The 57671-nt window shown below is 47.6% G+C and carries 44 protein-coding genes and 1 other RNA gene (1 of these 45 only partly in view); 10 read left to right on the top strand and 35 right to left on the bottom strand.

From position 1 onward, the window contains the following. A protein-coding gene (locus ACWP87_RS01045) for a nitroreductase family protein (protein ID WP_005689392.1) crosses the window boundary here: on the bottom strand, nt 1–580 show its 5' portion. 23 nt of this gene lie to the left of the window's left edge; 580 of the gene's 603 nt are visible here — the first part of the coding sequence; the start codon lies at nt 578–580; its stop codon lies off the left edge, out of view. A 289-nt stretch (nt 581–869) separates the two neighbouring features. Between ACWP87_RS01045 and cls the strand changes: the two genes are divergently transcribed. Next, the gene (cls, locus tag ACWP87_RS01050) at nt 870–2339 is read left to right on the top strand and encodes a cardiolipin synthase (RefSeq protein WP_005716946.1); all 1470 of its coding nucleotides are present in this window, start codon (nt 870–872) and stop codon (nt 2337–2339) included. Nucleotides 2340–2668: 329 nt separating this feature from the next. Here the strand turns inward: cls and ACWP87_RS01055 are convergent, their stop codons facing one another. Both ACWP87_RS01055 and ACWP87_RS01060 read right to left on the bottom strand, forming a co-directional pair. Next, entirely contained in the window at nt 2669–2995 is a 327-nt protein-coding gene (locus tag ACWP87_RS01055; RefSeq protein WP_005685871.1) for a hypothetical protein, read from the bottom strand. Nucleotides 2996–3190: 195 nt separating this feature from the next. Next, entirely contained in the window at nt 3191–4642 is a 1452-nt protein-coding gene (locus tag ACWP87_RS01060; RefSeq protein ID WP_014569653.1) for a helix-turn-helix domain-containing protein, read from the bottom strand. Nucleotides 4643–5002: 360 nt separating this feature from the next. On the opposite strand from ACWP87_RS01060, the gene nrdH reads away from it, so the two are divergent. The 3 genes from nrdH to nrdF all read left to right on the top strand — a co-directional run bounded on the left by nrdH (nt 5003) and on the right by nrdF (nt 8504). Further along, nucleotides 5003–5233 (top strand): glutaredoxin-like protein NrdH, encoded by a 231-nt coding sequence (nrdH, locus tag ACWP87_RS01065; protein ID WP_005685874.1) that lies wholly within the window; start codon nt 5003–5005, stop codon nt 5231–5233. A 67-nt stretch (nt 5234–5300) separates the two neighbouring features. Beyond that, entirely contained in the window at nt 5301–7472 is a 2172-nt protein-coding gene (gene nrdE / locus ACWP87_RS01070; RefSeq protein ID WP_014569654.1) for a class 1b ribonucleoside-diphosphate reductase subunit alpha, read from the top strand. A gap of 51 nt (nt 7473–7523) precedes the next feature. Continuing rightward, on the top strand, nt 7524–8504 hold the full coding sequence (gene nrdF / locus ACWP87_RS01075; protein WP_005710444.1) for a class 1b ribonucleoside-diphosphate reductase subunit beta: 981 nt from the start codon (nt 7524–7526) through the stop codon (nt 8502–8504). Between the two features lie 158 nt (nt 8505–8662). Here nrdF and ACWP87_RS01080 read toward each other — a convergent pair whose 3' ends face one another. Beyond that, a complete protein-coding gene (locus ACWP87_RS01080) occupies nt 8663–9553 on the bottom strand; it encodes a LysR family transcriptional regulator (protein ID WP_014569655.1) in 891 nt (296 codons plus the stop codon). Between the two features lie 199 nt (nt 9554–9752). Then, entirely contained in the window at nt 9753–11657 is a 1905-nt protein-coding gene (locus ACWP87_RS01085; protein ID WP_014569656.1) for a M13 family metallopeptidase, read from the bottom strand. A gap of 366 nt (nt 11658–12023) precedes the next feature. On the opposite strand from ACWP87_RS01085, the gene ACWP87_RS01090 reads away from it, so the two are divergent. Then, nucleotides 12024–13037: a lipoate--protein ligase gene (locus ACWP87_RS01090; protein ID WP_014569657.1), complete on the top strand. Its 1014-nt coding sequence runs from the start codon at nt 12024–12026 to the stop codon at nt 13035–13037. A gap of 77 nt (nt 13038–13114) precedes the next feature. On the opposite strand, the gene ACWP87_RS01095 is transcribed toward ACWP87_RS01090, so the two are convergent. The 6 genes from ACWP87_RS01095 to ACWP87_RS01120 all read right to left on the bottom strand — a co-directional run bounded on the left by ACWP87_RS01095 (nt 13115) and on the right by ACWP87_RS01120 (nt 17535). Next, on the bottom strand, nt 13115–13342 hold the full coding sequence (locus tag ACWP87_RS01095) for a hypothetical protein (RefSeq protein ID WP_005685882.1): 228 nt from the start codon (nt 13340–13342) through the stop codon (nt 13115–13117). Nucleotides 13343–13557: 215 nt separating this feature from the next. Beyond that, nucleotides 13558–14493, bottom strand: a complete 936-nt coding sequence (locus ACWP87_RS01100) for a phosphoglycerate dehydrogenase (protein WP_014569658.1) — start codon at nt 14491–14493, stop codon at nt 13558–13560. 11 nt (nt 14494–14504) lie between these two features. Next, nucleotides 14505–15644 carry a THUMP domain-containing class I SAM-dependent RNA methyltransferase gene (locus ACWP87_RS01105; RefSeq protein WP_014569659.1) on the bottom strand — a complete coding sequence of 380 codons (1140 nt, stop codon included), beginning with the start codon at nt 15642–15644 and terminating at the stop codon, nt 14505–14507. Nucleotides 15645–16127: 483 nt separating this feature from the next. Further along, an RNA gene (gene rnpB, locus ACWP87_RS01110) (RNase P RNA component class B) lies at nt 16128–16493 on the bottom strand. Nucleotides 16494–16505: 12 nt separating this feature from the next. Further along, nucleotides 16506–16904: a cell division regulator GpsB gene (gene gpsB, locus ACWP87_RS01115; RefSeq protein WP_005685886.1), complete on the bottom strand. Its 399-nt coding sequence runs from the start codon at nt 16902–16904 to the stop codon at nt 16506–16508. A gap of 55 nt (nt 16905–16959) precedes the next feature. Next, entirely contained in the window at nt 16960–17535 is a 576-nt protein-coding gene (locus ACWP87_RS01120) for an SLOG family protein (protein WP_014569660.1), read from the bottom strand. Between the two features lie 66 nt (nt 17536–17601). On the opposite strand from ACWP87_RS01120, the gene recU reads away from it, so the two are divergent. Together recU and ACWP87_RS01130 are read left to right on the top strand one after the other, a co-directional pair. Next, the gene (recU, locus tag ACWP87_RS01125) at nt 17602–18228 is read left to right on the top strand and encodes a Holliday junction resolvase RecU (protein ID WP_014569661.1); all 627 of its coding nucleotides are present in this window, start codon (nt 17602–17604) and stop codon (nt 18226–18228) included. Further along, a complete protein-coding gene (locus ACWP87_RS01130) occupies nt 18221–20530 on the top strand; it encodes a PBP1A family penicillin-binding protein (protein WP_015764954.1) in 2310 nt (769 codons plus the stop codon). Before recU ends, ACWP87_RS01130 begins: the two co-directional genes overlap by 8 nt. A 118-nt stretch (nt 20531–20648) precedes the next feature. Here ACWP87_RS01130 and ACWP87_RS01135 read toward each other — a convergent pair whose 3' ends face one another. The 9 genes from ACWP87_RS01135 to ACWP87_RS01175 form a co-directional block, all read right to left on the bottom strand. After that, on the bottom strand, nt 20649–21113 hold the full coding sequence (locus ACWP87_RS01135) for a deoxycytidylate deaminase (protein WP_005685890.1): 465 nt from the start codon (nt 21111–21113) through the stop codon (nt 20649–20651). After that, entirely contained in the window at nt 21110–21760 is a 651-nt protein-coding gene (gene nth, locus ACWP87_RS01140) for an endonuclease III (RefSeq protein WP_005685891.1), read from the bottom strand. The genes ACWP87_RS01135 and nth overlap by 4 nt, the downstream gene beginning before the upstream one ends. A 54-nt stretch (nt 21761–21814) precedes the next feature. Further along, a complete protein-coding gene (locus tag ACWP87_RS01145) occupies nt 21815–22435 on the bottom strand; it encodes a DnaD domain-containing protein (RefSeq protein WP_005685892.1) in 621 nt (206 codons plus the stop codon). Between the two features lie 54 nt (nt 22436–22489). Next, a complete protein-coding gene (gene asnS, locus ACWP87_RS01150; RefSeq protein ID WP_005685893.1) occupies nt 22490–23788 on the bottom strand; it encodes an asparagine--tRNA ligase in 1299 nt (432 codons plus the stop codon). 23 nt (nt 23789–23811) lie between these two features. After that, a complete protein-coding gene (locus ACWP87_RS01155) occupies nt 23812–24987 on the bottom strand; it encodes a pyridoxal phosphate-dependent aminotransferase (protein WP_005685894.1) in 1176 nt (391 codons plus the stop codon). 52 nt (nt 24988–25039) lie between these two features. Next, nucleotides 25040–25531: a cell wall elongation regulator TseB-like domain-containing protein gene (locus ACWP87_RS01160; RefSeq protein WP_005685895.1), complete on the bottom strand. Its 492-nt coding sequence runs from the start codon at nt 25529–25531 to the stop codon at nt 25040–25042. 274 nt (nt 25532–25805) lie between these two features. After that, complete coding sequence (locus tag ACWP87_RS01165; protein WP_005685896.1) at nt 25806–28607, bottom strand: helicase C-terminal domain-containing protein; 2802 nt, start codon at nt 28605–28607, stop codon at nt 25806–25808. Between the two features lie 43 nt (nt 28608–28650). Next, the gene (gene addA / locus ACWP87_RS01170; protein WP_005685897.1) at nt 28651–32361 is read right to left on the bottom strand and encodes a helicase-exonuclease AddAB subunit AddA; all 3711 of its coding nucleotides are present in this window, start codon (nt 32359–32361) and stop codon (nt 28651–28653) included. Further along, nucleotides 32358–35897 carry a PD-(D/E)XK nuclease family protein gene (locus tag ACWP87_RS01175; protein WP_005685898.1) on the bottom strand — a complete coding sequence of 1180 codons (3540 nt, stop codon included), beginning with the start codon at nt 35895–35897 and terminating at the stop codon, nt 32358–32360. Before ACWP87_RS01175 ends, addA begins: the two co-directional genes overlap by 4 nt. A gap of 414 nt (nt 35898–36311) precedes the next feature. On the opposite strand from ACWP87_RS01175, the gene mvk reads away from it, so the two are divergent. Genes mvk through fni form a run of 3 tightly spaced genes read left to right on the top strand, consistent with a single transcriptional unit; the run spans nt 36312 to nt 39259 of the window. Next, nucleotides 36312–37247, top strand: coding sequence for a mevalonate kinase (gene mvk, locus ACWP87_RS01180; protein ID WP_005685900.1), 936 nt, complete (start codon nt 36312–36314; stop codon nt 37245–37247). A 7-nt stretch (nt 37248–37254) separates the two neighbouring features. Next, the gene (gene mvaD / locus ACWP87_RS01185) at nt 37255–38259 is read left to right on the top strand and encodes a diphosphomevalonate decarboxylase (protein WP_005685903.1); all 1005 of its coding nucleotides are present in this window, start codon (nt 37255–37257) and stop codon (nt 38257–38259) included. After that, nucleotides 38225–39259 carry a type 2 isopentenyl-diphosphate Delta-isomerase gene (gene fni / locus ACWP87_RS01190; RefSeq protein ID WP_005685905.1) on the top strand — a complete coding sequence of 345 codons (1035 nt, stop codon included), beginning with the start codon at nt 38225–38227 and terminating at the stop codon, nt 39257–39259. The genes mvaD and fni overlap by 35 nt, the downstream gene beginning before the upstream one ends. A gap of 106 nt (nt 39260–39365) precedes the next feature. On the opposite strand, the gene ACWP87_RS01195 is transcribed toward fni, so the two are convergent. The 15 genes from ACWP87_RS01195 to ACWP87_RS01265 form a co-directional block, all read right to left on the bottom strand. Beyond that, a complete protein-coding gene (locus ACWP87_RS01195) occupies nt 39366–40697 on the bottom strand; it encodes an RsmF rRNA methyltransferase first C-terminal domain-containing protein (protein WP_014569664.1) in 1332 nt (443 codons plus the stop codon). Next, nucleotides 40684–41640, bottom strand: coding sequence for an ABC transporter permease (locus ACWP87_RS01200; RefSeq protein WP_005685909.1), 957 nt, complete (start codon nt 41638–41640; stop codon nt 40684–40686). Before ACWP87_RS01200 ends, ACWP87_RS01195 begins: the two co-directional genes overlap by 14 nt. Before the next feature lie 201 nt (nt 41641–41841). Continuing rightward, nucleotides 41842–42585 carry a hypothetical protein gene (locus tag ACWP87_RS01205; protein ID WP_005685911.1) on the bottom strand — a complete coding sequence of 248 codons (744 nt, stop codon included), beginning with the start codon at nt 42583–42585 and terminating at the stop codon, nt 41842–41844. Between the two features lie 115 nt (nt 42586–42700). Continuing rightward, nucleotides 42701–43051 carry a metal-sulfur cluster assembly factor gene (locus ACWP87_RS01210; protein WP_005685914.1) on the bottom strand — a complete coding sequence of 117 codons (351 nt, stop codon included), beginning with the start codon at nt 43049–43051 and terminating at the stop codon, nt 42701–42703. Between the two features lie 33 nt (nt 43052–43084). Then, nucleotides 43085–43273 (bottom strand): 2-hydroxymuconate tautomerase, encoded by a 189-nt coding sequence (locus ACWP87_RS01215; RefSeq protein ID WP_005685917.1) that lies wholly within the window; start codon nt 43271–43273, stop codon nt 43085–43087. A 457-nt stretch (nt 43274–43730) separates the two neighbouring features. Continuing rightward, complete coding sequence (locus ACWP87_RS01220; RefSeq protein WP_005685919.1) at nt 43731–45236, bottom strand: ABC transporter ATP-binding protein; 1506 nt, start codon at nt 45234–45236, stop codon at nt 43731–43733. Further along, nucleotides 45202–46932 (bottom strand): ATP-binding cassette domain-containing protein, encoded by a 1731-nt coding sequence (locus tag ACWP87_RS01225; RefSeq protein ID WP_005685921.1) that lies wholly within the window; start codon nt 46930–46932, stop codon nt 45202–45204. The genes ACWP87_RS01220 and ACWP87_RS01225 overlap by 35 nt, the downstream gene beginning before the upstream one ends. 374 nt (nt 46933–47306) lie before the next feature. Further along, nucleotides 47307–48101 carry a Nif3-like dinuclear metal center hexameric protein gene (locus ACWP87_RS01230; protein WP_005685922.1) on the bottom strand — a complete coding sequence of 265 codons (795 nt, stop codon included), beginning with the start codon at nt 48099–48101 and terminating at the stop codon, nt 47307–47309. Then, nucleotides 48088–48798, bottom strand: coding sequence for a tRNA (adenine(22)-N(1))-methyltransferase (locus tag ACWP87_RS01235; RefSeq protein ID WP_005685924.1), 711 nt, complete (start codon nt 48796–48798; stop codon nt 48088–48090). The genes ACWP87_RS01230 and ACWP87_RS01235 overlap by 14 nt, the downstream gene beginning before the upstream one ends. 188 nt (nt 48799–48986) lie before the next feature. Then, a complete protein-coding gene (rpoD, locus tag ACWP87_RS01240; RefSeq protein ID WP_005685926.1) occupies nt 48987–50237 on the bottom strand; it encodes an RNA polymerase sigma factor RpoD in 1251 nt (416 codons plus the stop codon). A 13-nt stretch (nt 50238–50250) separates the two neighbouring features. Next, nucleotides 50251–52020 carry a DNA primase gene (gene dnaG / locus ACWP87_RS01245; protein ID WP_005685928.1) on the bottom strand — a complete coding sequence of 590 codons (1770 nt, stop codon included), beginning with the start codon at nt 52018–52020 and terminating at the stop codon, nt 50251–50253. 185 nt (nt 52021–52205) lie between these two features. Further along, the gene (gene glyS, locus ACWP87_RS01250; protein ID WP_014569666.1) at nt 52206–54275 is read right to left on the bottom strand and encodes a glycine--tRNA ligase subunit beta; all 2070 of its coding nucleotides are present in this window, start codon (nt 54273–54275) and stop codon (nt 52206–52208) included. Between the two features lies 1 nt (nt 54276). Further along, on the bottom strand, nt 54277–55173 hold the full coding sequence (gene glyQ / locus ACWP87_RS01255) for a glycine--tRNA ligase subunit alpha (RefSeq protein WP_005685932.1): 897 nt from the start codon (nt 55171–55173) through the stop codon (nt 54277–54279). Between the two features lie 405 nt (nt 55174–55578). After that, on the bottom strand, nt 55579–56748 hold the full coding sequence (locus tag ACWP87_RS01260; RefSeq protein WP_014569667.1) for a site-specific integrase: 1170 nt from the start codon (nt 56746–56748) through the stop codon (nt 55579–55581). 42 nt (nt 56749–56790) lie between these two features. Beyond that, nucleotides 56791–57111 carry a helix-turn-helix domain-containing protein gene (locus ACWP87_RS01265; protein ID WP_015764956.1) on the bottom strand — a complete coding sequence of 107 codons (321 nt, stop codon included), beginning with the start codon at nt 57109–57111 and terminating at the stop codon, nt 56791–56793. Nucleotides 57112–57671 lie beyond the last annotated feature (560 nt).

Genomic DNA, 57671 nt, shown 5'->3' on the forward strand with positions numbered 1-57671 from the left:
GCTCACGATCCATGTAATCCTTGGCATTTGCTTCGCCTTCGATGGAGCCGAATGGCATCTGAGCACGTAACTGCCAGTTTGCCGGGATATCAAAAGCTTCGCGGACAAGGTCGTCAATGATCGGGTTGTAATGCTGCAGGTTAGCACCGATACCGTTGTTAGCCAGCGTTACCCACGTGTTAAGCTGAGCTGATCCTTGAGACTGTTCTGCCCAAGTTGCAAAGTTATCGGCATACAGCGGGAAATTTTTCTCTAACTGTTTTACGACATCGGTGTCAGTGAAGTATAAAATGGTTGCAAAAGCGGCTTTAAAACCGGCAATTTTTTTCTTGGTTGCCTCGTAGGCTTCCTCGCTTGGCACTTCACTCTTTAAGCGCTTGACCACAATGTCCCATAATTTATCATGTTGCTCGCCAAACAGGAAAACGGCCCGAGTAGCCTGTGAGTTAAAGGCTGTTGGTGTTTCTTGAATAACGGATTCGATTAATGCAACCAACTCGTCAGGATTTTGTTTGATATCCTTGCCGAGTGCATAGATGGAGCGGCGTTGTTTGAGCAGATTTAGAAGATCTTGATTCACGAGATAACCACCTTTTTATTATTAATCAATACGTGTTCGGGCACACACCGTCAAAACCACCCTTACCTATCACTGGCTGTGAACGTTAAAGGCGGGGCAACGCATGTGAGAACAAGCATAAGTTTACCAACTGACTATTAGTAAGTAAACCCCCAAGCGAAAATTTCTTGAAAAAGCGACTGGCTAAACTTGCAATGGTATACCGAATTCTGCTTAGCGCTTCTATACTATAACGTGACAGTGACCGTTGGCTTGGGTACAATAAAATTATTCTTCATGGAGGTGCGGTATGTCGCTCATTACGTGGCTAATTATTATTATTTTGGTTTTGAATACCATTGGGGCGATTTTCACCGTCCTCCGCGAAGTCCGCGATATCTCAACGACCTGGGCTTGGTTACTTGTGCTGATCTTCCTGCCGATTATTGGTTTTGGTTTTTATCTATTTGCCGGTCGCGGCTTGTCAACCAAGAAGTTGCGGCGGATTCAACGCGAATATGAATCTGGCGTGAAAGCCTTCGTGTCACTTCAAAAACATGAAAATGCGCGCAATAAGCTATTGCCGCCTACGGATTACACGCCAGCAGCTAAGGCGTTAACGGCCTTTTTTCTTAATACGGCCCAAGCACCGGTACTTGCGCACAACCAGGTTCAACTTTACACGGATGGCGAAAAAAAGTTTGCGGCGTTATTTCGTGATATCGAAGCGGCTAAACATTATATCTATGTTGAGTATTACACCATTTATAACGACGAGCTGGGTAATCAGTTTCAACAACTACTTATAAAAAAAGCCAAGCAAGGTGTGACCGTGAAGGTTTTGTATGATGCCTGGGGTTCAATGGGTGCCTCGGCTAAATGGTGGCGGCGGCTCACTGATGTCGGCGGACAGGCAGAAAGCTATTTTAGCTCGAAACATCCCATCACCGACTTTCGGCTTAACTATCGCGATCACCGCAAGATCGTTGTGATTGATGATCACGTTGGCTATATTGGCGGTTTTAATGTCGGTGATCAATATGTTTCGCGCAAACCGAAATTCGGTTACTGGCGCGATACACATTTACGCATTGTCGGGAACACCATTTATGCGTTGAAAATTCGCTTTACAATGGATTGGAACGCAACTGTCGATAAGCAAAAAGAAATTGCCTATAACGTCGAACAAAGCGGTGCCGAGGATCTGACCAGCGAAAGTATGACCGCAGGCAGCACGCCGATTCAAATTGTTGCATCCGGACCTGACCGCCCCACCCAACAAATCAAGCTGGGGTACACCAAGTTAATCACTAGCGCTACCAAATCAGTTTGGATTCAGAGCCCCTATCTGGTGCCAGATGATACGGTAATCGATGCTTTAGTCTCGGCGGCGATGTCCGGCATTGATGTCCGAATTATGGTGCCGGATATGCCGGATCATCCCTTTATTTTCCGCGCTACGCAATATTATGCCAATTATCTGGCGCGATCAGGGGTTAAAATTTATCACTACCAGCACGGTTTCATGCACGCCAAAACCGTTGTCGTCGATGATGCGATTGCCAGTGTTGGCTCGGCAAATTTTGATATCCGCAGTTTCAAATTGAACTTCGAAATAAATGCGTTTATTTACGATCGCAAAATTGCCGGAACTTTGGCCGAAATCTTCCAAGCGGATATGGCCAAAAGCTATCTACTGACACCGGAAATCATTTCGAACCAAGGCTGGTGGTTACGGTTTAAGCAAGACTTTTCCAGGCTCCTGTCCCCTATTCTTTAAATTGCTTCAAAAGCCTTTCATTATAACGCGCTCACCGGCGCAGAAGTCTGCATGTAAGGACCACCCCTTAAGCGCAATGGCCAAAACCCGGCCATCACGCTTAAGGCCACTTACACTTCGTCTTCTAAACGCGCCGGTTCATGCTCACTTTCTATAAGGCGCAAATGATAACAACGCCGGTTCAACGATGTGATGCTTCGTTGAACCGGCGTTGCTTTTTGAAAAATGGCTGATGAAGATACCGCGATTAAATAAAATTGTTACCGAAAAGGACTAAAGCCATCTACTGAACGACACCCCGCGCTTGGAGACTTTCAGGGCCGCGCGCATTAACGCTGCCAATCATCCAATACCTTGGTGTGACCAAGAAGATAATGAATCGCAGCATGAACTAACTCGTCGCGTGCCGCCAATAACTCATCGCCCTCAAGATTATACTTATCGCGCAAATAACCCTCTGCAATCGCTTGATATTCTTTGCGCGCCTCGCCGCCATCGTTTAAATAAGTATCAATCGCTTCCAGATTATCTTTGGCCCGATTAGCCAGTTCTTCGGCCAGATCATCAACATGCGGCTGACGTTTGTGAGCGTAATCCATCAGCGTGTCATTCATATCAATGACGGCCGCTTCATCAGCTTTCTTGTCACGTTTCATGGTTACTTCATCTCCTAATACTATTAGTATGCACCTATGACCTATTTTCATCAACGCTGAGCGCGAACCGGCGCGGTTAGAAACCGGAACATAAGTGGCCTCAGTCGCAGACTTCTGCGCCGGTGAGCGCGTTATAGTGTGATCCCGTCTTATATTTTCCGATTGTTCTGCCAGCAACAAAGTAACGGCCACCGATTAACGATGCAAGAGCTGGCGGGAGCGGTGGAACAATTCTTGATAAAGTGCCGACCAGCTCTCGAACCTGTCACTCGCTAAATAAAAAACAGGCGTGTCTGGTACAATCGGTTCCTCACCGGGAGCCAGCGCCTGAGCAGAAATCACAAGGTCCGGGTGTTGGGCAACAGTTACCAGTCGAATATAGGCGGGATGCATCAGATTAAGGCGGACTGTTTCGTACAAAGGTTGTGGCATCATGGGATCAAGTGCCACTTTGAGTTTATCGGAAACGGCACTGTCTGTCATAAATGGCCAAAGTAACTGATAGAATCCGTCAACGATTTCAGGCCGGGATTTTTCAGTTGGAAGCTCCCGGGCAAAAAAGGCCTTAATAGCTGTCTCCAGACGCGGATAAAACGCGCGCATGGGACTGGCGGTTTTGGTTAAATCAATGTAAGCGCCGCCTGGAAAGATGCGTTCGCTAATTAAAATTTTTAACAAGTTACCCGCCAAGGCGAGATCATTGGTCACGGATGGTGAAATTCCGACGAGTCGTGTGCTGAGTTCGGCGCGAATCTTAGCGACCGTTTGCCATGCTGGCGTCTCGTTAGCGGCATGATAGCCGACCAAGGTGGCAGCATCAAATTGTTGTTCCGTATGAAAGCGTGGAATCCGCCATTGTCCGAGATAAAGATAGAGCATCTCGGCTTCAGCAGTGGCTCGTGGCAAGTTTGCTAAAGGAGCAGGTATTTTTTTAGGTAATGATGGCTGCGGTTTGAGCGCAGAAAAGTTCAAAGTACCGGCAATTGAGTGGTGGGCCTTAAGGCGATGCAAATTAATATTGGCTGAAAATAGCAACTGGGCGACCGAGAAATCGCGTTGTACCATGCCGGCCGCTTGCAACGCTTTGATGAGTTGGCGCGACTCAGGCAAAATATCGGCGAACAACGGATTCCCGATATCGACCAGTTGCCACAATAATTGGCGATAGATTTGGCGAATTCGCGGTTCAGAACCGATCAGCGATAACGGGGTTAAATTAATCGAAACTTCGGCTCGGCGCAAATAGAGTCGTAATGCGGAAATTCGGCGAAAAAAAGCAGCGCGGGAAAACCCGGTTTCAGTCAATAGATCTGAAAGCGTTGACGTGGGCGCCATCAAAGTTTTGACAAGTAGTTTCCCCGGCAGTGACCGCCGATATAAAAAGATGCGATAACGAACACGACTGATGGCAGGCGGTGCCGTCATATTGTTATCACCGCGGCGCAATAACGGCGGTGCAGCAGGATCAATTTCATGCAAATCAGCGGCTACCTTCTCCATGAGTCGGCGAAGTTGCCGATAACTTTCGCCGCGCGCCATTGAGGTAGTCACAATGTTAAGCTGGTGGTTGGGTGCGTCGCGTAAAGTGCCGTAAATCGCTAACCGGTCTCGTTCTTCGCGGTCTAGAAAAATTTCTTCAAACGCCATGGTGCCGCCTTCTTTTTCAAACTTTGCTATAGTATAGCAAATGGCGATTGTAAACTAGCTAAATAATGCCTGCTTGAGGCCACCCCTATTTTGAATCATTTTTGCCGCTCATTCAAAGTCCTCAAAGTAGCGACCACGTTGGCGTGATGGTTATTAGCAATATTTAACGCGTCCTTTTACCGGTTGCCACTGGCGTTTACTATGCAATCTTGGTATACTAAAAGTAAGCAAAAATCGGATCGACACCATATGCTCGGGGGCATCAAAAAAATTAACCCCAAGATATGGTGTTTTTCATTGACAGGCACCCCAATATTGAGTATTCTAAAAGACATAAGATAACAAGAAAGGATGATACCTATGCGTAACATCACACTGTTTACGCGCAATGGCTGTCCGCAATGCCGGATGACAAAGCGCTACCTCGATACCCATAACATTTCATTTACCGAACACAATATCAACGAAGAACCTGAATACATCGACTACTTGAAGAAAAAGGGATTCCAGCAGGTTCCCGTTCTCGAAGCAGATGGGCTTGATTCATTCTCCGGGTTCCGACCGGATGCCTTGAAGCAACTGGCTGTTTGATCAGCCAGTTTTTTTATCGCATCGAAACTAGCAAGGAAGATTAAATGCAGCGAAAGCAGGGATTAGCATGTCACTAAAAACCATTAGTCCGGATGAGGTTACTTATTACGCACTTAACAACGAGATTAACATTCCCGTTAACGACCAAATTCCGCTTAACAAAGATAAAGAAGCATTGCAGGCCTTTTTGACCGAAAATGTTGCACCCAATACCATGAAATTTGCTTCATTACAGGAGCGCTTAAAGTATCTGGTTGAACATCACTATTATGAAGCCGACTTTTTAAAGAAATATCAACCAGCCTTTTTGGAGAAGTTGAATCAGTTTCTCACTGCCCAGCATTTCCAATTTAAGTCGTTCATGGCTGCGTATAAATATTATGCTCAGTACGCGTTAAAAACCGATGACGGAACGCAATATCTTGAAGATTACAAAGATCGCGTTTTCGCTAATGCCCTTTTCTTTGCGGATGGTAACGAAGATTTGGCCGTTGACTTAGCCGATGAGATGATTCATCAGCGCTATCAGCCGGCTACCCCATCCTTCCTGAATGCAGGTCGGGCGCGGCGTGGTGAACTGGTCTCTTGTTTCCTGTTGCAAATCACCGATGACATGAATTCAATTGGCCGGGCAATCAACTCGGCTTTGGAACTTTCCCGTATCGGCGGCGGTGTCGGCTTGACACTGTCGAACCTGCGTGAAGCCGGTGCACCGATCAAGGGCATTGACGGTGCTGCCAGTGGTGTCTTGCCGGTCATGAAGTTGCTGGAAGATTCATTCTCCTACAGTAACCAGCTGGGTCAGCGCCAAGGTGCCGGGGTTGTTTATTTGAACGTCTTCCATCCGGATATCATCAGCTTCCTAGGCGCTAAGAAGGAAAATGCCGATGAAAAGTATCGGGTGAAAACGTTGAGCCTTGGTGTGATTGTGCCAGATAAATACTACGAACTCATCAAGGCTAACGCTGACATGTACCTCTTCTCCCCTTATTCAGTCGAACGCGCGTATGGCAAGCCATTTTCTTACGTGGATATCACGAAGGAATACGACAAGATGGTAGCCAATCCTGATATTAAGAAATACAAGATTAAAGCGCGCGACTTGGAAAACGAGATCTCCAAGTTGCAGCAAGAATCCGGCTATCCATACATCATTAATATCGATACAGCCAATCGTGCCAATCCGATCGAAGGTAAGATTATCATGAGCAACCTGTGTTCTGAGATTATGCAGGTTCAGGTTCCGTCTAAGCTCAATAATCGTCAGGAGTACGAGGTCTTAGGGACAGATGTTTCATGCAACCTGGGGAGTACGAATATTCCTAACCTGATGCACAGCCGTGATTTTGGTCATAGCGTCGAAGCCATGGTACGCGCGCTCACTTATGTCACGGATCACAGCAACATTGACGTTGTGCCGTCCGTGCAGCACGGCAATCACCTTGCTCACAGCATTGGTCTTGGTGCGATGGGCCTGCATACCTATTTTGCCAAGAACCACATGTATTATGGTTCACCGGAAAGCCTGGATTTCACTAACATCTACTTCCTACTGCTTAATTACTACACGCTCAAAGCTTCCAATAAGATCGCTAAGGAACGCGGCGAATCCTTCCACAACTTTGAAAATAGCAAGTACGCAGATGGCAGTTATTTTGACAAGTATCTCAATCAAACTTGGGCGCCGAAGTACGATAAAGTTCGCGACTTGTTCAAAAACATTCACATTCCAACGCAGGCTGATTGGCAGGCACTTAAAGAAGATGTGATGAAAAACGGTTTGTACCATCAAAACCGGATGGCAGTTGCACCTAATGGCTCAATTAGCTATATCAACGACACCAGCGCTTCATTGCAGCCAATTGTCAACCGGATTGAGGATCGTCAGGAAAAGAAAATCGGTACCATTTATTACCCGGCACCGGGACTGTCCAATGATACGATGCCTTACTATCAAAGCGCCTATGACATTGATATGCGTAAAGTGATCGATGTTTATGCCGCTGCGCAACAACATGTTGACCAAGGAATGGCGATGACGTTGTTTATGCGCAGTACCATCCCAGCCGGACTTTATCCGTGGAAAGATGGACGCACGAATAAAATGACTACCCGGGACTTGAACATCTTGCGGAATTACGCTCATTATAAGGGCATTAAGTCCATTTACTACATCCGGACTTATACCGATGACCAAGAAGAAATCGGCAGCAACGCTTGTGAAAGTTGCTCAATTTGATAATCTTTTAACAGGGGGATCTCCCCTGTTTTTACATAAGGAGCGAAGAAAATGGCAAAACAGTATATTGCGATTAACTGGAATGCAATTGAAGATGAAGTAGATAAAGCCACTTGGGAAAAATTAACCGAACAGTTTTGGCTCGACACCCGAATCCCCTTGTCCAACGATTTGGACGATTGGCGTTCATTGAGTCCGGATGAACAATGGGTCGTTGGCCACGTTTTCGGCGGGCTGACTTTACTGGATACCCTGCAAAGTCAAGACGGTATGGCAAGTTTACGCCAAAACATCCGGACCCAACAGGAAACCGCGGTGCTTAATAATATTCAGTTTATGGAAAGTGTCCATGCGAAGAGTTATTCATCAATTTTCTCGACGCTGAACACGCCTGCCGAGATCGATGAAATCTTTGACTGGACCAATCACAATGAGCATTTGCAGTACAAGGCCAACAAAATCAATGACATCTATCACAACGGCTCGGCACTACAAAAGAAAATTGCCAGTGTTTTCCTGGAAACGTTCCTGTTTTATTCAGGCTTCTTTACCCCGCTTTATTACCTGGGCAACAACAAGCTGACGAATGTGGCGGAAATTATCAAGCTGATTATTCGGGATGAAAGTGTTCACGGAACCTATATCGGCTATAAATTCCAGTTAGGCTTCAATGAATTGCCGGAAGCAGAGCAACAACAACTGCAGGATTGGATGTACGATCTGTTATACGACCTTTATGAAAACGAAGAAAAGTATACGAACGATCTCTACGCTAAAACCAAATGGACCGATGAAGTTTTGACTTTCCTGCGTTATAACGCCAATAAGGCCCTGATGAATCTGGGACAGGAAACCGCCTTTCCGGATACCGCCGATGACGTTAATCCGATTGTGATGAACGGTATTTCAACATCAACGGCTAACCATGATTTCTTCTCACAGGTCGGTAATGGTTACCGTCTCGGTCAGGTCGAAGCAATGGAAGACGATGATTATTCATTCTCGACTGAAGATAAAGGGCACAAGGATTAAAATGACCTTGCTCATGACAGCAAAACAGCCTTTGCAGACAATTAGTTATGTCTCAAAGGCTGTTTTTGTTTGCCTGAAATCGTGTAAATGCTGGCGCCAATTCTGATAAATGACGCGTAGAATGGTGACCGGCTTTTGCTTATAACCTGACCACGAGATTAGGGTTCGGTTTTATCAGACGCAATCTTTTCGTGGACAAGTTCCAAAAAGTGTTGCGCGATACGCGAAAGCTCCCGATCCCGTTTCCAGACCAACGCAACCGGATCGGCTAGTGCAGGCGCTAACGGACGAAAAGTTAAGGAGGTATTAGACGTTTGGGTAGCCAGATATTCCAGGCACAATGCCCGCCCCAAACCGACTGCTGTCATGCCTAATGCATCAGCAGTTAAGTCATAAGTTCCGACAATATAGGCTGGATCCAATCCCTGGCCAAGCCAATGTTCAAAACTATTGCGGATGTGCGTTGCTCGTGGCAGGATCAGTTCACTGTCACTGATATCATTTGGCGTAATTAACAGGTTATCAGTAAGGGGATCGTCGGTGTCCATCAAGATTCCCCACGCATCACGCATGGGTAACAACAACCGTTCATATTGCGTATGCTCTTTACCCGGACGCAGAATAAAGTCATACATGCCGGCTTCCAGGTTAGCTACCAGACTTTCATCTGATCCATACGTCACGTGGACATGTAAGCTGGGATACTGAAGCCGCAAAGATTGCGCTAACTGGAGCATGAGTTGTTTGCCGCTAGTTTCGCCTGCACCGATATAGAGATCACCGCCCAAGGCATGTTTGCCTTGTAAATTATTTTTGGTCCGTTCGGCAATGGCGGTCAATTCGCGTGCTCGATTTAGTAGATAGGTACCATCTTCGGTCAAGGTGACGCGGCGATTACCCCGAATGAGCAACTTGACGCCCAGCTCTTTTTCCAGATCCTTGAGCTGGCGCGATAGCCCTGGCTGAGATATACCTAATGTTCTGGCTGCAGCGGTAATACTGCCATGATCTGCAATTTCAATGAAGTTGCGCAACGTCTGCAGTTCCATGTTCTCCCCTACTTCCTATCAGTCCTAATTATCACAAGTGCTTTCCTATAACAATTATAGCCCATTAGCGGCACTTTGTATTCCCTTTCACACATCATCCTTTATCTTGGCCAGTGTTCGCTCACCTAATCCGCTTGACCGTGAAGATGATACTTTGATCCAAAAAAGCATCGGCTCAAGTGAGCCGATGCGGATGGTGCTACCAGATTTGAACGCGTTTTTCCGGCGGTAAGTACATGCCATCGCCTGGTTGAACATCAAAAGTTGTATACCAATCATCTAAATTGCGCGGTTGGATGTTGGCCCGTAATTCATGGGGTGCGTGGACATCGACTGCTAACAACATCTTGGCGCGCTCTAAACGAGACTTCGAACGCCAAATGCGCGCCCAATTGATGAAGAATGCGCGTAAATCAGCATCCTTTTCCCGTTTAGCCGTATCCAACGCCGCTGCTAATCCGCCGGCATCGGCAATATTTTCCGAAACCACTAATTTGCCGTTTACTTTGCCGGCTGCCGTTTCCAGACCGTCAAATTCGTCAATCATGGCTTGGGTCAATTCATGGAAGTGATCAAAATCGGCTTTTTGCCACCAGTTGGCCATGTTGCCGTACTCATCGAACTGGGCACCATTGTTGTCGAATCCATGAGAAATTTCGTGCGCAATGACCGCGCCAATCCCGCCAAGATTTTCCGAAGCGGTTTGCTTTAAGGAATAAAATGGTGCCTGTAGAATGGCGGCTGGGAAAGTAATGTCGTTTTTGGACGGATCATAGCTGGCATTCACCAAGTGTCCGGGCATGTTCCATACCGTGCGATCAACGGGTTTCGTCAGTTTATCAAAGTTATACTGTACTTGCACCTTGCGCATGGCAAATAAGTTTTCTAGCAATGAGCGATTGGGATCAACATGGAGCAGATCGTAAATGGCTTCAGGATGATCCGGATACCCCATTTTTAATACCATCTTATTTAACTTAAGAATGGCTTTGTCTTTCGTTGGCTGAGATAGCCAGTCAGAGTTAGCTAAGCGCTGTTTGTAAGTTGCAATCATCTTTTCAACTAGCTGGGTGACATCGGCTTTTGCTTTTTCCCCAAAGTAGGTCCGCCCATAATAAATGCCAATTGGTTCGCTGAAGTACCGGTTGGCGACCCGATAAGCATGCTTAAGCTGATCAGGCGATTTCGGTGCACCAGATAATGCGCGGTTATATGTACCGCTCAATTGCCGCAATGGTTCGCTCAAGAAGCCGGCCACGTCACCTAGCGTCATGACATAAAGCCAGTCGCGATAAAGCTTGAAGTTGGCTTCATTAAATAACTGGTCAAATTCATTCAAAAAGCGCGGATCCGCAACAACAATTGTTTCCGGCACATTCTTGAAAATCGTCTTTAAGAGGTTTTCAAAATTAAACGGCTTGAGCTTCTCAATGACCGTGCTAGTTGGCGTTGGGTTATAGGCCTTAGGATAATCGGCCCATTCTTCAGAACTCTTGACGTGCTTGGCAATTTCGGCATCAAACGCCAACGCGCCTTCCAAAGTGGCCTTTTGTGCGGCTTCGTCCAAATCAGTGTACGCCAACAGTTGCTGCATCATGTCTTTGAAAATGCCAAGCAATTGCGCGCCATTTTGATTGTCCTTAGCGTAATAAGACGTATCCGGCAAAATCGTTTTTGGCCCCATCAGATTAATCACATTTTTGCTGGTATCTTTCATGTCGGCATCAACAAAAAAGTTGAATGGCGGATCGATTAAATGCTCCTGAAGCAAATTAGCAGCGCGTTGGTTGTAATCCGCCAGGTCTTTAATGCCCTTCACCAGGTTTAAGCGCGGTTCAGCCGGGGCAAATCCGGCAGCGTCCCGCGTTTTAAAGTCCTTAGCCTGTTGATACAGCGTTACTGCCTGGGCAAAATACTTGTCAGGTGCCTGCTTTTTGCCATCTGAAACCGCGGCAAAGTCAGCCATCATCTTCTCCTCGACTTCATCGGCAAGATCCTGAAACCCGCCGGTACTACTTTTGTCGTCAGGAATAACCGCTTGTTTCATCCAAGCACCGTTCACTGCTTGATATAAATCGTCTTGATAGCGTACTTCACTTGTCATTAAAAAGCTCCTTTCACCATGAAACGTTATGTCATAATCTTAACGCACTTCTCATTTTCTTGCACGACTGATTCACGTTTCAGTGCAATAGGACGCAATAAATTCTAATTTGGCCTTAGGTTTTTCTCTTTTAATGAAAGCGTGCCGAGTATTAAAGTCGGCGGGACAAAATTGGATCGCACAGCGAGTTAGATTGGCAAAATAGATTGTTGTCAATCGAAATCGCTTTCTTTTTGGCGCATAACTCGTTAAAATAGGCCATGTACTAAGTCAACGATCGACTAATCGTGTCAGTCGTTACTGGATAACGCGTTTGCTGGCACCTGCTGAAGCTGTCAGCCGATGCTCATAGGAGGATGTGCAAGGATGTATTATGTCATTATGAAGTCTCACGATATTCGTGAAAACTTGGCGACTGAGCAATATCTGATGAATGCCAAGCAGTTTGATGAACCACTGCTGCTTTTTTATTATGAAAAGCCAAGCGTGATTGTCGGCCGTAACCAGAACACGCTGGAAGAGTTGAATCAAAAGTATGTTGAAGATCACAATATCGTTGTGACACGTCGGCTTTCCGGCGGCGGCGCAGTGTATCACGATTTGGGTAATTTATGTTTTTCATTTGTGGTCGATAGTAACTCCGAAGAATTTGGTGATTTCAAGTCCTTCACGCAGCCGATTGTTGATGCGATTCACACGCTGGGTGCGACAAGTGCCGAAGTTTCAGGTCGCAATGACATGCTGGTTGACGGGAAGAAGTTTTCCGGCAGCGCAATGTATACCCGCAACGGTAAGACATTTTCGCATGGCACTTTGATGCTGGATGTCGATATGAGCGTCATCCCTAATGTGCTCAACGTTCCTGAAGATAAAATCAAGAGTAAAGGAATTAAATCCGTTAAGAGTCGGGTTACAAACTTGCGGCCTTATCTGGATAAAAAATATCAGAATCTGACGGTGCCGGAATTCCGGGATATTTTATTGACCCGTCTGTTCGGTGTTGACGATGTGGCCGCCATTAAAGATAAGGAATACCATGTGACGCCAGAAGATGAAGTTGAGATTAAAAAGATTTATGACGATGTTTATAATAACTGGGATTGGGTTTACGGTCATAGCCCAGAGTTCACCACTAAGAAACGTAAGCACTTTGATTATGGGACGATCGATGCGCGGTTTGACGTGAAAGATGGCAAAATTGCCAACGTTAAATTTTACGGTGATTTCTTCGGCCCACAGGATGTTAGTGATGTTGCGGCAGCTTTAAAAGACAAACCGTACACATCTGAAGCGGTTAAGAAAACTTTAGATGCAATTGATACAAACGCTTATTTCACCAACATCCCTAAAGAAGACGTCATTAATTTATTAGTTCCTTAAGCACATTCAGACTTATTTTTCTATAAAAAGGGGCAGCCATTTGTCGGCTGCCCCTTTTTGATCATTCTTGCAAACAATCAATTATATTTAACCTGGCTAATTGCATATGCCTGGATTCGTTTGGCTCCCCGCCCAGTTTCAACGGTAATGACACCGCGTTCGTTATAAGGCTTAACGGTTGCAGCCTCGATATCAACGACGCGACCCTTTAAGCGATGGCGATCAATTGTGTTAATTGCCACCTCCTGTTGCGTGTGCAAAGCATCTTGAAGCAAGTTGGTAATTTCTTCTGGGCGTTGTGCCATAAGAATTCCTCCTTCATCTTAATGGTTAGCATGCGTCCATCCAGCTAACAGCATGGATCAAGGAAAGTTGCGCTGCGAATTTCCTTGAAACTGGCTCTTGCTGACAGACGTATTCGGTTGGGGATACTGTCGCAATCTGATTTGCAATCGGCGTCACTTAAAACGCGCGATTGAAAACGATTACGATTCCAGTATAACGATTCTGCGGCAAAATTTCAGTAGCCGCGGCTAAGATCAACTTGGTGACTGGCTAACTGACCGCTTGCTATCAAGGATTGGAGGTTATCATTAAAAATTTTAAAAACCTGATCACGCAGATGTGGCACGGTGCCGGAAATGTGCGGCGTCAATAAAACATTGTCCATGTCCCAAAGTGGCGAATCTTGTGGTAACGGTTCAGGATCAACGACATCCAAGGCTGCGGCTCGTAACTGCTGGGTCTGAAGTGCCTGAACCAACGCCGGTGTATCGACCGAAGCACCGCGGCCAATATTGATAAACAACGGCTGATTTTGAAGCCCGGAAAAGAATTCTGAATTATAAAAATGCTTGGTGGCAGAAGTTAATGGCAATGCATTAATAAGGATATCGGCGTTTTGAGCGGCTGTGTGTGCGTTAGCGTCTGTAACGACTTCCTCAAACCCGGCAGCAGGACGGCCGTGTGCACTCACGCCAAGCGTATGCAGACCCAGTGCATGTAATTTTGTCGCAATCGTTGAGCCGATATGGCCAGTGCCAAAAATGACCGCGGTTTGGCCTTTTAACAACGTCATTGGCGGCCGTTGCTGACGGAAAGTCCACATCTGGCGACCGGCGCGAACCGGTGGTAGAATGCCGCGGCTGATCGTAAATAACACGCCAAGGACATATTCAGCAATCGGTTCGGCATGAATACCACTCGTGTTTGCCAATAATACCTGATGTTTAGCAAAGTCAGCCAGCGGTAGATAATCGACTCCGGCAGAAATAGCCTGAACAAAGCGCAGGTGATCGAAATTCACTTGCGCAGATTGATCGTGCCATCCATAAACAACGTCAATTTGCTGGGCGGTTGCTTGATCTAACTGATTGTCGTCAATCACCACGTGCCCTGCTTTTTCTAAGACTTGTCGTTGCTCAGGTTTGAGATTAAAACTATTTAAAATTTTCAAGGTGTGCCTCCTTACTTGTTATGATGCCAGTTAGGCTTGCCCCAGTATTGGAAAAGATCGGTTCGAATGGTGCCATTGTACAACTTTCGCCGTTTGGTTGCTTGACTGCCATATGCTTTTTCAAATCCCATATCACTGGTCAAAATGTACTTGCTCCAAGTCGTCAACGGCGCAAAGGCTTGGCCCATTTCCTTGTAAAGTTGGCGCACCATGGCCTGATCGCTAAGCCGCTTCCCATAAGGCGGGTTGGCAACAATGACCCCGTTTTCCTTGGTGGTGCTAAAATCCTTGACGGCTAATTGCTTAAAGCGAATGCTATGCAGTAAGCCCGCTTGTTGCGCATTCAGCTTAGCCATATCAATCATATCGCCATTAATGTCACTAGCCTGAATATCCAGCTCACGGTCAAAATCGGCGGCGTCCATCGCCTGATCCTTGGTTGTTTGCAAGACGGATTGATCAAAAAAGCCGAAATCTTCAAACGCAAAGTGTCGTTGTAATCCCGGTGCCAGATGATGGCCAATCAAAGCGGCTTCAATTGCAATCGTGCCAGATCCGGTCGTGGGATCGACAAACGGCATATCAGGATGCCAGTTCGTCAATAAGACAAGCGCTGCAGCAAAGTTTTCCTTCAGTGGCGCCTCGCCTTTTGCAATCCGGTAACCACGTTTGAACAAACTAGGTCCGGTTGTATCTAGCGTCAGGGTTGCAACGTCTTTTAGAATGGAGACTTCCAGTGGATAAGTAGCGCCGGTTTCCGGCAATCGCGTGGTTCGATGATAGACTGCGGACATCTTTTCGACAATTGCCTTTTTGGTGATGGCTTGAACATCGGGCTCAGAATGCAGTTGGGAACGAACAGCCCGCCCTGCAACTGGGAACGCAGCGTCTAACGGCAAAAAGTTATCCCACGGTAATGCCTTAACGCCTTCAAATAAATCGTCGAAGGTGCGCGCTTTAAACTGACCGATGACAATTTTGATCCGATCAGCGCTGCGCAACCAGACATTGGTCAACGCAATCGTTTGGTCATTACCCTCAAAATAGACTTTGCCATTTTCGGTGCGGGTTTGAATACCCAATGCCTTCAGTTCTTTCGTGGTAACCGACTCAAGGCCAGCCGCCATTGTTGCGACAAGTTGATAGTTCATAGCATGAGTTCCTTTCAAAATTGTGAGACGAGATTAGTCATTCAAGGTTAGTTTAACTTTTTATGTACGTTATGGCGATTGTTGAGGGGCATAACTTTATCGTTGCGGTTAAGGTTGAGGTTGAGTTTGGATGGTGGTTTAGGCGTGGATGGTCAGAAAGTGTTCGGGCTTTGGCTAATGGAAGTGACTGTTGGCCGATGCTGCTCATAAACGCGCTCACAGGCCCAGAAACCTGCACATAAGGACTTTGACCCCTAAATGGCCAAAGAAAGTTTAGACATTGGTCAGTGAAATAGAAGTTGGCCGATGCTGCTCATAAACGCGCTCCTCAGCGCAGAAGTCTGCGTGTAAGGACCTTGAGACTAAATGGCCAAAGACCAGCCATTTAGTCTCAAGGCCACTTACACTCCGACTTCTAACCGCGCTGGCTCGCGCTCTCAAAAAAACAGCCCGGGTTTCCCCGGGCTGTGCCTGCATGTAGATCCCTATAAGCCATGTTTTGTTCCAGAACCTGTTCAGGCGCGGGTTCCTTCAGTCATCATCTATCTCAGCGTTGCCGCTGTATTGCCGTCGCTTCAGTTTGCTTGGCAAAACGCCCCTACCAAAAGTTTGGGTTACTCGCTCGCGGGGTTTACCCGTTCCACCGTTCAGGTTTCCCTGAACGTTTCGTCACTGTGGCACTTTTCAGACCTACTGACGCATAACCGAAGTCTTAGCGTGGTTGGCCGCCGTAACCGTTCTCACGGTCCCTAAGCTTATTGGGCTTAGCACGAACACTACAAGCATCGCAGCTTGTGCGGGCATGGACTTTCCTCAGCCTGCAGATGCAGACCGCGATCACTCAGGATCTACATGTGATCATTAATACTGGTCAACGTCGGAATGGTTGCTGTCGTCGCGGTTATCAACACTGCCGCTATCTGACAGTTTTGAACCGAAAACATGCCGTTCCAAATTACTCAGACGTTTAAGAATATCATAATTTGTTGCCGCAGCATTGGTTTGCGGTGTTTGTGCGCTGACATTCTTGGAAACACTCAGCTGTTTGGTCAGCTCATCGACCCGGCTAAACAGCTTTGCATTTTCTTCTTTCAACCGATCAATTTCATTGGTGAAAGCTTCATAGTCACGAATGATGCCGTCTAAGAATTCATCGACTTCATCCGGATCATAGCCACGAACCTTGTTTTTGAACTTCTTGTCCAAAATATCTTTAGGCCCGTACTGGATACTAAATTTTGTTTCTTTGTTACTATCCATTCCGACACACCTCATTGTTTTCATGGAACCAGACTACTAATTAGCTTACCATATCTCAATCATTTTGAAAATGCTCATTTTCAGCTTCGGCCAATTCTTCGGATGTTTCTTGTAAATCATCCATCGTAATCAGTGTTACCGGATAATCACGTCGATTAGCCATGTCTTCGGCGGCACGGTAATCCCACTGCGGTTTTCCGGGAAATTCCGGATCATAGACAATCACCGCCGCATCTGTGTGTGCCGTCATAAACCGCGTATAACCTTGAAGTTGGGCGGGCTTTTGATAAGGTGCTTGTGAGACTGCATCAGAGAAATCAACTTGCTGGCGTAACGCAGCCAGTTGGGCCTTATTGTTGTCATTCCACTGACTACCAAAATCGGTAAATGGCAACATCATCGCAATTTTAAACCCAGGATAGAGCGGTTTAAGTGTTAAGGCAACTTCGACTGACCACTGTTCAACCCCCAGTTGACCGCCTGTAATCAGCCAATTGAGCCCTTCGTCAAGAAACTGGGTCAGTGTGTTTTTTAATGAAGTTTTAAGGACTTTCAGTTTTGGATCCTGAGCCCCAAAAACATTGAGCTCATAGGCACGGTAACCAGTTATCCATAACCTTTTTCCTGCCATGATTTCCCTCCAATCATTAGGCCAACGCGCTTGATATTGGTATAATAGCGCCAGGAGTGTGATCGCATGACCATTCGTTATCCCAATGGTAATCCATACAAAGACGGGACGCAATTTTCACCAGACGCAGTGTCGCGCCCTACCATTTATGGCGGACGCGGGATGACTTTAGAAGAAGAACTTAACCTCAGCAATCAGTATTATCGTAGTATCGACAAGGCCGTTGTCTATAAGAAGCCGACGCCAGTGCAGATTGTGAAGGTTGACTATCCTCGCCGAAGTCAGGCAGTTATCCGTGAAGCCTATTTTAAGACGCCTTCCACAACTGATTATAATGGTGTGTATCGCGGGTATTATCTTGACTTTGAAGCCAAAGAAACCAAAAATAAGACCAGTTTTCCGTTAAAAAATTTCCACCAACATCAGATTGATCATTTTCGGCGTTGCTTAAAACAAAACGGTATCTGTTTTGTTGTGATTCGGTTTGCAACGATTAGGCGGCTGTTTGTTTTCCCGGCAGGACGGCTCATTACCTGCTGGGATCAGCAAAGCGTAGGCGGTCGTAAATCGATTCCTCTAACCAAGATCATTCAACACGGATTTGAACTTCATCCGCAATTGCAGCCAGTTGTCCCATTCCTTGATGGCGTTGACTGGCTGATAGAAACGAAAGTAGGTAATGTACGTGGCTAATAACCAAAACATGTCGCGAATGGCACGACGCCGCGAAGATAAACAGTCAAAAAGCCCTAAACCCCCCAAGAAATTATGGCGGCGGATTTTAAAATGGACCTTGCTCGGTTTGCTTCTCATTTTCATTGCTGGTGTCGGGTTATTCTCCTGGTATGCAAAAGATGCACCTGAAGTCACCCAAGCAAAACTCGAATCTGGCGGATCCAGTACGATTTATGATCGTAGCGGTAATGAGATTACAACGCTTGGGCTGGAAAATCGCGACTATGTCAAAGCTTCGGAGATTCCGCAACAACTTAAAGATGCGGTTGTTTCAATTGAAGATCGCCGCTTTTACGATGAGAAATTGGGCATTGATCCTGTCCGTATTCTCGGTGCTGCTTTTAACAACATGACCGGAACCGGTGACGGCTTGCAAGGTGGCTCGACGTTGACACAACAGCTCATTAAACTATCTGTTTTCAGCACAAAATCGTCTGATCAAACATTACGCCGAAAAGCTCAGGAAGCCTGGCTAGCCATGCAGGTTCAACAAAAGTACAGTAAAGATCAGATTCTTGAATATTATATTAATAAAGTGTTCATGAATTATGGTCAGTACGGGATGAGCACTGGGGCTAAGTTTTATTTTAATAAATCGCTCAAAGATCTGAGTCTTGCACAAACGGCTTTCATCGCCGGCCTGCCGCAAAGTCCGGCTGGCTACGACCCTTATGAGTACCCGCAAAAAGCGACTCAGCGGCGTAATGCAGTCATTGATGCCATGTTACGCGATAAGAAAATTACGGCTGCTGCCGCCAAGCAAGCTAAAGCCACACCGATTACTGATGGTTTACAGCCAAAACAACAACAGACAAACACAACCACCAATGATAAAGTGATTGATTCTTACTTGACGCAGGTGATTGCAGAAGTTAAGAAGAAAACCGGCTTGAATCCTTACACGGACAATTTGGATATTTACACCAATATTGACATGAGTGCCCAAAAACGGCTCTACGATATCGTCAATACCGATGATTATGTCAGTTTCCCGGATGATGCCTTTCAGACCGGCGTCACGATGACAGATCCGGATAACGGACAGGTCTTAGCGCAAATTGGCGGCCGTAAAACCGGCGATGTGCGGTTAGCATACAACCGGGCAGCGCAAAATACCCGTAGTAATGGATCGACAATGAAGCCGCTCATGGATTATGGTCCTGCTATTGAATATCTTAACTATTCGACTTATGAACAAATGACGGATGAACCATACAAGTATCCTGGGACCACGATTTCGTTATATGACTGGGACAAGAAGTATCAAGGTCGGATTTCCATGCGGACGGCGCTTGAGCAGTCCCGCAACATTCCAGCCGTCAAAACCTTGAGTGCAGTCGGTATGACGAATGCCGTGAAGTTCTTAAAGGGACTGGGTATCGACTTACCTGCCTCAGAACAATATCTTTCCAGTGCGATCGGGGCATCGGTCAACACGGTTGAAGAAGCCGGAGCGTATGGGGCCTTTGCCAATGGCGGCACTTATTACAAGCCTTATTACGTCAATAAAGTCGTTAGCGCCGATGGCAACACCCAAACATTTAACAGTCAAGGAACCCGGGCGATGAAGTCCAGTACCGCTTATATGATCACGGATATGCTAAAAGGCGTGTTGACAAAAGGAACAGGAACATCGGCGGCTATTTCCGGCCTTTACCAAGCTGGTAAGACTGGGACGACCGATTATAGCGATGAAGAGCTCAAGCAGAATCCGGCCCTAAACGCTACAGGCATTGCCAAGGACGCATGGTTTACGGGCTATACCCGCAATCGGGTCATTTCAGTCTGGACCGGTTATGATAAGCCGACTTCTCATGGGATCAGTTATGCTGAGCAAACCGTTTCCCAGAAGATCTATAAGGCACTGATGAGTTATACCTCCCAGAACCTTGATAATAAGGATTGGACAAAGCCGGATACAGTTGAGTCGTACAATATTCTAAAAGGCAGCAATCCCGGCACAGCGATTACGAGTGGCTCAGCCAACACCACGAAGGAGTTGTACGTTCGTGGTCATGGACCAAGCAGTCATAAAGCAGTGGCTGAATCATCATCTTCTTCCAGTGCCAGCTCTGAATCCAGTTCCTCAAAAGAATCCAGCTCAGAAAGTTCAAATGCTGTTTCCGCCAGCATCGCGTCACATGCGACATCTTCCAGTGTTTCTTCTACTGCGCCTAGTTCCGCAGCACCTTCAAAAGAAGAAACAAGTTCCAGCAGTGAGCCTGTCTCATCTGCTGGTGGTCCTGGTGGTAATCAATAAGATTTATTCACGTGATTTGACCATCAAGAGTTTTCCCTGATGAGGATTGCCGGACATCATTAAAAAAGCACCGCTACCGATTTGAGATGGTCAGTAGCGGTGCTTTTTATATGTGAAACTAAGCTTGCTGTTCTAGATGAACCACGGCCACATGGTGCTGTGCCAATAACGTTTCGCCATACGGATCATTGCGATAGTCATGCGCATACACAACACGCTTAATGCCAGCCTGGATCAAGGCCTTTGTACAATTCAGACATGGGAAAAAGTTAACGTAGACGGTTGCGCCATGGGTACTGACCCCATTAGCCGCACATTGAATGATGGCATTCATTTCGGCATGTATGGTCCGAATGCAGTGACCATCACGCATTAAATGACCGGCCTCATCACAATGCGGATCACCACTAATCGCGCCGTTATAACCGGTCGCAATGATCCGATGTTCCTGAACCAAAACTGCCCCCACCGTTGCGCGCTCACAAGTTGAACGTTCTGAAACCTTTTTGGCGAGTTCAAGAAAATAATGATCCCAGCTTTCACGGTGAACCGTACGCTTGGATGGCATAATGGCATCTGTCAATGTTCTTCCCCCTTTAATGGCGCGTAATGGGTAGCCAGAAACGTCCATTCCGGTCCGGATGGTGGCTGTGGGTCTCGCGCGCGTAAATGTTCACGGCCGAATCGAATCAAACTGCGGTGAAGTTTGATCCAGGTCGATTTTGGCATCAAAGTTTCAAGTCGGCTTTGGATTTGAACCGGTGTTGCTTTAGGTGAAACCAGGCCCAATCCTTTCACAATGCGACTAACATGAGTATCAACTGCCACGCCCGGTATGCCAAAAGCATCGCTGAGGACCACAGTGGCGGTTTTTTTACCAACTCCTGGTAATTTGACCAAGTCAGCTGCATTGGCTGGCACCTGACCGTCATATTTTTCAACTAAAATAGCACTCAACGCTTTTAAATGCGCCGCTTTAGTTCGATATAAACCAAGACGACTGATTTTTTTGGCAATATCGGTGACTGAAGCAGCAGCCATTGCCGCGGGCGTTGGATACGCGGCAAATAGTTCGGGCGTAACCGCATTAACGGCTACATCCGTTGTTTGCGCCGAAAGCATCACTGCCACTAGAATCTGAAAAGGATTTTGCGCGTGTAATGTCGGCTGTGGGTCAGGATACAACGCCATAATTTGCTCGAACAATTGTCGGGCTTCTGAATCAGTCACACAGGTTCCCCCTTTTAAAATCGGTTTGATTATGATTCCGGTACTGCCTAATAGTTAAAGTTCTTGATGACGCTTGAGCTCGGCTTGAACCTGTTGCGCGGTTTTAAGATGCCGTCGTTCCCAATTCAGCAAAATGCGATCCATGTACTTCAGTGAATACGCGGCATTCAAAACGGCTTCACGTAGCGCCAATAAGATTACTTCTGGCAAGTAGTGATCCGTCGTTAACCAGTCGCGAATCGTTTCCTGTTCAATTGGTGAAAGTGGTCGGCCAAATTCAATTTCAATTTGATTAAAGACATTCGTTTGCGCATCGGCATTTGGTTGGGACATTACGCTGCTATGGCTTTTTTGGTTTGTCGGTATCTTCGCCAGCAACGGCGTGAGATCATAGTGGTCGCGCATTTTACCCTGACCATCCGGAATGCTTTCAAGAACAATCGCCTGTTTTTGAATCAACGTTTCAATTGCTGTATAGATTGCATTGGGTGCGACGTTCATGCGCGCTGCCAATGCCTTAAGATCAGGGGCTTGATGATGCTTGGATTGCCACTGATCAATGAACAGATACGTTATAAACTCGGTTTGGGTCAGTCCTAACGTAGGATAGTCATCAAACAGCAGATTAGAAACATTAAACTGTCCCGCTTCGATGTACCGTTTTAAATCAGTCATGATAGGAATCCTCCAAAAAAAGCCGGCGCGTTGGCGTCCGACTTTTGGTTGCCATTACGGCTTTAGGCGATTGATCATTCGTGGGAATGGGATGGCTTCGCGTAAATGATCCAACTTGCAAATCCAGGTAATGGCGCGTTCAAGGCCCAAACCAAATCCGGAATGCGGTACTGAACCGTACTTGCGTAAATCCAGATACCATTCGTATTCATCTAAATCAAGGCCGGCCTTTTCAATGGCAGCTTTGAGCTTGTCATAATCGGTTTCACGTTCCGAACCGCCGATGATTTCGCCGTAACCTTCTGGTGCTAGCATATCGGCGCAGACATATTGCTGCTCATCTTCCGGGTCCGTTAACATGTAGAACGGTTTGATGGCTTTAGGATAATTCAACACAAAGACAGGCTGATCAAATTGATCTGACAGATACGTTTCTTCCGGCGAGCCAAAATCATCACCGTATTTGACGTCCATCCCTGCTGCCTGCAACATTTCGATTGCCTTTTTGTAGCTGATGCGTGGATATGGCAGCTTCGTATACTTTTTGAGTACTTCCGGATCGCGGCCTAGCAAATGTAACGGATAGGCGCAGTTATCCAATACCGCCTGCACCATATAGGCAACATAACGCTCTTGAACTTTTAAACTCTCTTCTTGATGGCAAAACGCCATTTCCGGTTCGATCATCCAAAACTCGGTCAAATGCCGGCGGGTCTTACTTTTTTCTGCCCGAAATACCGGTCCGCACGTGAAGACTTTACCATAGGCCATTGCCCCTGCTTCAGCATACAACTGACCGGATTGGCTAAGATAAGCTTTCTTGTCAAAATAGTCAGTTTCAAAAAGTTCGGTTGTGCCTTCAGGTGCCGAATCAGTCAAGATCGGCGGGTCCATTTTGATAAAGCCTTCATTGTTAAAGAATTCAAACGTGGCGCGAATCATTTCGTTACGAATTTGTTGAATCGCAAATTGGCGCTTTGATCGTAACCAAAGATGGCGGTGATCGAGCAGGAACTCAATGCCATGCTCTTTAGGCGTAATCGGATAGTCGTGTGAATCCCCGACAAGCTCAATGTTGCGGACTTCGATTTCGTAGCCAAAATGACTGCGGCTATCTTGGTGAATGACGCCGGTGATCCACATGCTGGACTCTTGACGTAATTCCTTTGCCAGCTGAAAGACCTCATCTGGCACGTCGGCTTTAGAAACAACGCCTTGAAAATACGCGGAACCATCGCGTAACTGTAGAAAGGCAATCTTTCCGGAGCTGCGTTTATCGGTTAACCACGCCCCAATTGTTACTTCTTCGTTCACATGTTCTTTTGCATCAATAATGCGAATCTTTTCCGTCATGCGTTAACTCCCCACTTCAATAATTATTTACCAACAAACTCCCGGATACGCCGGGCGGCCTCTTTCAGACTGGCCAAATCTTTACAATAACTAATCCGCGCATGATCCGGCATGCCAAACGCCCGTCCAGGAACAATGGCAACCCCGGTTTCGGTCAACAGTGCACTGATAAAATCATCAACCGTACCATAATGACTCAATTGAGCGGCACGCTTAATATTCGGGAAAAGATAGAAGGCGCCTTGCGGTTTATCTCCCATATCGAAACCGGGAATATCTGCCAGAAGATCATAGAAAAGATTCAGCCGTTCTTCAAAAGCACGGCGCATCTTTTCAACAACCTGCTGATCGCCAGTTAAAGCTGCCACCGCGGCGTATTCGGAAACTGCTGCCGGATTAGAGGTCGTGTGGCTAATAAAGGTCGCCATGGCCTGAATCAGCTTTTCCGGACCGGCCGCATAACCAATCCGCCAACCCGTCATCGCATATGACTTGGAGACGCCGGAAATTAAAACAGTATTCGCTGCGATATCGGGATCGATACTAATCATTGAGGTGTAAGTCGTACCGTTATAAATCAGATCTCGGTAAATATCGTCAGTCACTACCAAAATATGATGCTTCAGCGCCCAATTGCCAATTAAGGTCAGTTCCGTGCGATCATAGACAACGCCACTTGGGTTTTGTGGCGAATTGATAATCAATGCCCGGGTTTTATCGGTCCGAGCCGCCTCAAGATCATCGACACTGACTTTATGTCCGACTGCCGGCATGACCAGATGTGGCACGCCGCTCGCCAATTTAATCTGTTCCTCGTAGGAAACCCAGTATGGAACAGGAATCAGCACCTCATCGCCTGGGTTTAAGAAAACCTGAAATAAGGCATACAAAGCAAACTTAGCGCCGGTGGTTGCAACGATTTGACGATGATCATAACGAATACCGTCTTGGGCAAATATCCGGTCACTAATCGCCTGCTTTAATTCCGGAATACCGGTTGCTGCCGTATAGAAACTGGCATTACCAGCCTGAATCGCCGCAATAGCTGCGTCATCAATCGCCTTAGGGGTTGAAAAATCTGGTTGGCCAATAGACAAATCAATGACGTCGGCACCTTTTGCCTTTAAGTCTTTCGTCTGATTACTTAAGGCCAATGTCGCTGACGGTGCGACGTTGAGGATTCTTTTTGCTAAATGCACGACTGCGCCTCCTACAGCTTCGGCACCATTGCGGCTACCGAATCATTTTTAATTATAAATTTTTGATCGCGTTCAATTGTTCGCCGCTGCGAAAACTGTACGTCACGTAGTTCAGTTTACCAGACTTTGACAGATAGCCAATATCCCAGACAAATTCCGATCCTCTTTTACCCAGTGATGCATTCAGAATTTTCTTGGGAGCGCTGGTTTGGGTCACCTGTTGAATGGCTTTTTGCCGGGTAATACCGGACTTTTGGTTTAAAATCGTTACCTTGCCTGTCTTTTTCTGAATCACGACGTAAACCGACTGATTCTTCTTGGTTTGACCGGCAACGGTGAGATAACTCTTATCACGGTTGTACCACCAGAAGCCGTTCACGTTTTTTAAATCAGCCCGATTGGTAGCAATTTTTTCCGCTTGGTCGCGCAATTGTTGGTAAGGTGACAGACTCTTGGCATAAATTCCGATGGCAGCGATGATGAGAACAATCAGGCCACCGATAAATAAGAATTTGGCCCAGTCGAAACGACGGTGATGACGCATCGGTGCTCCCCTCCTTTTGTTGGGTATGGTTGGTTGAGAATTAGGTGATGATAAGCCAATGCTGTTCGTGAACGCGCTCACAGGCCTAGAAACCTGCGCATAGGGGTCTTGATTCCAAATGGCCAAAGTGTGGTAAACTCGGGCAACTTTTTGGTGTGTTGACCGATACCTTTCGTAAACGCGCTCATAGGCCCAGAAACCTGCACATAAGGACCTTGATTCCAAATGGCCAAAACCCGGCCATTTGGAATCAAGGCCACTTATGTTCCGGTTTCTAAACGGGCCTGTTCGCGCTCTTGCTTCTTAACCACATTCTAATGTACCCCGGAATATCGGTGAGTGGCAATGTCATTGGTTTAATATTTGGTAAGGATTTTTGCATTTTCTTACCATACGCGGTGGTGATGAAGCGTGGATCGAGGATGATGAAGGCGCCGCGGTCGGTTTCGGTGCGGATGAGGCGGCCGAAGCTTTGACGCAGCCGCAAGATCGCACGCGGTAGGGCATCTTCTGTGAACGGATCGCCGCCGCTTAATTGAATCTGACGGTATCGGGCTTTGGTGATCGGCGCTTCAGGCGCATCAAAGGGCAACCGCGTTAAAATGACGATTTCAAGCAGTCGATCGGGATAATCAATGCCTTCAAAAAAGCTTGCTGCCCCTAAGAGTAAACTTTGCTCGCCAACTGCAAACCGTTTGGCAATTTTTTCCGCTGAACCGGTGACACCTTGAGCCAATAGCTCTTTGTGCCCGGCAATTGGTCGATGGATCAAACGTTGGTAGACGGCCTCAATGACGGATAAAGAATTAAATAAGACAATCGTTTGATATTGATTATCCGCCAGTTGTTCAATGGCCATCGCTAAATAATCAGCGTAGGCATCATCCGAGACGTCCGCGGCATGAGGAGCATCTGTTGCCACTAAAACCTTGGCCTGATCGCGATAATGAAATGGACTGCGGAGTTTTAAGAAGCTGGATTCCGGTAATTCGTGATAGCCTAATTGGGCAGTTAGAAAATCAAATGAACGCTCAGCCGTCAAGGTGGCACCGACGAATACTGGCGCTTCAAAATGATGAATCAGTTGCTGAACGGCAGATCCGACTTGGAAAACATCCCAACTTAATTCCAGACTCGCCACATCGGTAATCTGGCGTAAATTAACGGACATAATCACCGCCTGCCCGGCAATTAAATCCGGCAACCGGCTTAGTAACTCTTGAAGAAGCTGACGATGATCTGCCAAGGCGATTCGCAGCGCTGCTAACGCTTGAAACTGCTGCCCATCGCTTTTTAAGAAGAAATGCGGTCGGCGGTTAAAATCAGCGGTTAATTTGTCAGTTGTGACCGTCAGCCTCCCAAGAACTTTAATGAGCGATTTGATGGTGGCCGTTTGTGTCTGTTCGAGCCACTTGGCCGCTGCTGAATCCAAACTTAAGTTCACAAAACCTGAAGCTGCAGTTGTTTTGCCAAAGAAGAAGTGGCGATGGATCTGACGCTGCAAGGTATTCACAGCCGTCTCGGCAGTGGCTGCCTGTTGATTCAGTTGCTGTAACACCGTTAGCATGGCAGGTTCACTTTGATAAATCGCTGTCAATGAATGCCGTTCGTCTGGTTCACTCAATTGCCATACACGATGCAACTGATGATTTAAGTGGTCAAGCGCCACCCGCCGTGCAAACGCGGCAGCAGTATTGTCGGCAAAGTGCTGCGCCTCATCGACTACTAGAAATGGCCGTTTAAATGGTAACGTGTCTGCATGCCGTGAAAGAAACGCGTGGTTTGTTACCACCACCACTGCATCAGCCAGTTTAGCCTGCAGCCGCCGATAAAAATCGAACGTATAAAAAGGATTGATGAATGGCGTGCCAACATCACCGGAATGCCGGATTTCAGCAAACAACGGCGCGCGATAAGTGGTTAAATGCAGCTCATCTAAATCCCCTGTCGTTGTTTGAGTCAGCCATACCAGTAATTTCATTTGCAACAGTTGGGTTTGGCGAGTCGGTCCTTCTTGGTGAAGACTAGCAGCAAATTTATTGAGATCAAGATAATGCTGGGGACTTTTCAGCTCAACCGTGGGTAACGTGCGCCCAAGCAAGGCATCAAGTTCGGGAATGGCTTGCGTTATCAGCTGCGTTTGCAAAACCAGGGTTGACGTTGCCACAACCAACTTTTGCTCAGGTGTGGCAAGGTAAGCATAAGGCAGTAAATAGCCCAATGTCTTCCCCAAGCCAGTCCCTGCTTCGATGAATAATGGTATTTCGGTTTTTTGCGCATGCGTGAAAATGGCATCCATCATCTTGGCCTGTGCTTTACGAAAGCGATAGCGCGGCTGTAGCAGATGTTTTTTGGCTAGTTCGGTTGCTGGATAAGCGCCAGCCGTTGCCAAATCGGTTGGTGTAGTCGTCGGCCGACGTAACACCAATGGCCCGACCTGAACAAATTCTTTTTTTAACGGTCTGGGGGGTGACGCGATCATTTTCAGATAATCACCGGTTTCGCGAATAAAGCCATCGTGACGCTGAATCAAGGCCTGTTGCGTTGGTGTCGGTAAGGCCTGAAAGCGCGCCTTTAGTTGCAACAGTAGTTTCGCGGTACTGGTAGCGTCACTATCGGCTTGATGCGGGTTGTCATGTTGGATCGCAAAATGAGTCGTCAAATCACTGAGTCGAAAACTGCTGATTTCTGGAAGTAACACCTGTGCCAACTCAACAGTATCAATCGCCTCAAGCTGTAATTTTGGTAAACCGATACGCTCAAACTCTGCATTTAGAAACGGATAATCAAAATTAACATTGTGCGCCACAAAGACCGTCTTAGTTAGCACTTGGTGAAGCGCGGGCGCTACCTCATCAAAATACGGCGCCGCGACTAACCGTTCAGGGCTGATTCCGGTCAACCGCTGGATCGTCTGCGGGACTGACCGATCCGGGTTGATCATTTGTGAAATTGTTTGAATGATCTTGCCATGGCGCACCAAAGCACAACCGAATTGAATCATACGGTCGCCGTCCTTGACACTGGTTCCGGTTGTTTCCAAATCAACCACAGCAAAAGTGGTGTCAGCATTCATGAACTTTTAACCATTCCTGTCTAAACATACTGCATCTATCATACTATTTCCCTGTTGACTCTGCTACTAAATCCACAATCGTTCCTGTTCGTAACAAGACCAGATAACGATGGGTAACCGGCTTGGGTTGAAGTTGCGTCAAGGCCTGAGCGTATAAGTTCAGTTGGCCACGATAACGCGCCACTAATTTTGCCGGATCGGGCTCGTGATCGGTTTTATAGTCAAACAACGTGACACCATCGGCCTCAGTTACATAACCGTCCATGATCCCGTGAACCAAAACATCCTCGCCGGGGTCATTTTGTAAAATCTCAAACAACTGATTGGCAGGCAACAACATGGAAAACGGCACTTCCCGTTGCACCTGTTGCGGCTTAGCTTGCAATAACTGTCCTAGATCGGTTGCAAAAAAGCGCACCAAAGCAGTTAGGTCAATCCGCTTGGCAACCTCTGTCGGCATGACCCCGGTGGTTATCAAGTGGTGTCGCAAGGCTTCTAGACTGTTTAGCGTAATCGGTTTGGTCAGGTCAACCAATTGGAGCAATAAATGCGTCGCCGTTCCAATCGCAGCAGCATTCCCACCACCGTAAGTTTCGGTCAAAAATGCCGGCGCACCTAAATCGTGTAGCGGCGGTTTCGGCCCTAAAAATCGGTCGGCACTCACTAGTTCCATCGTATCCGGATCGTCAAAAGCCCGCTTGATTTCCGAAACACTTTGAAAGCCTGCCGTTGTCGTGGCAGCTTGGAATGGATACTGCGTGGCAAACCATCCTGTCAGCTCAATTGCCGGTGCATCTGTTTTGGCTGGCGTTTTGGTCGCCGCTCCGACTTTAATTTGCGGATGGGTCTCGATTGCAATCGAAAACTCGGTTGGATCAGCTACCAAGGCCGGTTTGACGGTGGTTTCAGTCAGTCCTTTGACTTGCGGATGACGAATGAGGGCCGGTCCGATCCAATCCAGATAATTCGTTGCCGCCCCGCGAATTTGCGGTGCAAGCGTGAGCTGTTCACCTTCCGCGGCCTTGGCCCACTTGGCAACCGTTTTGTCAGCCGAAGTTAATTGCTGCCCGCTCATGGTTGCGCCAACAACATAGAGGCGTTGCTGGGCACGCGTCAACGCCACATACAAAAGACGCATTTCTTCAGCCAATGTTTGATTTTGTCGAGCGGCTTTGGCGGCTTGGTATTGCGGTAACTCATATTCCACCCGGGTTTGCGGGTCAAGCCACTTAATACCGATCCCATTTTTAGTCAAAATTGCCGGTCCGCTTTGATCGCGACGGTTAAAGTGTTTGTTCGTTTGTAAGACAAAAACAACCGGAAACTCAAGCCCTTTACTCTTGTGAATCGTCATCAATTTGACGGCATCGTTATCCGGATCAACCTGAGCCGGTGTGGCAAGGTCCTGATCCTGCTTTTGCATCAAGGTAATGAAATGAATGAAGGCAAACAAACCTTTAAAGCCGCCAGATTCATAAGTCCGAGCACGATCAACCAAGGCAAGTAAATTTGCCTGGCGTTGACTGCCGCCAGGGGTGCCGCCAACATAATCGAGAAAGCCGGTTTCCTGATAAATTGCCCACAACAATGTCACGAGATCATTTTCCCGGGCCAGATCGCGAAAATGATTGAGTTGGTCCAAAAATGTGGTCAACGTGGCGTGAGTGCGTTTAGCCAGCGGCGTTGTCGGTGTTCCGGTGAGAAAAGCGGTCACCGCGTCATAATAAGGTACTTGTTTGGCTGCCAATCGAATCAAGGCTAACTGATCAGCTGAGAGGCCGACAATCGGCGAGCGCAAAACCGCAACTAACGGAATATCTTGCTTAGGATTATCGATGATTTTGAGGAGTGCCAGCATCACCATCAATTCCGTCGTCTTGAAGAAATTCTTGGTATCAGCCACGAATAATGGTACGCCGGCTGCGGCAAATTGGGTTTGAATGAGGCTGTTTTGGGTGGTTTGGCGTGTTAAAAGCGTAATATCGCGATACCGGATACGCCGATATTGCTGGTTGGCACGATCCCATAATTGTGCATCGGGATCCTGAACTAACCGCTGGATCTCGGCAATGACCATTTGTGTTTGACCGGTTGCAACATCCAGCGGCTCGTCATCTTCATCGGTTGCAGACCAGTCCGAAGTCGCGTTGGTTTCGTCATCATCGTCCGAAGTCGCTTTGCTATATAGCATGACTTTGACCGCTGGGTGGCAATCGCCATAATCAAGCGCACCATACTTTAACGCAGCATTGTCGTCATAAGCCAAATCGCCGACTTCAGGATCCATAATCTGGCTAAAAATAAGATTGGTGAACGCCAAAACATTTTTAGTCGAGCGAAAATTTTCTGCCAAAATAATCCGTTCAGGCGCGGTGGGTGTTTCCGGATGACTTGCAAACGCCTGATATTTTTGAATGAATAACTGCGGGTCAGCTAAGCGAAATCCATAGATACTTTGCTTCACATCCCCGACCATAAAGCGATCGCCGGGGTCGGTTGTGCTGACGGCTGCCAGTAACGCTTCTTGTAAGGGGCTAATGTCTTGATACTCGTCGACCATCACCTCATCGAAACTGGCGCGATAATTGTCAGCAATCGGTGCGCCGGTTTGGGGATCTTTTTGCTGCAGGATTCGCAGTGCGTTATGCGCAATATCGCTATAGTCTTGCACATGCCGAACCGCCTTTTCTGCGGTCAGCGCATCTAAAAAGGTTAAGGCCACCTCCGTCAGCATGGTCATCATCGGTTGCACTGTGTGGAGTAAGTCGGTGATTTGCTCACTTGTTAAGGCAAAATCCGGTGCTAACTGATCCTGCCATATTTTTTTAGCGGCATCCCGCTGTTGTTTAGCCTCATTTTTGAGTGCTTTGTCGTCGTCGTCAAGACCTTTGCTGGCGCGAGACCACGCTAAAAAGTCATGCTGAACTAAGACCCCGCGAACCGCTTCATAGCTCGGCTTGGGGTTGTCTAATAAACTTTGTAACGGGTTCAAATCGGCTGTGATTTGTTGATGCCAGACTGGATTTGGCAAGCGGTTGGCCAGCTCATCCGCTTGCGTCAGCGTGGTGATCACTTGCATGAGTTTGCGTTTGGTTCGCGGCCAAATCTGGTGCGTGAAGGTCGCCGCCCAAGCTTCTGGTGCATAAGGCTTTGCCAGTTGTTGCAAGTAAGCTTTGGGATCGGTTGTGGCAGCAGCTTGGCGCATTAACTCGAACATTAAATCCTGAAGGCCACTATCATCCCGATCGCCGCTAAAGTTAGCGGTCAATTGCTCGAATTCCGCCGCTTCGTCACCAGCATAAAATTGTTCGCGCAAATCGTTCCAAACCTGTTCTTGCAACATATAGCGTTCAGTTTCATCGGTCAGTAACCGAAAACCCGGATCCAAATCGATGACATAGTAATAAGTTTGGACGATTTGCAAACTAAAAGCATCCAACGTACTGATTTTAGCCGCGTTTACCATGGCAATCTGGTTGGCCAGATGGCGCCGATCCTCAGCATTTAACTCATGTCGCTTGGCGGTCAGTGTTTGCTTCAAGGCAGTCTGAATCTTAGTCCGCATTTCCGAAGTTGCCGCTCGCGTAAAAGTCACGATCAACATTCTGGTAATATCGGCGTGCTGCTTGAGAATCTTTTGAATAATCCGTTCAACTAATACAGTGGTCTTGCCGCTGCCAGCCGAGGCTGATACCAACATATCATGGCCGTGATGGTTAATAGCTGCTTGTTGCGATGGGGTAAATTGCGTCATGACTGTGGATGCTCCTTTTCAGAATGCGGTATTTGTGTCGGGTCAGCGGTAAGGCGTCCAATCACGTCTTTACGCTTTAACTTAGGGACGTGATGGTAATGATCAAAACCGGTTGCAGGGTCAAACAGCATAATACTTTGATAGTCGCTGCGACTGACAATCGTGGAAGACTGGCCATATTGGAAAGGCTCAAGTGCAATATCCCCCGCAAGAATTTGCGTGGCTGCATCGATAATCAGCGCCTGATTGTGAGCCAAATAAGCCCGCAACGCCTCGGGAGTCAGGACGTTTGACTGATTCTGGTTGAAACTGCCATCTTTTTTAAAGCCAAGCGGGGCAATCTCACTACGACCGCCACTTTCCGGTGAAATGGTACGATCCACGGCCGCCAGCTCATCTCCGTGTTCGGCGACTAAGAAACCCAGATACTTGAAGGCTTTGAGTCGCTCAAGTGCCGGTTCCAATTCAGGCGTGTATTTGAGTTTAGGATCCTGCAAGTGAAAATACAGCGCCCCCGCCGGAACAAACGGTGGCTCTGCCGTCACGTTGGTCATTGCTTCAATGTAAGTCAGCATTTGCAAGGCAATGCCATAATAAGCGTCACTATCATCGAAGCGGCGTTGCCCACTTTTATAATCGACAATAATAAAACGCCGGGCATCAGGTTCGCGATAAATATCAAGCCGATCGATTTTACCGCGAACATTGACGCGACCCCCATGCGGCAACGGCCATGATAAGCCTGGCAGTCCCTTGGTATCGCCAATCCGGCCAAACTGCAGCTCGGTGCGCACCGGGCGGAAGCCGCTGCGTTGCTGTTGCTGGCGCATGTTGAGCAAAACCTGAATGAGCAGTCGACTTAAGCGCTTGGTCAAATAAGTCATGCGATACGTACTGCCGAGGATTTCATACCCCGGCTGTTTGGCAATCTCGGCAACCATCGGCGGTACAGCAGTCATAATCGCCGCGGGGTCAACATCGGCCAAGTTTTGTTGTTGATCACGCAAATGGGTTAAATATCGATCAAGCACGGCATGAAAAAGACTACCGGTGTCGGCTGGTGAAAGCTCAAATTCCGGGCGCGGTTGGAGCAGCAAACCATATTTAAGGAAATATTCGAAATGATTAAGATAATACGTCTCCAATCGCGACACGGAAACATTCATATCGCGGCCATAGAGTTGCACCGCCAGCTGTGGATCAAGGCGGCCAGGATCATTTTGATACGTCAAACTTCCGGCAAGGCGTTGGGCCAGGTTGGCTAAATCGGTTTGTTTCAATGCGCTTAACACACTTTGCCAAGCCAGACTCAGGGGTTGTTTTTGCTGCTGGGCATCACCGGCAGCCCGAATGAAGTCGCTTAACATTGCCCGCGGGCTGCCAAGGACAGATTTGACCGTTGTCGCGAGTGTTACCGGCGCCCAGGTTTCGGGCACGAGATGAAGCGCCCGTTTCAGTTGCTGAAAATAAGGTGACGCCTGATTTTCACTATTTTCTTGCGGGTTTTGCATGGGGTAACTTAACGTCAACGTCTCGCTGGCGGCCATAAAACCCAAATAGTTGATGAACGGGTCACCTAAAGTTGTTGTTGGGCCTTGCTCGGGTAAAAAGCGGTCATCTGGCAACTGTGCAGCTAATAATTGGCGCTCTTCACTGTTTAAAACGCCGTCATCATTAGGAACATCCGGCATGGCAGTGCTGGTGGCCCCAATGACAAAAATATGTTTTGCTTTGGCTAATCGGACTAACCCGGTTTCTGAAATCACGACCGCGTCAAGTGTGGCAGGAATCTGTGTGTAAGTCGCACTGGCAAAGCCGGCAGCAAGCAACTCATGAAATTGCTCGCGATTAAACTTAGCGTTGCCCAAAATGGTAACGTAATCATCCAGCAAAGCGGTAAATGTGGTCCATGCTTGTTCGTGCGCTCGGCTGCGAGCAAGTTCACCGGCTGCACTTGCTGCTTCTCGCCACGCGTTCAACTGGTCCACTACCCCGGTTTTCGTTAACCAGTGGTACAAACTTCGCGCAGCTTCAAGTCCGGTTTTAGCTGCCTGCCATTGTTTGAGTAAGGCCGGCACAGTTTGAGCCACCAGCGTTTTTATGGCATTGATTTGAGCGGTTTTATCGGCTTCAGGATCCATTTCCGTTTCATCAGCAGCGGGATTACGCTGAAAATACCGCCATGGTTCTGTCTGTGTCCAGCGTTTTTTACCTGCAATCCCCGTTCGAACCAAATGATTGTCGAGGGTATCGACGGCATCGCGATAATCTGCCACCGTCATCTCCTGCGGCAACAAAAGCTCAGTATGCAACAAGCGCATGATGTCTTGATACTGATAGTCATGATCCTGAATGGCAAATAGGCTTTCGATCAACACTACTAAGGGATGATCCTTCATCGGCCGCTGCAAGTCGGTAAATTGGGGAATCTGAAATTCAGCAAAAATAGCCGGAATGATCGTTGCATACGGATCCAATCGCCGCGCAAGAATCACAAAATCCCGATAACGTGCTCCGTTGCGAACCGCTTGATAGATAGATTGGGCCACATGCCGCAATTCCTGATAGGGATCAGTCGCAGTGGCTAAACGCACCTGATCGGCAACATTTGCGGGTGGCGTCGGCTGCGGTTCGATATTGGTATTAGCCTGCCACCAACTCGCCACCCGTCGCATGCCCAAGCTTAAGTGCCGCGGCTGAGCAAACTGATCTAGCCTAATGGGAACGCGCATCGTTTTGGCTTTTTGATACAAACGATGATAAAGTCGACCAGCTGGTAAAAAGAGATTAGGAGCAACAGGCGGTGTAGTTGGATAAGGCCGATCCAACACGAGGCCGATCGTCACTTCTGCGGCGGTTTCCAGCATCGTTTCCACCAGTGCTGACTCTGAAGCAGAAAATACGTTAAAATGGTTGAGATAGATAAACGTGTGGGTGAGATCATGGGTACGCATGGCTTGCTGCAGCCCACTTAGCAGACTGGCGGTTGTCGCATAAGGACCGATTTCTGCTTCATATTGATCAAGAATAATGCCTAAATCACGCAACTTAGCCCGGTGCCGATCGCCTGGTGTCAGAGCCGCAACGGTATTGGCTAAATCTTCAGCGGTAATCCGGCCAATCATGAGTTCACTCAATTGATCAGCAAGCTGTGTGACAAAACCAGTATGCTGAGCTTCTCCGGCATAGATGGTTAAGTCCGCTTGCCGTTCTGCAAGAATCTTGGCAACCAACATCGTATTGTTAGCTTGATCCAGCCGCGGTTGCTGATAAAGCGGCGTGTTTTTCAAATAAAACCAGGCCAACCGGGAAAAGGATAAGACCTGAACGCGACTTTGCACGTAAGTCTCCGAGTTCCCCTGTTGCAATTGGCGCAAGCGTTTGAGAAGATCAATTTCTGCTTCAAATTTAATATGGTTTGGTACCAGTAAAAAAAGCCGGTTTTGGGAATCAGCGGTAAGCTTTTCATGAATCATAGCCGCCATGGTTTGGGTATGATCCGTCGTTGCATCACCGAGAATAAACTGCAACCCCATGTGAAAACCTCCTAAGAAAAGTGAGCGCGAGCCGGCGCGGTTAGAAGTCGGAGTGTAAGCGGCCTTGGGCGTGATGGCCGGGCTTTGGCCATTGCGACCAAGGTCCTTACACGCAGACTTCTGCGCTGGGGAGCGCGTTATGGTATGAGCGCGAGCCAGCCCGGTTAAAACCTACCCCAACCCGCATGTTGCGATGTGAGAAAACCACTAGCACAGCAGCCCCAGTACAAAGACGACCTTAATTTTAATCGTCATTCTCTTAAACCACCTACTTAAAGGCTACCGCACCAACAAAAACAGTTTCACTATTTAAATACGTGTGTCTGATGACTTATGCTTTAGTCTAGCATAACTAAGTAGTGTCCGATCAGGGTTTGCGCTATTATAAGTAAAGAATATTAACGAGGTGTTTATATGAAAATCGGGACGGGGAAAAGTTACGCAAAAATTATTCTCATTGGCGAGCACGCCGTTGTTTATGGGGAACCGGCCATCGCTTTGCCAGTCAAAAGTATTCGGTTATCTGCTAAAGTCGAGCCAATACCTGATGGCCGGCAGGAAGTCACGTCCGCCTTTTTTACCGGCGATTTGAATGCGGGTCAGTTAACCAATTTTGCCGGCATTGCCATGCTCATTCGCCGGCTGCTCGTGTTCTTCAATGCTGCTGATCAAGGCTTCCATCTGACCATTACCAGTGCTTTGCCATCGGAACGCGGCATGGGATCATCCGCAGCGACTGCAGTAGCCGTTGTGCGCGCCTTTTACGATGCGTTTCAAACGTCGCTCAGCCATTCGGTTTTGCTAAACTGGGCCGGGATCTCGGAAAAAGCTTTGCACGGCAACCCCAGCGGCTTGGATGCGGCTACGGCTAGCGCTGAAAAGCCGCAGTGGTTTGTCCGCGGCAAGTCGTTACGATCCATCATGATGCCGCGCAATGGCGTTTTACTGATTGCCGACACTGGGATCGCCGGTCAGACGAAGATTGCGGTTGATCAAGTGGCTCAGAAATTAAAAAAGGACCCGAAAACGTATCAGCCACTGATTACCGATATTGGCGATGCGGTGCGTCAGGCGGCTTTGGCACTGGCACAAGATGACATTATCACTCTAGGACAACTTTTAAATCGGGATCAAGCGGACTTGGCGGCCCTTGGCGTCAGCAGTCCTGAACTCGATCGACTGATTAATGTTGCCCTTGATAACGGCGCATATGGGGCGAAACTGACCGGTTCCGGCATGGGCGGCTGCATGATTGCCCTTGCCGCCGCGGACCAGGCACCGGCAATTATCCAGGCACTAAAGGTAGCCAATGCCGTTAAAGTCTGGGAATACCACTTTGAAACGAAATGAGGCTGCTATGACAACTTATGCACGCGCGCACACTAACATTGCATTGATCAAATATTGGGGCAAAGCAAATAAGCAATTGATGCTGCCGGCAACCAGCAGTATTTCGCTTACTCTAAATGACTTTTACACGGACACGGCGGTAACTTTTGACCCTGAACTCAATCAGGATCAATTGACGTTGAATCACCAAATGCAGTCGCCTACTGCTGTCAGCCGCTTTTTGGATCATGTTCGGCACCTGGCCCAAATTGATACACGCGCTCGGGTCACCTCATTGAATCATGTACCGACTGCTGCCGGTTTGGCCAGTTCGGCTTCTGCGTTTGCGGCGCTGGCATTGGCTGCAAGTCGCGCGGCTGGCCTAAATTTAACCCCTACCGCCTTGTCACGGTTGGCACGTCGCGGTTCAGGATCAGCCACTCGTTCAATCTTTGGCGGAGCGGTGATTTGGCACCGTGGCAGCGATGATCAATCCTCGTTTGCCGAACCCCTAACCATTCAGCCAACGCTGCCGCTGCGGATGTTGGTCGTCACGGTTTCTGATCAGAAAAAGGCAGTCAGCTCCCGCACAGGCATGGCCAACACGGTTGCGACCAGCCCTTATTACCAGGCATGGGTGCAATCGAATGAAGCGTTAATTTCACCTATGATCACGGCACTGGCCGAAAATGATCTGACGACGATTGGTGCACTCACCGAATTATCGAGTATGCGCATGCACGCCGCCATTATGGCTGAGGAGCCGCCGTTCACCTACTTTTTGCCGGAAACTTTACGCGCCTGGCAATTGGTGCAAGAACAGCGGGCACTCGGCATTCCGGCGTTTGCCACGATGGATGCCGGACCCAACGTCAAGATCCTCACAACCGCACCGTACGTGGATGTTCTCATGACCGCCTTGCAGCCTGTTTTTGGCGACCGGATTTTGAGCACCCGCCTCGGCCCGGACGCGCAAGTGATTACAAAGGAGCAATTTAATGACACAGAGTCAGCAATCACATCGCAAGGATGAGCACGTCTTTTTAGCGGAAAAATATTTTCAGGCGACTGCGCATGCCGGCTTCGATCAAGTTCGGCTACTACACCGGGCACTTCCGGAATCCTCATTAGCAGATGTTGACTTGACGCCTCCCATTCCTTTTGGCTGGCGTTGGCCGATTTACATTAATGCGATGACAGGAGGTTCCCCGCAAACCGGCAAGCTCAATGCTCAGCTAGGGCAATTAGCTCAGGCGCTTGATCTGGCAATTGCTAGCGGCTCTCAATCCGTGGCCTTACATGATCCTCAATTGGCCCCTACTTTTAAAACGCTGCGTGATCATAATCCGGATGGTTTTATTCTTGCCAATATCGGTGCCGGACACGATCAGCACGCAGCTGAAAAGGCAATTAGTATGTTAGACGCGGATGCACTTGAAATTCACGTCAATGCGGCACAAGAAGTGATCATGCCAGAAGGTGATCGCGACTTTTTGTGGCAGGAAAATATCCGTACCATTGCAGCAACTGCTTCGGTTCCGGTTGTGGTTAAGGAAGTAGGTAACGGCTTCATCCGCGAAGATCTGCAAACCTTGCAGCAACTAGGCATTCATTATGTCGATATCGGCGGGCGCGGCGGCACGAACTTTGCGGTCATCGAAAATGCTCGCCGCCCCCACCACGACTTTTCCTACCTGCAGGATTGGGGGCAAACAACCGTTGAGTCACTGCTTGAAGCCCGCGGACTACCGTTAACAATCCTGGCAACCGGTGGCATTCGATCGCCGCTGGATGTCATTAAGGCACAACGCTTGGGGGCGCATGCGGTGGGCATCAGTGGACTGGTGCTGCACCACTTGATTCAAACTGACTATGCGGCTACATTAGCCTACTTTCAGGAATTCCTGCAACAATTACGGCAACTGTATGCATTGCTAGGCGTGACCAACTGGCAAGCACTGCAAACGGCACCGGCTGTGCTCAGTCCTGAATTAGAATATTATCGCCATGTCCGTCACTTGCCAGCAATTTGATTTTAGGTCAATAACAAAAGGATGCTAGTAAACAGACAATACCTAGCCTGTCACTAACATCCTTTTTGATTACTTTTTAAGATGCTGATACTAAATTGCAAGCCAACTAAACTCGCAGCCCTTTTGGATAGAAATTCTTAACCGTTCCATTGACTAACTTGCCGATTGCAAACGGCTTATGTTCAAACGTGAGTAAGACGAATCGTTTCCCTGACAGCGAGGTCGTGAGCGTTTCGCCATGACGGTAGCGCGCATAACCATCGGCATCCACCTCAATCACGGTTTGAAAGTCAGATGGATCTAGCGCAGTTGCGATGCTGTGGCTAGGTTCAAACCGGTTTTTACGGAAACTTCCAAGTTCAAGCCCCGCGCGAACCACCTTCACGCGATCAAACGGTATCATGGTTTTCGGGAGTAACGACAGGAAGTCCCCGTGGCGGTAAAATTGTCCGGTCAACGGCTTACGCAAGCTGGTCGAGAAAAAAGTGGTCACTTCATCCCGCGCGGCTTTCACTAAAGGTTTTATCTTTAGCGGTTTTACTGGTTCGTTCGGCAATTCACCCGCAAGTCGCAGTTTGGCAACGAAATGGCCTTCACCGCGTACGAGATGTGGAAACAGCCGCACTGTTTTTGCCAATTCAGGATTGCCATCTGCCCATTCCGGTCGACCGGCAACCATTCCTGGAGACTTTTTAATGGGTTCGAGCGTCAAATCGTAGTGAGCAAGCAGCCAGGCAATGATTTGTTCGTCTTCTTCCGGACTGAACGTGCAGGTTGAATAAATCAAACTTCCGCCTGGCCGCAGCATTTTAATTGCAGCTTGCAGAATGACTTCTTGTCGTGCCGCACATTCTGCCGGATAGTCACGGTGCCAATACTGAATCGCATCTGGATCTTTGCGAAACATTCCTTCACCGGAGCAAGGCGCATCGACCAAAATCCGATCGAATGTCTGCGGCCAGGCTGCGGCTAATGTATCCGGATCATTATTGGTCACTAAAATATTCCGACTTCCCCAACGTTCGAGATTACCGGAAAGGACCTTCGACCGCGGCCCGTTTATTTCATTGCTGACCAGTAACCCGGTTTCACCAAGATAACTAGCCAATTGCGTGGATTTACCACCAGGAGCGGCACATAGATCCAACACCCGTTCCCCTTTTTGCGGTGCCGCGACTGTCCCGACAAATTGCGCACTGGGTTCTTGGCTATAAACCAGCCCGGAAACGTGATCAATCCCGTTTCCGGCAACTTTGCCATAATACCCCCACGGACTCCAAGGAATGGGATCCGTGGTCTTTTCGTCTAATGGCCAAGGTTTAGCCGGATCGCGCCGGAATCCCGCCAATGGTTCGTCATCAAAACTAGCCAAAAAAGCCGAGGCGTCCGCTCCTAATAACTGGGTATATTTTTCTTTAAATGCTTCAGGAAGTTGCACTTGTTCGATCCTTTCTCCGAATCAAATATCGCAGGAAAACAACAGTCGCAATCGTTAAAATAATTAAGAAACCCCAGATGCTGGCGCGGGTCGTATAGTAAAACCACCAATTGGCAAACAAACCGCCAAGCAGCAAACTGATGCCAACGTGGCTGGCACAGCTCGACAAGACGCCGCGCAAATACCGCGCACGCATGTTGATTTCTAGTCCTGATGTCTGCAAGGGTCCGATGAGCACCACCATTAGGACGCTCAGCAAACCGGCCCCCAACAATAAGAGCACACAGAATAAAGCTGTCTGTCCGTAAGCGCGCCACCAAGTTGCGGCATTGCTATCACTAAAATGAACCCGATGAACCTTATTGGCGCGCAGAATACTTTTAAGCACTTTACCATGCTGATTTGCACCGTCAACATAGACTTTTACCTGCTTGAGGCGTAATCCACCGTTTGCGGTATTGGGTGACGCATTAAGAAATACCGCCTTGTTCAGCGGACTACCCTTACGCGTGCCCACAGTTCCCACCACTGGAACATATTGATCATTCACGCTCAAATAACGCTGATTATTGCTGCCAGTGTAGAGTTTATCCGCTAAGTCGTGACCGACAACCGTAACCGGTAAACTTGATTCAAAATCGCCATTCGAAAACCATTGACCAGTTTCAACCGGCAAGCTCGCAACCGTTCCACGCTGATACACGTAGACCACTTGCTTACTCACAAACTGCACTTGATACCCCGAAAAGTCAGTCTTTGCCAGTTCCGCAACCGCAGTCGTCACCTGCCGCTGACTCTTCGTCACATATTCTTGGGCAGTCTCAGACATACCAAGATGATCCAGCTGACTGGCATATTCATTTTGATCATGCTGCGACCACACCAACCCAGCCAAAATTGCCAAGCCGATCCATAGTAAGTCGATTAAGAATAGTTTCTTCACAGTGGCCTCCTTAGGAAAAGTGAGCGCGAGCCGGCGCGGTTTGAAGTCGGAGTGTAAGTGGCCACAGACGTGATGGCCGGTCTTTGGCCATTGCGGCTGTGGTCCTTACACGCAGACTTCTGCGCCGGGGAGCGCGTTATGGTGAGCGCGAGCCGGCGCCTTATTGAAAGTGAGTCCACACACTAAAACCAACTCCGCTCATCACATCAACCGATACACCCGTTCATGAATTGCATCAAAATGACCCAGTGCGCGATTCAATGCAAAGATTCGGCGATCAGGTACCATCATCGCCTCCTGCCAAAATAACCGGCTATTGGTCGCACCATAGCGCTCGCCAATCACAAACAATTGCTTATCAGGAAAGTATCGTTGCATGATATGTAAAAACCGCACATCATTGGGGTCTTTATCTGGGCTCCATGCCATGACCACCGCATCAACTTGTGCCGCATATAAAAATAAAGCTGCATTGGCGGTAGCGGTTTTCACTGGCACTAATGGTTGGCGGCCGGTGACATTTTCCGCAACCCATGTATGAGCATCGGTGGTAATAGTCGGATTTCCTTGATCACGTAATCCTGCACTGACATAGCCATTGCCCGCTGCGACTTCCAGATAACGTTGACGGCCATACAACTGTTGCCATGTCGCGAAAAAATCTTTATGCACAAACGACCACATACCATCATGAAACGCAATGTACCGCCTAAAATTGTGAAGCAGATGATCCAACGCCATCAAATCGGCCAATTTGGCTCCCGGCAGTAACAATGCCTGTTCAATTTGAGGGGTGGTTAACCCCAGCCACGGCAAGGCATGTTGCGGTAATTGCTGGTTGGCAAGCGCAAGCCGCCACGCTGTCATGGCTGCGATTTGTTTTTTTAACGGTGAAATTGCCTGATATTTTTCAGCCAGTTGTAAGAGTCGTGTCCAGTAAGCCATCCTAACCTCATATTCTAAATACTGGCAGCTACTTAGCTAACCCTTTTTTCGCGCAAAAGAACAGGCAAAAGCCGCCATGAACGGCGGCTTTTGCAACAGGGGCAACAACCTCGTACTAATGAATGCCCAGTGCCATCTTAGCATACCGACTAAGACGTTCCGGGCCCCACGCTGGGTACCAGACAAGGTGAATCTCAACGCTTTGGATCCCGTCAATCGCCGTTAACGCCTGTTTGATATCGGCATCAAGCATATCGGTTAACGGGCAACCCATGGTGGTAAGGGTCATTTCAACCGTACATTTACCATTTTCATCCAAGTCAACCCCATAGATGAGGCCAAGGTTAATCAGATCGATCCCCAACTCCGGATCAATCACGGTTTCCAATGCATCCAGGATCTGCTGTTTCATTTTATCAAAATAGGCCTGGTCTTGGGTGGCGGCTTGATCATGCGTATCTGCCATCAGCAGTCCCTTCCTTTCTGAACGTCTTAATGGTTACTTTTTGTCCGCTTCAAGCACGCCAGCAACTGAATAATGGTTCTTGGCCATTTCATTCAGGACAATATGGACATGCTCAGCCGGCGCTCCGGTGTCCTTAACAATGGCGGCGGTAACATCTTTGACCAGTGCTTTAAGCTGCTCCGGCGACCGGCCTTCAATCAAATCAATATGGACTAGTGGCATCATGCTCCACTCCTTCAACTGAGAATAAGGTACGTGTTAATCTGCTTTATTTTAGCATGTGAAACACGTTTACGCACGTATGATCAAAAAGTAAGCGCGAGCCGGCGCGGTTAGGAATCGGAGTATAAGTGGCCTTGGGCGTGATGGCCGGGCTTTGGCCATTGCGACCAAGGTCCTTATACGCAGATTCCTGCGCCGGGGAGCGCGTTATGGGCGTAAAGGCGAACTAGTGGCCTCAGGTGTGATGGCCCGGTTCTGGCCATTGCGCCTGAGGTCCTTACACGCAGACTTCTGCGCCGGGAAGCGCGTTATGGGCATAAAGGCGAGCGCAAACAAAATCAATTAGCAGTCAAGGTACATAGCTTCAAGCGTGATAGTCCGTATTTAGCCACTGCAAATAAGATCGCACAATCAATCCCCTTCTCTAAACTCAAGATTCTTCCCTTTCTTTAAAGTCTCACACAGTAAACAAATTAGTCGCCTGCTGCTTCACCCACTGTTGATCAGCAGTGAGAACGATGATGTATCCATGTGCCTTTAACCATGCTAGGATAGCCTGTCCGCGCGCCATGTCAACCACATCGAATGGGCGGTCAAGAATCAGCAGCTGGCTGCTAAGTGCGGCCCGTGCCAACGCAATTCGTTGCTTTTCGCCAGTCGAGATTGTTGAAGCATTGATTTGGGTGTCAGTGTGGAACCGCGCGGAAATACCAAGGATGTCCAGTAAGTCTTTTTCTACTGAACGCGATTTGGCAACTGGTGTTGTCCCAAATGCAAAACCGGGGAATAAATGGATGTTATTCGCCAAAGACTCATGGAAGACAGCTGGATTTTCAGGAAGATAACCTACCGCAAAGTCGGGCGATTTAAAATTGGCAGCCGCCAAATTCAGATATTTGGCAGGTTCATTTGCCAGTTCGCGAAGTAATCTGCTTTTGCCACTGCCATTTTGCCCTTCTATACATAGAATATCCCCACCACGTAAAACGACCGAGCTATTCTTAAATTGCTTTTTAAGCCGGTCACGAGTCTGGTTATACCCAGCATCATCCCGCCCTTTACGCTGGAAAAATTGCGCGATTTTAGCTTCAACAAAGCGGATGCGCTGAAGCAATTCAAGGGTTTGATTTGAGATCGTCACAAAGTCAAATCCTGGCGCGATATAAGTTAGGAATAAGGCAATGGTTCCCGGAGAAATCTCCTTAGTCTGATTCGCAATCAATAGCGTGAATGCAATCGCCAGCATGTTAATAAAAGCAATCATATTGGTCAAAAATGCCGCATATGTCGCCTGCTTCAGACCACTGACGAGTTGTTGCTTATTCTTGCGATCCAGCTCGGCTTCGGGGTGAAGTACCCCCAAGAAGCGCATATACCGGTTGTTGGAAATAAGATCAAACATGAAATTAAAATAGTTAAGCGATGCCTTTCTAGCACGCCCATACAGGACACCATTGTATTTTTGAGCAATTAAAATAACGGTTTGTACAACTATGAGTGGGATGATGACCGCAACCGTCAACGTTTGACTGTATGAAAACAGAATGACCAAAGAACCCACCAAGAAGGCAAATTTCACGCACAAGTCGGTGATGGTCAAGGCAACAAAGTCAATTGACGGCAAATCAACATTCACGACATTCAGAAGGTCGGCGGCATGCTTCGACCCAAAATCAGGCAGTTTTGCAAATAATTTATTGATAAAGGTTTTATCGGTATTAAACGTGATTCGCGCGTCAAGCATGCCATAGCGTTGACGCGACAGGTTGATCAGGATGACAACCCCAATGAACACCAGAATCGTCAGCCAGAACAGCGACCCGTGATGTTTTGCCAAAGCATCAAAGGCCCGCTTTTGAATCAGGCCAATGACCAGCGGCGCACATTCCTGTATCAACGAAAATAGGATCAAGGCGGCAATCAGCTTTTTATTGTCGAAAAATAGATCGCGAATTTTTAACATTTTGTTCTTCCTCGTAGGTTGATGCCCAATCTGCTAGTTTCGAGAAGTAGACGCATTCACCCTTTGTGATGCCATAGACATGATCGGCAAAATGTAGCCGGTTGGTTTTATGCGAAATCAGGATCATTTTAACCTTGAAAGTGTCCACGTAATGCCGCAGCAAACGGGAAACCTCGGCAAATCGAGCCGTATCAAGTGAGCTCAGGGTTTCGTCAAGGATAATCAAGTCCTTTTCTAGCAAAAGCGCTCTTAATATCAGTAGCAGCTGGCGATCCCCATCCGCTAACTTGTCAATGTTCTCACCGGCTTCACCCACCTGAGCTGATAAGGTTGTGCGCAGATAATCTAGCCTAGCTTTCGACACACCAAGTTGTTTGAGCCGTTGCCAGACATTTTGCGTGGCATTATTTGCCGAAAAACCTTGTAAGTTCTTCTCAATTGAAACGTGGAAAAGCGATTGGTCAACAGAGACGTAAGCAACGTTCGCTCCCATTTCAGAAGCTGATATTTTTGAAATTGGCGTCTTTGAATAGTCAATTTGCCCCTCGTACTGGTGCTGCAGGCCAACGATCGCTTTTGCAAGGGTACTTTTCCCCGAACCGGACACACCGGACACCCCAATGATTTGTCCCGGTGCAATGGCCATATCGACTTTCTTTAGTACCAGGTGATCAAAATTTCTTAAGTTTGAAATATGGAGCTGAATAGTAGGTTTAGTAGGATAGGGACTGTTTCCTGATTGCATCACAAATTTGCGCTCCAATTCAGCAAGGTTGGCAAATGCACCTTTGAGATATTGCACATTATTCGCGTGAAACTGCATGCTTTCCAAAGGTGCTTGAATTCTGGTAGCGTAATCGATCATCATATACACCGTCCCCAACCCGATCACGCCGCGTAGGAAACTGTACCCGCCCAGTGCTAACGAGGTAACTTCCAAAAAGGCAATCAGCACAAGTGCGGCGATCCACGAACGATAAATAAAGCTCTGAGCATGTAATTCCAAAGGCAGCAGCTTATCGTACTGTTTATTAAACCAAGCAATGACGCGATTCGAAGCCTGCATCGGGGCCACGTCATTGTTATTAACAAAAACATCTTGCAGAAAATCAGCCGTCTTTGCTTCCCTTCTTCGCAACTTAGGGATCACATCGTTGCCACTGGTATTAACGTGCCTTAAAACGAGAATCGAGAGAAGCAGATAACCAGTAAAAGCTGCCCCGATCAAGACTGACTGAAAAAACAAGACGCAAATAATCGTGATCACCTGAATCACATCTGACCACACTGGAATTAAGGTTTGCTGGCAAAAAAGTCGGCACTGATCAATGTCCTTAGTCAGGCGGTCATTTAAGTCGCCGGTTTGAAAGGATTCAGAATCGCGAATTTCATCACCAAAGGAAATTAAGTTGAGGTATCCTTTTCGTACCCGGTGCGTCATTTTCAAAAAAACCACATACGAAAAAGCGCTGAAGACTGTGCGACCGGCTAACAATATCAACCCTAGTGCTAGATAAATATAAAAATTGTGAAGAACGTTTGCGCTGCCGGGAACTGTCACGCCGTTGATCATGCGCTGAACAAAGACTTCAGCGTATACTGCACTGGCACTCAACGCCAAAGATATTAATAAGACCAGTCCTAATGTCAGCTTACCGCGGCTTGAAGCAATTTCGGATTTAAGTATTTTAGGCATAAGCGCTTCCTTGTTATTAGTATGAAATCTTAACTATCGGCGAGCCGTTAAACCGGATGGTATCCTTCATTCTTAATGGCTTTTAATATTAACAACCATCCATTGCGTATGTAGGATAGCAGTCGCCTGGTGATCTCATTTTATTATCATCAGGCTATCATTATATTGTGAAACGGTCAACTAATGATCTGATAAGCAATGTATTTTTTTTGAATTCATCACCGGATCACGGCTTTGCAGGCTTGATTTTCACGACAACAAAATAGAGCCGTCCAACCACCTCAACTCATCAACGCCGCTTCTGCTTAAAGTGCGCGGAATTAATGGGTCAGTCGATAATTAGACGACTCTCTTGACTACAAAAATGTTAGCCGTTACATAAACGTAAACGGATCGGTCGACAACTTCGATGGAATTGCCTTGACGTCCCAACCCTCAGCAACCGCCCATTCGTTGATCAACCCGGCAACTTTTTCTTTCATGATCGCTTCGATGTGATGCCCAGGGTCGATCACAGGTAAATCCGCTGCCAGCATATCGTGAGCCGTGTGATAGTAAACATCGCCGGTAATGAAGACATCGGCACCAGCCTCTTTGGCATCGTTGAAGGCATCGCCGCCATCGCCGCCAAGAATTGCAACTTTTCGAACCGGCCGCTCCAAGTCACGAGCAACGACGCGTAAGCCTTTGACGTGATACGCTGCTTTGACTTGTTCAACGAAAACCTCGAGGCGAACTGATTCAGGCAATAAGCCGATTCGGCCCATATTCGCACCTTCACCTTCGTTAATAAACGGCACGACTTGAGTCAAACCCAGCGCATCGGCCAGCCAATCATTCATGCCTTCCTGAACCCGATCCAAATTGGTATGGGCGCTATAAACTAACAGGTCATCTTTTAAAATCTGCGCGTACATCGCATTTTGCGGAACCCGTAAGTCCAGATTGTGAACCGAATGAAACATTGCTGGGTGATGGGAAAAGATCATGTCAGCATGAACCGTTTCAGCCTCGGCCACCACCTCGGGACGAACGTCTAAGGTCACCAACACGGTTTTAACGGGACGATCAGGGTTGCCTAATTGTAAGCCACTGGGATCGCGCTCCATAGCAAGGCTTAAAGGCGCATAGTCTTCAAAACGATTGATAATATCTTTACCGGTTGTCATGTGCACTTAATTCCTCCTTAATTAATGCCAGCAGGTGCTCCTGTTCACGAATCTTGGCCAATGGTACCATCTTCGCATCGGCTAATCCTTCAAGTACCGCTTCGGTTTTTTCGGCTTCACGGTGCATCTTTTTCATGAAAGTCGGATTTTTTTGACGGCGCAGAATCGGACCAAAGCGCAGGTCTGCTTCTGAGTAAGGTACATCGGGTCTGGTTTTGCCTGCTGCCATCATTTCGTAAATATGGCCTTCATCTTCTATAATTTGTTCACCGATAATGCCATAACCGTGTTTATCTAGCCATAGTCGAACATCGTACTGGTGACGATTAGGTGCCAGTACCAGCGTCTCGGTGCCATCCAACTGCGGCTGACCGGCCTCGAGGATGTTCGTAATGAGCTGGCCACCCATTCCGGCAATCACAATAGTTGAAATGGCATCAGCAGGGTGAATGCCGGCTAACCCATCTGCTTGGCGGACGCTGATTTGGTCTGTCAAACCAGCGTCCGCGACATTTTGCTTGGCAATTGCAACGGGTCCGGCGCCAATGTCACTGGCAACGGCGAATTTAATGATGCCGCGTTGCACAAGGTCAATCGGTAAGAAAGCATGATCCGTGCCAATGTCGGCTAAGCGCTCGTTTGGTTCGATAAACGCGCGAATCGCCTGTAGCCGTTTTGATAAATGTATATGATCCATGAATTTACTGTCCCCTCATCTGATTAACAGCTTTTATTATAACAAACTGATGTCACGATGCTGGTATTGTCGCTAAAAAGGTTCAGATTCTTGTTGTGTGCCGGTTGTGTTTCAAAATAGCATCTGACCGGCCGCGCCAAGTCGCAAAAAGCCGCCATCTCAAATGAGACAGCGGCTTTGTCAGTTGCTTATTCAAGAAAATCCTTAAGCTGCTTGGAACGGCTTGGGTGGCGGAGTTTCCGCAATGCCTTGGCTTCAATCTGACGAATGCGTTCACGGGTCACGCCAAAGACTTTGCCGACTTCTTCCAGCGTGCGCGTCCGGCCATCGTCAAGTCCAAAGCGCAGCCGCAAAACATTTTCTTCGCGGTCAGTCAAAGTGTCAAGCACGCTCTCCAACTGTTCCTTGAGCAATTCGTAGGAAGCGTGATCTTCCGGACTGGTAGCGTCTTGGTCTTCAATGAAGTCGCCGAGGTGTGAATCGTCCTCTTCACCGATTGGCGTTTCCAAGGACACTGGCTCTTGGGCGATCTTCAAAATTTCGCGGACTTTTTCGGTTGGCATATCCATCTCGGCACCGATTTCCTCAGGAGTTGGTTCGCGGCCAAGATCCTGAAGCAGTTGACGTTGAATCCGAATCAGTTTATTAATGGTTTCAACCATATGAACAGGAATTCGAATCGTCCGGGCTTGGTCAGCAATCGCGCGGGTGATCGCCTGCCGAATCCACCAGGTGGCGTAGGTGGAGAACTTGAACCCTTTGCGGTAATCAAACTTCTCGACCGCCTTCATCAAGCCCATGTTACCTTCCTGAATCAAATCCAGAAACTGCATGCCACGACCAACATAGCGCTTAGCAATGGAGACCACCAGTCGTAAGTTAGCTTCGGCCAGTCGTTGCTTGGCTTCTTGATCGCCTTGTTCGATCTTCAAAGCAAGGGCAACTTCTTCGTCAGCGGTCAGCAATGAAACCCGGCCGATTTCCTTAAGATACATCCGCACTGGGTCATTAATCTTAACCCCAGATGGCGCGGACATATCGCTCATTTCCTTCTTGGAAACCTTCTTTTGCTTCTTGAGGCTGATCGTTGCCGGTTCGCCATTTTCGTCAACAATCGCGATCCCATTGTCTTCGATTTTCTGCATTAAATCATCAATGGCGGTACTCTTTAGCTCAAACGGCTTGATCAATTTAGAGGTTAAATCGTCTTCGGTGATCTGCTTTTTCTTCTTATAATCTTTGATGACAGCTTTGACGGCATCATCATAAGCCTTAGTCGTTGTGTGACTCTTGCTAGCGGTAGTCTTCTTGGCCGTTGTTTTCTTGGTTGCGGTCTTTTTGGTCGCAGCCTTTGCTTCGGTTGCTGCTTTGGTTGAAGCTGCAGCCGTTGTCTTCTTTGTGGTCTTGCTTACTTCAGTTGCTGTTTTTTTATCAGCCATTAAAGTTCCTCCCCTAGCCTTGTTGTTGCTTCAAAAGTTTCATGAGATTCACATATTGCACCGTTAATTCGCCTTGTTTCTGTTTGTCACCCAATCGCTGTGCCTCGGTAATGGCTTGTTTAATCGCCTGCAGCCGCGAAACGGTTGACGCCGATGTGATCGTCTGGATTAACTCATCAATCGTGGCCTCGCTTGCTTCCGGCAGTGACTGCATCGCGACATCAGCCGCCACCCCGCTGAGCTCAGGATTAACCCGATCCAAAAATCCTGCAAGCTCACCATCCGGCTGTTCATGCAAAAAGCGCAACCAACCAGTGAAAAGTGTTTGAAAATACGGCGTTGGAAATACAAAAGTCGCATTTTTCAAGCGTTGCATCACGAGGTCATCGTGCCAGACATAGTACAATAACTGGCGCTGAGCCGCGGTGTAGCGATCCAGCGGGCGGACGGGTTGATCGGCAACCGGTGGCTGAGCTGCGGCCGGTCGCCTGGTTTGCGGACTCGGCAGGCTTTGATTGAGCGCGGCAATGGGCACCTCGGTCGTCTCTGCCAGCTGTTTGACGTAAACCGCCCGAGCAACCGGATCACTGATTTTGCCAATGATGCGTAAGGCCGCATTCAGATAAGTCAACTTGGCCTGATCGTTGTGCATGTCCACACCACGGGCCAGAAATTGTAACATAAAAGCAGTTGGTGTCAAAACCGACTTGACTTGTGCTTGAAAGGCTTCTGCTCCCCGTGCACGAATGTACTCATCCGGATCCATGCCATCCGGTAAAACGACCACATCCGTTTGCAGGCGAGGATGATCAGCCAGCATGGTGACAGCCCGTTCAATCGCTTTTTGACCCGGTTCATCACCATCGTAACAAACTGTTAACCGTTTGCTCAAATGACTGATGATATCGACTTGTTCCGTGGTCAAACTGGTTCCCATTGAAGCGATCCCGGTTTTAACACCAGCTTGATACGCCGCAATCACATCCATATACCCTTCAAAAAGGATCGGGCCACCATCACGCCCAAACTCGGCTTTGGCGCGATGAAGGTTAAATAAAATATCCCGCTTGTTGAAAAGCTTGGTTTCCGGACTGTTTAAATACTTAGCCTGGGACTTATCTAACTGTAAAATCCGCCCGGAAAAGCCGACCACCTTGCCATTAGCATCCGTTAACGGAAACATCACCCGATCATTGAAACGATCAAACAACTTACCGGCCTGATCTTCAACAAATAGGCCACTGGCGCGCTGATCCTGATATTCAACATGGCGATTATTAAGAAATGCCACCAATAGATTTCGTTCTTCAGGTGCATAACCCAGTTGGAATTCTTCAATCGTTTCGTCGGTTAACCCGCGTTTATGCAGGTAGGCCAGTGCAGCCTCACCTTTTTCCGTATTTACTAGGATATGATGATAAAGATCAGCAGTATCCTGAAGAATGTGCTGCTGCTTGGCAACTTCAGGATCAACCGGTGCTGCCTGACCCACTTGGACGTCAAGCGGAATACCGGCAAAATCGGCTACCTTTTTAACTGCCTCAGGAAAGGTCGCGTTGTCATAATCCATGACAAACTTGAAAACATTACCGCCACGTCCGCACGAAAAACAATGAAAAATCTGTTTGGATTCATTAACGGAAAAAGACGGTGTGTGCTCTTCGTGAAAAGGACAGAGGCCAAACAGATTCTGTCCAGTCTTTCGCAACTGCACGTATTGCCCAATGTAATCGGCAATATTGACCGCTTTTAAGACTTGATCAATAGTGGCCTCAGGAATCATTCCGGCGATATCAGCTCACTCCCTTCCCATGGCGAATGGCATTGCAATCATTGCGCCACCACGACTTGAACCGATTGAAATAGCGGTAAAAAGTCGCACTTCTGACGTGAAATGCGACTTTTATATAGTCTATCGGCATAATAATGCAAGATATAGTATAGCCTGATGAATCAAGAAAAGCAAGTCTATTTGACAATCACTTGGCTAACGTCACCAAATTGGCGGATTAACTTAGCAAGCTGCTGCAAGGTAGCAAGGCGATTTTCGCGAACAGTCTTATCATCTGCCATCACCATCGTCGCATCAAAGTAGGCATCAATCGGCTTAGCCAAGGCTTTTAATGCTTGATAATCCGCTTCAGTCGGTTCAGCAGCAAATGTTTTGGCAGTTGTTGTCACTGCGTCATGTAGTTGACCTTCAGTCGGGTTTTCAAACTTAGTCGGATCAACCGCTGTCGTTACCGTTTGCTTACCGGTAATCCGTAAGACCCGCCCCAAGGCTTCCATTACCGGCTTGAAATCAGAATCGGCTGCATGCTGGGTCAGTAGCTTAGCAGCAGCCAAAATACCGGCAATATCGGCATCGCTGCGAACAGTGACGGCATCAACGATATCATGCCGAATCTTTTGACCTTGCAACAACTGCTTGGCCCGATCAATCATGAAATCGTTAAGTTCTTGTTGGTGCGCGGCAAAATCAAGTCCGTTCGTTTGATCAGCTTCAGCCAAGGCTTTAGCAATGGTCGGCTGTAGGCTAGCCAGCGCAAACGGCCAGTCATGTTCGGCAATCATGCGCACAATACCGTATGCCTGACGCCGCAACGCATATGGATCGTTGGAACCACTCGGGATTAAGTCAACGGCAAAGAAACTCATCAGCGAATCCAGCTTATCGGCAATTGCCAGCACCGTTCCGACTAGACTTTGCGGTAAGGCACCGTCTGCCGCGATTGGTTCATAATGTTCCGCAATTGCTTGAGCAACAGCAGGTTTTTCGCCGGCAAGCCGGGCATAATGTTCGCCCATAATCCCTTGTAATTCAGGAAATTCGCCGACCATCGACGTGACAAGATCGAATTTGTAGATCGAAGCAGCGCGATCCAGATCAGCTTTTTCGTCCGCGGTCAAGCCGAATTGATCAGCAAGTAACGCGGCAATGACTTTGGTGCGCGCCATTTTGTCGTACATTGAGCTGATTTTGTCATGGAAACTAACCGCTTTAAGGCGCTCAACGTCTTCAGCAATGCTGCGTTTCTGGTCTTCGGCATAGAAGAACGCTGCGTCTTCCAAGCGCGCCGTTAGCACTTTTTCGTTGCCCGCAATCACATTGTTCAAATGATCGTGGTTGCCGTTACGCACGCCAATAAACGCATTGACCATTTTGCCTGCCTGATCACGAGCATAGAAGTAACGCTGGTTATCTTTCATTGACGTAATCAGCACTGCTTCCGGAATTGCCAGATATTTCGGATCAAACGTACCGGCAAAAGCTGTCGGCCATTCTACTAAATTGTTAACTTCTTCCAATAAGTCACTATCGAGTTCGATCTGCCATTGATGATCGGTGGCAATTTGCTCGATTTGTTCCCGAATCAACTGTTTGCGTGCAGCCGGTTCTACAATCACAAACTGGTCTTTCAACGCCGCAACATAAGCATCGGCATTAGGCAGCGTCACTGGCTTACCGAGGAATCGGTGCCCTTGGGTGACCCGCCCTGCTTCAACATCCAATAACTTCATCGGCACAACGGTATCATCTAGCAGACTCACTAACCAATGAATCGGACGAATGTACTCAAAATCATATGCTCCCCATTTCATTCGCGTCGGGAACGTTAGGCTTTTAATGACATCAAGCATGCCAGGCAAAATTTCGGCAGCATCCTTACCTTTAATCGCCTTATGCAGATAAACATAATCAACGCCTTTAATCGTCTTAAACACGATGTCATCCGGTGTCATCCCTTGACCACGGGAAAATCCGATGGCAGCTTTGGTCCAATTACCATCCGCATCTTGAGCGATTTTCTTGGCCGGACCTTTAACATCGGTTTCAACGTCTGCCTGTTTAGCGGCTAAATCGTGCACCAGCAGCGCAAGCCGACGCGGGGTTGCGTACCGGTCAATTTGGCCATGCTCAAGGTGATTGGCTTTCAAAAAGGCAACGGTTTTGTCGTGAAATTGGTTAATACTTGGCGTGACAACATGGGCCGGCATGTCTTCAAGGCCAATTTCAATCAGATAGTCATGCGTCATGTTATTGCACCTCCGTTTTGTGCTGCAGCAATGGGAAACCAAGCTTCTTACGTTCCGCAACGAAAGCGCGCGCAACTTTATGCGCCATTTTGCGGATGCGACTCATATAACCGGCACGTTCGGTCACCGAAACCGCCCCACGCGCATCCAGCAGGTTAAACGTATGGCTGCATTTAAGAATGTAATCATAAGCCGGGTGAACCAACCCCAGATCCATCAAGCGCCACGCTTCTTTTTCATAAGCGTCAAAAAACTTCAGCAGCATAGCTTGATCGCTGACTTCAAACGCGTATTTACTGTGTTCGTATTCAGGTTCTTTGAAAATATCGCCATATAAAACGCCATCGCCCCATTCAAGATCAAAGACACTGTTCACGTCTTGGATATAGGAAGCTAACCGTTCAACGCCATAGGTAATTTCGCTGGTCACCGGCGAAACTTCAAGACCGCCAACCACTTGAAAATACGTGAATTGACTGACTTCCATGCCGTCAAGCCAAACTTCCCAGCCAACCCCAGCACAGCCCATGGATGGATTTTCCCAGTTATCTTCAACAAAGCGGATATCGTGTTCCAACGGGTTAATGCCAAGTGCCGCCAGTGAATCCAAATAGTAATCCTGAATGTTTTCTGGCGATGGCTTCATGACAACCTGGAACTGATGGTGCTGGAAAAGTCGGTTCGGATTCTCGCCATAACGACCGTCAGCTGGGCGGCGTGACGGCTCAACGTAAGCAGCATTCCAAGGCTCCGGTCCGATTGCCCGCAAAAAAGTATACGGACTCATAGTACCGGCTCCTTTTTCAACATCATAAGCTTGCATCAACATACAACCCTTATCGCCCCAGAATTTTTGAAGCGTCTGGATCATCGTTTGGATGTCCATTTTTGTCGTCATGATTACCTCTTTCCCGGTGAATCAAAGTCTGGCGTGGGTAGATGAATGTCCATATACATGAAAACGTCCCTACGCCAAGATATGGCGTAGGGACGCTTCTGCGCGGTTCCACCCTACTTCAGATAGACCGAATCTACCTGCAGCTTTGTCATTTGGTTCGAAAACGCCAATCACATTCACCACCATCAGGCTTACACTATCCCTGACTCGCTTGGGTTTGGTACAAATGCGACCCTTTTTCTCATCACCGATTCAATTTCAAACCAATTTTACCATGAGCATTCGAGCTGTCAATAGATTTTCTGAAAACACCTAATTGCAAGCACTTTTGCCATGTTTTCCCTCATGTTATCTCTCATGTTTTCCCTGTCGTCTGTACCCCTTGTGCCAGTGGAGCTACAGCAGTTATTTTTTACCGGTTTTTAAATACTCTGCCAGCTTCTCTGCGGCCTCCACTTCTTGTTCCTGATGGACACGGGCATAGATTTGCAAGGTGATTCTGGGGTCGGTATGTCCGACCATCTTTTGGACCGTACTGACAGCGACACCGGCAATCAAAAGATTAGAGATATAGCTTTTACGAAACTTATGCAACGATATAACCGGTGCCAAGTTGTTGTTACGAATAATGGTACTAAGCCACATGCGCGGTTTATCAACACGAAAACGGTTGCCTGTCTTAGTAGTGAACAGAAGTTGGTGATGAGTTGAAAGCCTGACATAGCCATATACATAGTCAGGTTGTTCAATTCGCCATCGCTTTAGCCAATTAATAGTTTCTGAATCAACTGGGACATCGCGCCTACTTGCTCTGGTTTTTGGCGGATTAACAATCAGCTTTCCATGCACACCGAGTGAAACAGTTTTGTTGACACTAATTAGTCGCTTTTTGAAATCAATGTCTTCCCATTCAAGCGCCATAGCCTCGCCAATTCTTAAACCGGCATAAGCTAGGATACGAAACAGCACGTACTTGTAAAGTTCCCTATCAGGGTTAATACAATTGAAAAATACTTCCAATTGACGTCTATCCCAGAAGTCGTTTGTGGAGCCAATTTTGTCTTGAACACGTGGCAAGATGATGCGTCTTGCAGGATTGTGTGTGATATAGTCCCTCAGTTCAGCATAGGTAAGTATTCGGTTGATATGAACAAAGTACCGTTTAAATGCCACTGGAGACTGTTTAAACCATTTATTCACCGCAGTTTGGACATCTTGTGGGGTGATCTTATCAATGTACATGTCACCTAGATCAGGCAAAATATGGAGATTGAAACAGTCACGAGTCTTGGACCATGAACTTTCCCTGACTGTGAGCTTGTATGATTTTAGCCATTCTTCATAGACATCCTTAAACTTTCTTGCAACTTTAACAGGGTTAGGTGCAACCGTGAGTTCACCATTCTGAACAGCTTTCTCCAAATTACGCCCTGCTTTAATAGCGTCTTGTCGTGTGAGCTTACCTCCTTTTACAACATACTTCTTACGTCCAGTCTTTGGATCAATTCCAACATAAACGGATACCTTCCACCGTCTTTTTCCACTATCAAGTTTGTAACTCCTGATTGAAGCCATAATTTTGTCCCTTCATCGCCAGCAGGCTATGTAGAGGGCTAACTATTTACGCTGATCAACAAGAGTTTTAGCAATAACTTTAATAAGTTCTACCTCAGTAGGCCTAAGAAGCGTTCCTTCCCATTGAAATCTAGTATTTGCATCCGACAACTCAGCTAGAAGAGTTGCCTGAGCAGGTTGTTCATTAAGGGGTTTAATACGCTTGAATGCTAGAGAAATTTTGGACTCGGCTGCCTTAGTGATACTACGTGTGCCGTGCTCATATGAATTGATTGATCCAACTGATAACCCCACCTCTTTTGCTAATTCTCCCTGTGTAAGTCCTCTATCAATTCTTCCTTGGTGAACTTCTTTTGCTGTCATTACCACAGTACTCACCTCTTCTCAGCCTAAATGAATATTTTAAACATTTTGTAGTTGACAATATTCAAATCATGGGCTATGCTTCTCTTGTAGTTAAATAATAACACTTTGTATGTGGCTATTCTACATAGTAAGGGAAGTGAGAATAATCGTTTATTTTGTGTCTTGGCTAATTATGCATCAAATCACACTTGCAGCTTTATGCTTTGCAACTTTAGCAGGAATCTTTATTGGTGCTCTGATTCAATTTCTTGAAGACAACAAAAAAGCTACCCCGCACGCCAATGCGAAGTAGCCTATAGCTAACTTAATAGCCGAAACAATCAACCCACGTCAATGGGTCGATATACTTATCCCCTAGAAAGGACAAAATAAGTGTATCATGATTGTTATGTTCGTGCCACAGCATACCTGCGCACGGTTGAAATAAAGTCAGGTGGTCAGCTAGAGCCGATGCTATAAAGTCCAGCCGGTAAGAAATCCCAGTCAGGTTCCCTATCGTCAAATTCTTGGTGTCTACGGCCTTCCGGACTTTAAATGGTAAATGGTAGGGGTGGAAC

It is taken from the genome of Lacticaseibacillus sp. 22 (assembly GCF_055413445.1).

Excerpts from the sequence above, each read along its gene's own strand:
- ACWP87_RS01260 (WP_014569667.1), bottom strand. The coding sequence starts at position 56,748 with ATGGCTTCAATCAGGAGTTACAAACTTGATAGTGGAAAAAGACGGTGG.
- rpoD (WP_005685926.1), bottom strand. The coding sequence starts at position 50,237 with ATGGCTGATAAAAAAACAGCAACTGAAGTAAGCAAGACCACAAAGAAG.
- ACWP87_RS01090 (WP_014569657.1), top strand. The coding sequence starts at position 12,024 with ATGTATTATGTCATTATGAAGTCTCACGATATTCGTGAAAACTTGGCG.
- ACWP87_RS01145 (WP_005685892.1), bottom strand. The coding sequence starts at position 22,435 with ATGACTGATTTAAAACGGTACATCGAAGCGGGACAGTTTAATGTTTCT.
- nrdF (WP_005710444.1), top strand. The coding sequence starts at position 7,524 with ATGGCAAAACAGTATATTGCGATTAACTGGAATGCAATTGAAGATGAA.
- ACWP87_RS01165 (WP_005685896.1), bottom strand. The coding sequence starts at position 28,607 with ATGAATGCTGACACCACTTTTGCTGTGGTTGATTTGGAAACAACCGGA.
- glyQ (WP_005685932.1), bottom strand. The coding sequence starts at position 55,173 with ATGACGACAAAAATGGACATCCAAACGATGATCCAGACGCTTCAAAAA.
- ACWP87_RS01235 (WP_005685924.1), bottom strand. The coding sequence starts at position 48,798 with ATGGATCATATACATTTATCAAAACGGCTACAGGCGATTCGCGCGTTT.
- recU (WP_014569661.1), top strand. The coding sequence starts at position 17,602 with ATGACCATTCGTTATCCCAATGGTAATCCATACAAAGACGGGACGCAA.
- ACWP87_RS01205 (WP_005685911.1), bottom strand. The coding sequence starts at position 42,585 with ATGGCTTACTGGACACGACTCTTACAACTGGCTGAAAAATATCAGGCA.
- ACWP87_RS01230 (WP_005685922.1), bottom strand. The coding sequence starts at position 48,101 with ATGACAACCGGTAAAGATATTATCAATCGTTTTGAAGACTATGCGCCT.
- addA (WP_005685897.1), bottom strand. The coding sequence starts at position 32,361 with ATGACGCAATTTACCCCATCGCAACAAGCAGCTATTAACCATCACGGC.
- asnS (WP_005685893.1), bottom strand. The coding sequence starts at position 23,788 with ATGACGGAAAAGATTCGCATTATTGATGCAAAAGAACATGTGAACGAA.
- gpsB (WP_005685886.1), bottom strand. The coding sequence starts at position 16,904 with ATGGATAGTAACAAAGAAACAAAATTTAGTATCCAGTACGGGCCTAAA.
- ACWP87_RS01160 (WP_005685895.1), bottom strand. The coding sequence starts at position 25,531 with ATGCGTCATCACCGTCGTTTCGACTGGGCCAAATTCTTATTTATCGGT.
- fni (WP_005685905.1), top strand. The coding sequence starts at position 38,225 with ATGACACAGAGTCAGCAATCACATCGCAAGGATGAGCACGTCTTTTTA.
- ACWP87_RS01215 (WP_005685917.1), bottom strand. The coding sequence starts at position 43,273 with ATGCCACTAGTCCATATTGATTTGATTGAAGGCCGGTCGCCGGAGCAG.
- ACWP87_RS01105 (WP_014569659.1), bottom strand. The coding sequence starts at position 15,644 with ATGAACTATCAACTTGTCGCAACAATGGCGGCTGGCCTTGAGTCGGTT.
- ACWP87_RS01265 (WP_015764956.1), bottom strand. The coding sequence starts at position 57,111 with ATGACAGCAAAAGAAGTTCACCAAGGAAGAATTGATAGAGGACTTACA.
- ACWP87_RS01060 (WP_014569653.1), bottom strand. The coding sequence starts at position 4,642 with ATGGCGTTTGAAGAAATTTTTCTAGACCGCGAAGAACGAGACCGGTTA.
- ACWP87_RS01225 (WP_005685921.1), bottom strand. The coding sequence starts at position 46,932 with ATGCCTAAAATACTTAAATCCGAAATTGCTTCAAGCCGCGGTAAGCTG.
- ACWP87_RS01120 (WP_014569660.1), bottom strand. The coding sequence starts at position 17,535 with ATGGCAGGAAAAAGGTTATGGATAACTGGTTACCGTGCCTATGAGCTC.
- ACWP87_RS01055 (WP_005685871.1), bottom strand. The coding sequence starts at position 2,995 with ATGAAACGTGACAAGAAAGCTGATGAAGCGGCCGTCATTGATATGAAT.
- ACWP87_RS01085 (WP_014569656.1), bottom strand. The coding sequence starts at position 11,657 with ATGACAAGTGAAGTACGCTATCAAGACGATTTATATCAAGCAGTGAAC.
- ACWP87_RS01210 (WP_005685914.1), bottom strand. The coding sequence starts at position 43,051 with ATGGCAGATACGCATGATCAAGCCGCCACCCAAGACCAGGCCTATTTT.
- mvk (WP_005685900.1), top strand. The coding sequence starts at position 36,312 with ATGAAAATCGGGACGGGGAAAAGTTACGCAAAAATTATTCTCATTGGC.
- glyS (WP_014569666.1), bottom strand. The coding sequence starts at position 54,275 with ATGACGCATGACTATCTGATTGAAATTGGCCTTGAAGACATGCCGGCC.
- ACWP87_RS01080 (WP_014569655.1), bottom strand. The coding sequence starts at position 9,553 with ATGGAACTGCAGACGTTGCGCAACTTCATTGAAATTGCAGATCATGGC.
- ACWP87_RS01220 (WP_005685919.1), bottom strand. The coding sequence starts at position 45,236 with ATGTTAAAAATTCGCGATCTATTTTTCGACAATAAAAAGCTGATTGCC.
- nrdH (WP_005685874.1), top strand. The coding sequence starts at position 5,003 with ATGCGTAACATCACACTGTTTACGCGCAATGGCTGTCCGCAATGCCGG.
- nrdE (WP_014569654.1), top strand. The coding sequence starts at position 5,301 with ATGTCACTAAAAACCATTAGTCCGGATGAGGTTACTTATTACGCACTT.
- mvaD (WP_005685903.1), top strand. The coding sequence starts at position 37,255 with ATGACAACTTATGCACGCGCGCACACTAACATTGCATTGATCAAATAT.
- dnaG (WP_005685928.1), bottom strand. The coding sequence starts at position 52,020 with ATGATTCCTGAGGCCACTATTGATCAAGTCTTAAAAGCGGTCAATATT.
- ACWP87_RS01095 (WP_005685882.1), bottom strand. The coding sequence starts at position 13,342 with ATGGCACAACGCCCAGAAGAAATTACCAACTTGCTTCAAGATGCTTTG.
- cls (WP_005716946.1), top strand. The coding sequence starts at position 870 with ATGTCGCTCATTACGTGGCTAATTATTATTATTTTGGTTTTGAATACC.
- ACWP87_RS01175 (WP_005685898.1), bottom strand. The coding sequence starts at position 35,897 with ATGGGGTTGCAGTTTATTCTCGGTGATGCAACGACGGATCATACCCAA.